Raw genomic sequence first — 54,189 nt, 5'->3', positions numbered from 1 at the left:
GCTCCGCCTGACCAGCGCCGCCGCCGAGGCGATGCGGGAACGGCGGCGGGGCGCGGTGGTCAACGTCGCCTCGGTGGCCGCCTTCGTGCCCCGCGGCACCTACGGGGCGAGCAAGGCGTGGGTGGTGCAGTTCACCCAGGGGGTGGCGCGGGACCTGGCCGGGACCGGCGTCCGACTGATGGCGCTGTGCCCCGGGTTCGTCCGGACGGAGTTCCACCAGCGCGCCGGGATGGACGCCGACCGCATCCCGGGGTGGATGTGGCTGGACGCCGACCGGCTGGTGGCGGCGGCGCTCCGGGACCTGGCCCGGGGACGGACGGTGAGCGTCCCCGACCCCCGCTACAAGGCGATCACCGGTCTGCTCCGGCTCGCACCGCGGCAGGCGGTCTCCCGGGTGTCCTCCTCGGCGGGCCGCAAGTACGGGCCGCGCTGACCCGCCGCCGGCGGTCGGCGGCGCGCGCGCACACCACGACGGCCGGGTCCGGCCCCCGCGGGGGCCGGACCCGGCCGTCGCTGTGCGCGTTCGGTCAGTGCGCGTGCCCGTGGCCGGCGGCCTCGGGCTCCTCATCGGCCGGCTTCTCGACGACGACGGTCTCGGTCGTCAGCATCAGCGAGGCGATGGAGGCGGCGTTCTCCAGCGCGGAGCGGGTGACCTTGACCGGGTCGATGACGCCGCCCTTGATCAGGTCGGTGTACTCGCCGGTGGCGGCGTTGAAGCCGTTGCCCTTCTCCAGCTCGGCGACCTTCGCCGTGATGACGTAGCCCTCGAGGCCGGCGTTCTCGGCGATCCAGCGCAGCGGCTCCACCGCGGCGCGGCGGACCACGGCGACACCGGTGGCCTCGTCGCCCTCCTTGCCCAGCGAGCCGTCGAGCACCTTGGCGGCGTGCACCAGGGCGGAGCCGCCACCGGAGACGATGCCCTCCTCGACCGCGGCGCGGGTCGCGGAGATGGCGTCCTCCAGACGGTGCTTGCGCTCCTTGAGCTCGACCTCGGTCGCCGCGCCCACCCGGATCACGCAGACGCCGCCGGCCAGCTTCGCCAGACGCTCCTGGAGCTTCTCGCGGTCCCAGTCGGAGTCGGTGGTCTCGATCTCGGCCTTGATCTGGGCGATCCGGCCCTGCACGTCCTCGTTCGTGCCGCCGCCGTCGACGATCGTGGTGTCGTCCTTGGTGACGGTCACCCGGCGGGCGGAGCCGAGCACCTCGAGTCCGGCCTGGTCGAGCTTGAGGCCGACCTCCTCGGCGATGACGGTGGCACCGGTGAGGGTGGCCATGTCGCCGAGCATCGCCTTGCGGCGGTCGCCGAAGCCGGGGGCCTTGACGGCCACGGCGTTGAAGGTGCCGCGGATCTTGTTGACCACGAGCGTGGAGAGCGCCTCGCCCTCGACGTCCTCGGCCACCACCAGCAGCGGCTTGGAGCCACCGGCCTGGATGATCTTCTCCAGCAGCGGGAGGAGGTCCTGGATGGAGGAGATCTTGCCCTGGTGGATCAGGATGTACGGGTCGTCGAGGACGGCCTCCATACGCTCCTGGTCGGTCACCATGTACGGCGAGAGGTAGCCCTTGTCGAAGGCCATGCCCTCGGTGAAGTCGAGCTCCAGACCGAAGGTGTTGGACTCCTCGACGGTGATCACACCGTCCTTGCCGACCTTGTCCATGGCCTCCGCGATGAGCTCGCCGACCTGCTTGTCCTGGGCGGACAGCCCGGCCACGGCGGCGATGTCGGCCTTGGAGTCGATCGGGCGGGCGCCGGCGAGGAGGTCCTCGGAGACGGCCTTGACCGCGGCGTCGATGCCCTTCTTCAGCGCGGCGGGGGAGGCGCCGGCGGCGACGTTGCGCAGCCCCTCCCGGACGAGCGCCTGGGCCAGCACGGTGGCGGTGGTGGTGCCGTCACCGGCGATGTCGTTGGTCTTGGTGGCCACCTCCTTCACCAGCTGGGCGCCGAGGTTCTCGTACGGGTCCTCGACCTCGACCTCGCGGGCGATGGTGACACCGTCGTTGGTGATGGTCGGCGCGCCGAACTTCTTGTCGATGACGACGTTGCGGCCCTTCGGGCCGATCGTCACCTTCACCGTGTCGGCGAGCTTGTTGACGCCGCGCTCGAGGGCGCGACGGGCGTCCTCGTCGAACTTCAGGATCTTCGCCATGGTTGCGTGGATGTCCTCTCAACGAACTACGCCCCGGTCGCCCGGTTGTTCAGACACGGGGTGGCCGGGGCGTAGCAGAAAGATTCTTGGGTGAATTACTTCTCGATGATCGCGAGCACGTCGCGAGCCGAGAGGACGAGGTACTCCTCGCCGTTGTACTTCACCTCGGTGCCGCCGTACTTGCTGTACAGAACGACGTCGCCGACCGACACGTCGAGCGGGAGACGATTGCCGTCCTCGAAGCGGCCAGGACCGACGGCCAGGACGGCGCCCTCCTGGGGCTTCTCCTTGGCAGTGTCCGGAATGACCAGGCCAGAGGCGGTGGTCTGCTCGGCGTCGAGCGGCTGGACCACGATGCGGTCCTCGAGCGGCTTGATGGCAACCTTGGTGGAGCTGGCGGTCGTCACGATCCGACCTCCCCCTTCGGAGATCTCACGGGGTTAACTGTCTGAGGTGGCGACCAGGTGGATCCGTCGTCGCGGGTGCCGGACCTGCCCGTCGCTGTAGTTGGCACTCCCACTTGAGGAGTGCCAGCCAGAGACTATGACGTGGATTAGCACTCAGTCAACTAGAGTGCCAACGCCTCGCGCGTCGTCAGAGGTAGTCCTCGATCCGGGCCACCGCGAAACCCTGCTCGGTGGCGGTGCGCAGCACCCGCCGGACCACGTCGGGCATGGTGCCCCGCCAGTCGGCCGGCCCCCGGAAGTGGGTGAGGATGATGTCCCCGGGCAGCAGCCGCCCGCCGGCCTCCGCGTACTCCATCCGGTCCGGGAAGGCCTCCTCGGTCCACAGCGGCAGCACCTTCACGCCGCAACTGGCGGCGGCGCGCAGGGTGTCGAGGTTGTAGTCGCCGTAGGGCGGACGGAAGAGCTCGGGGCGCACGCCGATCTCCCGCTCCAGGTTCTCCTGCTGGCCGCAGATCTCCCGGCGCTGCTCCGCGTAGGGGAGGGCGGAGAGCTGCCGGTGGTTGAGGGTGTGGTTGTTCACCCCCATGCCCAGGCGGCGCAACTGCCGGAAGTAGCCGTAGTCGGAGCGCGCCTCGGAGTGGGTGAGGAAGGCACTGACCGGCACCTGGAGCTCGGAGAGCATCTGCAGCAGCTCCGGGTCCTTGTGGTCGCCGTCGTCGATGGTCAGGAAGACCACCCGATCGGTGGTGGGCACCTGGTTGACGACCACCGGCAGCCCGGCGGGGACGGCGCCGCCCTCGTCCGACCCGCTCCGCTGGAGGTACGTCGGGGTGCTGGGGGTGGGCTTGACCGCGGGCGGGTCCGGCGGCAGCAGCGGAGGCCGGTCCAGGCCCCACTTCCGGGCGACGGCGAGCCGCGCGGCCTCGGACCTGCGCAGCCGTTCGGTGCCCGCGGCCAGGTCGCGCGCCGGGTCGGAGAGCCGACCGGGGGCCGCGTTCTCCAGGGAGGCGGACGACTCCCCAGCCGCGCACCCCGCGCTGACCAGGGAGATCAGCAGCAGCGCCGCCGCCCCCAGCGCCACCCCTCCCCACCATGGCCGTTCATATGCTTTTCGGACAATCCGCATAAGGCGGATATTCTCAGTGCCCCGGTGGCCGACCGCGCCGACACCCCGACCTCCGCCAGCGGTCCACCGCTTGGCCCACAATGGGCCGGTGGACGATGTCGACTCCTTCTCCGCCCTGCTCACCCCCGAGGGCCAGGCACTCCTCGAAGAGCTGCGCGACCACGACCCCGGTCGGGAACTGGCGGTCGCGACCCGCCTCCGGCGGCACCACCCGGCCGAGCTGGTGTCGGCGGCGCTGGGCCAGGCACGGCTGCGCCAGCGGGCGGTGGCGAAGTTCGGCGCGGCGGACGCGCAGCGGATGTTCTTCACCCCGCAGGGCGTGGAGCAGTCCACCCGGGCCGCGGTGGCCGAGCACCGGGCCAGGCGCTTCGAGGAGATCGGTGTGCACCGGGCGGCCGACCTGTGCTGCGGCATCGGCGCCGACGCGATCGCGCTGGCCCGCGCCGGGGTGCAGGTGCTGGCGGTCGACCGCTCCCCGCTGACCTGCGCGGTCGCCCGCGCCAACATGGCCGCGCTCGGCCTGTCCCGGCGGGTGGAAGTGCGCTGCGCGGACGTCACCGAGGTCGACGTCGCGGAGTTCGACGCGGTCTTCGCCGACCCGGCCCGGCGCAACGGGCGGGGCCGGGTCTTCGACCCGGAGGCCTACTCCCCGCCGCTGTCCTGGGCGGTGGAGACGGCCCGCAGGGCACCGCACGGGGCGCTCAAGGTCGCCCCGGGCATCCCGCACGAGGCGGTGCCCGAGGACGCCGAGGCCGAGTGGGTCTCCGACGGCGGCGACGTGAAGGAGGCGGTGCTGTGGTTCGGCACCGCTCCCCGGGTGCGGCGGGCGACCGTACTGCCCACCGGCGCGTCCCTGCTGGGCACCGGGCTGCCCGCGCCGCCCGTCGGACCGGTGGGGCGCTGGCTCTACGAACCGGACGGCGCCGTGGTCCGCGCGCACCTCGTCGCCGACGTGGCAGAGCGCATCGGCGGGCGGCTGATCGACCCCACCATCGCCTATGTCACCGCGGACGTGCTCCACCAGGTGCCCTATGCCACTGCCTACGAGGTCACCGACACACTGCCGTTCAACCTCAAGAAGCTCCGGTCCCTCCTCCGGGAACGCGGGGTCGGTGTCGTCACCATCAAGAAGCGCGGTTCCGCGGTCGAGCCGGAGGAGCTCCGCAAGCGGTTGCGGCTACACGGAAGCGACTCCTGCGTCGTCTTCCTGACCCGGGTGGCCGGCTCCCCCACCGTCCTGCTTGCGCAACCCGCCGAGCGTCGCTGACCGCCCCTTCCCCACCCACGACGGCCACCGCCCGGACCGCTTCGTCCCGCTCGGCGGGGCGGCCGTCCTCGCCGTCAGCCATCGTCCGGTACCCGCCTTCGAGGCCGGCGCCCCGGAGGCCTGCGGGTCTGTCAGGCGCCGGCCGGCTGGACCTCTAGGGACTCGAAACGCCAGCGGTGGACCGGGCGGGCGACCAGTTCCGGGGCCGGGTCGGGGAACTCCGGCAGCTCCGCCTCGAACGGGGCGTCCCACCAGGTGATCACCAGCACCCGGTCCTCCCTCGCCCCGAAGATCTCCCGCCGCAGCGGCTCACCGTCCAGCCACTGCTCCCGGACCCACTCCAGCAGCTCCGCGTCCCGGCCCGGGACCGCGCGAGCCTCCCACATCAGTGCGACAGTCATGAGTACAGGTTGCCCTTGCTCAGCTCGTGCACGTGGTCATGGGGGTGTGCGTGTCCGGGGGCCGCCCCGGAGCCGGGGTCGGGGACGTGCGGCTCGGTCACCGGCAGGGAGGAATCGGCGGACAGCTCCCAGGCCGAGGCCGACCGGCCGCGGCTGACCATCTCCGCCCCGAGCGCGGCGACCATCGCCCCGTTGTCGGTGCACAGCTTCGGCCGCGGCACCCGGAGCACGATGCCGGCGTCCTCGCAGCGCCGCTCGGCCATGGCCCGCAGTCGCGAGTTGGCGGCCACCCCGCCGCCGATCATCAGGTGGTCCACCCCGTGGTCCTTGCAGGCCCGCACCGCCTTGCGGGTGAGCACGTCCGCCACCGCCTCCTGGAACGAGGCGGAAACATCGGCGACGGGCACCTCCTCACCGGCGCGGCGCCTGGCCTCGACCCAGCGGGCGACCGCGGTCTTCAGACCCGAGAAGGAGAAGTCGTAGGCGGCGTCCCGCGGGCCGGTCAGCCCCCGGGGGAAGGCGATCGCCTCCGGGTCGCCCTCCCGGGCCATCCGGTCGATCACCGGGCCACCGGGGAAGCCGAGGTCCAACACTCGGGCGACCTTGTCGAAGGCCTCGCCCGCCGCGTCGTCGATGGTGGCTCCCAGCGGCCGCACATCGCTGGTGATGTCGGGTGCGAGCAGCAGCGAGGAGTGCCCGCCGGAGACCAGCAGGGCCATGGTCGGCTCCGGGAGCGGGCCGTGTTCCAACTGGTCCACGCAGATGTGCGAGGCGAGGTGGTTGACCCCGTACAGCGGCTTGCCGAGCGCGTAGGCGTAGGCCTTGGCCGCCGAGACCCCCACCAGCAGCGCGCCCGCCAGCCCGGGACCGGCGGTCACCGCCACGCCGTCGAGGTCGGAGGCGCGCACCCCGGCTTCCCGCAGCGCCCGGCGGATCGTCGGGACCATCGCCTCCAGGTGCGCCCTGCTGGCCACCTCGGGGACCACGCCGCCGAACCTGGCGTGCTCGTCGACGCTCGACGCCACGGCGTCGGCCAGCAGGGTGTGTCCGCGGACGATGCCGACGCCGGTCTCGTCGCAGGAGGTCTCGATGCCCAGGACAAGGGGCTCATCAGCCATGGATCGTCGTTCCTTGCTCGTCTGCCGGGTCGGCGCGGCGCATGACCAACGCGTCCACGTTCCCCGGCTGGTAGTAGCCGCGGCGGAAGCCGATCGGCTCGAAACCGAAGCGCCGGTAGAGGCGCTGCGCGCGGAGGTTGTCCACCCGCACCTCCAGCAGCACCTCCCGGCAGCCGAAGCCGGTCGCGGCGGAGAGGAGTTCGGCGAGCAGCCTGGAGCCGACCCCGCTCCCCCAGCGGTCCGGGGCCGCCGCGATGGTCTGGATGTCGCCCGTCCCGCCGCCGGCGGCCAGGCCGCCGTACCCGGCCAGCCGACCGTCCGCGTCCTCCGCCACGAGGTACCGCCGCGACCGGCGGGGGCCCCGGCAGTGCGCCAGCTCGGACCAGAACATCCCCTCCGACCAGGCGTCGTCAGGGAACAGCGAACGTTCCAGGGCGAGCACCGGCGGAAGGTCCCACCAGCGCATCTCCCGCAGCACCACGGACGTCACCTCGGGGTGACCACCTTGTAGTTCGCCGGCACCTTGGCGTCCGGCCGGCGCAGGTAGAGCGGCCGGGTGTCGGAGAGGTCCTCGCCGGCGCGCAACCGCTGCGCGGCGAGCGCCGCCAGCGCAGCGGCGGACTGCTGCTCCGGTCCCCGGATCTCGGTGAAGACCTCGGGGTACAGCGCCGCCCCCGGACCCACCGCGGGTCCGTCGGCCACCTGGTCCGCGATCTCGGCCGGCCGGTCGACGGCGGGGCCCGCGACCCGGGTGGCCGGGCCCGAGTACCGGGCCCAGTAGACCTCCTTGCGCCGGGCGTCGGTGACCACCGTGAACGGCCCGGGCAGGCCGGAGGCGTAGGCCATGCCGTCCAGGCTGCACACCCCGTACACGGGCGCCCCGGTCGCGGCGCCGAAGGCGGCGGCGGTCACCATGCCCACCCGCAGTCCGGTGTACGGCCCCGGTCCGGTGCCGACGACGAACCCGCTCACCGACTCCAGCTTCACACCCGCCTCCGCCAGTACCCGGTCGACCGCCGGGAGCAGCAGTTCCCCGTGGCGGCGGGCGTCCACGCGGTGCGACTCGGCGAGGGTCCGGGTGCCGTCGTGGAGCGCGACGGAGACGGCGGGGGTTGCGGTGTCAAGAGCGAGCAGCAGCACACGTACAGCCTAAGGGCTGGCCGCCCGCTTCCCGGTGGGTAGCGACGGCTGACATGAGGGGAGGCGGCCCGCGGTGCTACCGTCTGTGCGGTCACCGCGACAGAGCAGAAGGGGCCGGACGTGGCAGGAAGCAGCCCGGGGAAGATCGTGGCCGGGCTCACCGCACTGGCCCTCGCCGGCGTCGGCTTCCTCGCCTATCAGGCGGCTGCCAGCGCCCCGGAGCACCCGGGGAAGAGCCGCCCCAGCACCTCGGCCACCCCGGACGGCGACAAGCCCGGCGGCCGGCACAAGAAGAAGCCGCCGCCCGCGGTCCCGGCCGCCTCCGGAACGGGTCTGCGGGTCGTCTACTCCCTCTCCGACCAGCGGGTATGGCTGGTCGGAGCGGACGAACAGCCGCTGCGCACCTTCGAGGTCGCGCCGAGTACGGTCAGCCCGCCGCCCGGGGAGTACACGGTGTTCTCGCGGACCGCGGCGACCACCGGCTCCGACGGGGTGCCGATCGAGAACGTCGTCCTGTTCACCGCGGTGGAGGGCGTGGTCGTCGGCTTCAGCGCGGCCGTCGACGGCTCCACGCCCGTGGCGGACCCGAACCTGCGCACCGGCGGTATCCGGGAGGGGCGCGCGGACGGCTCGGCGATGTGGAAGTTCGCCACCGAGGACACCAAGGTGGTCGTGGTCGACTGACCGTCCGACCGGCACTCCCCGGTCGACGTACCGGCCGGCCCGGTGTCAGGCGGCGGTCCGCCGCCCGGTCTCCGGCTCCTGGGTCTGGGGTCGCTGCTGCCCGCGGCCCTCCGGTGCCTCCGGCGGCGTGGACACCGCGTTCGCCGCGGCACCGGCAGCCAGCAGGTCGCTCATCGAGGGCGTGTGCTGCCCGCTCGGCACGTCAGCGGTTTGCTCATGGCGCGCCATGGTGGCCTCCTGGGGTTCGGGGGCCGCTGGCACGATCTTGTTAGGTAGACCTAACCCGGCCCCGCCACCCCATGTGACCACGCCCGGTGTCAAGCGCGCAACATTTTGCCGACGCGGTGTCGGTACCTGCACTCCCGTGTGTGACCCTGTGGACCCCGGAGCGCAGGTGCGGCACCACGAACCGCTCCAGCTCCTCCTGGACCTCGCGGTGGTTGGCTACGAGGAACCCCCCTGCGGGCTCAGCCGTACGACCGACTTGCCGGGGTTCTCACCGCGCGATGTCCCGAGGAACGCGGGCACCAGCCGCTCGAAGCCCTCGACCACGCTGAGCCGCTCGAAGACCGACTCGCCCCCGCGCAGCCGTGCGAGCCGACGCTGCCGACGATGCGGCCGGCGCCCAGCAGGCGGGCCAGTTGACCGGCCGCGGTGCCGACCCCGCCGGGCGCCGCGGAGCTGCCGGTGTGGCTGGCCTGCCAGGCCGGGGCTGGGCGGGAACGCTGCTGGCGCTGGGCGAGTCGAGCCCGCTCCACTTCCTCGCCTTCTTCGTGGCCTGCTTCGCCAACCTCAACAGCCTGCCTGGCTGCTGACCGCGCTGCGGCAGCGGGCAGGCGAAGGGGACAAGGCCGAGATGGCTTCGCTGCGGCTGCTCTCCATCGGTCTGGGCACGGCGGTGCTGATGCCGATGGTCGGGCGCTCCGCGGCCGCCTCCCTGGGGGCGGGCTTCGGAAGCCGCGCGGTCACCATGGCCCTGTTAGCGCTGGGCGGCACCGGGAAGAGCGGGGTCAGTAATCGATCAGAACGGACAGATCGGTCTCGGCCCACCGCTCCCCGACACCGGTGAGCGACACCTCCCGGACATCGGCGACATCGCCCGTCTCGTCGCAGGAGAGGCCGTCGCCGCCCTCTGCACGGGAGATCACGATGTGCAGCCGGTCCTCGGACAGCTCCTCGACCCGCCCCTCCCCCCACTCCACGACCACCACCGAGTCCGGCAGCGAGACGTCCAGATCGAGGTCCTCCATCTCCTCCAGCCCACCGCCCAGCCGGTAGGCGTCCACATGGACCAGCGGCGGCCCGGCCACGAGCGAGGGGTGCACCCGGGCGATGACGAAGGTCGGGGAGGTGACCGCGCCCCGCACCCCGAGGCCCTCGCCGAGCCCTCGGGTGAGCGTCGTCTTGCCCGCGCCCAGCTGTCCGCTGAGCAGCAGCAGGTCACCCGGGCGCAGCAGCCCCGCGAGGCGCCGGCCCAGCTCCCGCATGCGGTCCGGGGTCGCGACGGTGAGGTGGACGTTGGTGGTCATACCCGGGGCTTCCGCTTCCATACCGGTCGATGGTACGGGGAAGCCGCAGGGCTCAGCCGTTCCCCGCGCGCCGGTCTCGGAAGCCCTCGTACTGCGTCGCCCGGACCAGTAGTTCCAACAGCTGGGCGGTCACCGTCTCCGGACGCTCCAGCATGACCAGATGCCCGGCGTCCGGTACGAGCACCAGTTCGGCCCCGGTGAGCAGCCCCACGATGGCCGCACCGTGGTCGCTGGGCGTGACCAGGTCGAGCTCACCGGCGAGCACCAGCACCGGCAGCCCGGCGAGCGCTCCCAGCTCTCCGGTCTTGTCGTGCTCCTGGAAGGCCGGGTAGAACTCCGCGGCCACCTCGATCCGGGTGGACTCGATCATCCGCTCGGCGAACCGGGCCACCGCGGGGTCGACGTCCCGGGCACTGAACGAGTAGTGCTTGATGAGCCCGGCGAACAGGTCCGCGGTCATCCGCCGGCCCCGTTCCAGCACCGCGGCCCGGGAGCCGAGCAGCTTGAACACCCCGGGCAGCAGCCGCCGCAGCGCGTTCACACCGGCCACCGGCAGCCCGTAGTTGACCTGCCCGAGGTCGCCGGCCGAGGTCCCGACGAGGGCGGCCCCCAGCACCCGCCGGCGCACGTAGTCCGGGTAGTGGGCGGCGAGCGCCATCACCGTCATCCCACCCATCGAGTGGCCGACCAGGACGACCGGTCCGTCCGGCACCGCGGCGTCCAGCACCGCCTTCAGGTCCCGGCCGAGCTGGTCGATGGTGACCGGGGCGCCGGCGCGCTGGGCCGCCCCGCGCTCGGAGCGGCCGTGGCTGCGCTGGTCCCAGTAGACGGCCCGGACGAGTCCGCGCAGTGCGGCGCGCTGGAAGTGCCAGGAGTCCTGGTTGAGGCAGAAGCCGTGGCAGAAGACGACGGTGACGGGCCGTCCGCGGAGGGGCCGGTGCCGCGGGTCGGCCGCCCGAGCGGGGTGCTGACCGGCGTCCTCGATCTCGTCGATCTCGTAGTGCAGCTCGGTGCCGTCGTCGGCGACCGCCCGTCCCGGTGCGCCGCGCAGGGTGCCGTAGGTATCGGAGCCGTCCGGGGCGCGCCGCGCCTCCTCCCGCCGGCCGGTCCGCTCGGCCGTCAGCCGCTCCACCACCGCGCCCGCCACCGCCGCGGCGGCCAGCACCCCGACCACGGCGCCCGCGATGCCCGCACCGCGCCACCGGTGGGCACCGAACGGTCCGGCGCCGGCGGGCGGTTCAGCCATCGGCGGACTGCCCCCCGGCTCCCTCGTCACCGGTCGGCCCCTCCCCCAGGTAGACCCGCGGCACCCGGGCTCCGATCCGGGTGACGATCTCGTAGCCGATGGTGCCCGTGGCCCGGGCCCAGTCCTCCGCCGTCGGCTCCCCCCGGTCTCCTGGGCCGAAGAGCAACGCGGGCTCGCCGGCCCGGGCGGTGTCGCCGCCCAGGTCGACGGAGAACTGGTCCATCGCGACCAGCCCCGCGATCTGCCGCCACTTGCCGCCGACGAGCAGCGGTCCGCAACCCGAGGCGTGCCTCGGGATCCCGTCGGCGTAGCCGAGCGGCACCAGCGCCAGTGTGGTCTCCCCCGGGGTCAGGTAGCGGTGCCCGTAGCCCACGCCCTGGCCGCCCGGCACCCGCTTCACCAGCGCCAGCCGGGCGGAGAGGGTCATCACCGGCCGGAGCCCGAGCTCGGCCGGCCGACCCAGCAGCGGACCGGGGGCCAGCCCGTAGACGGCGATCCCCGTCCGCACCAGGTCGAAGTGCGCGTCCGGACGGGTCAGCAGGGCCGCCGAGTTGCTGATGTGGCGCACCTCTGGGCGCAGCCCGATCCGTTCGGCGGTCTCCAGCGCCTGCCGGAAGACCGCGAGTTGGGCGTCGGTGGCGGGGTGTTCCGGCTCGTCGGCGCAGGCGAGGTGGGACCAGACGCCGGTCACCCGCAGGACGCCCTCCTCCTCCGCGGTCAGGGCCGCCGAGGCTAGTTGGGGCCAGTCCTCCGGGGCGCAGCCGTTCCGGCCCAGCCCGGTGTCGATCTTCAGGTGCACCCTGGCGGGGCGCCGGCAGGCACGGGCGGCGGCCACGACCTCGCGCAGCGCCCACATCCCGCTCACCGAGACGTCGACATCTGCCTCGATCGCCGCCTGCCAGGGGCCTCCGGGGGTCCAGAGCCAGCACATCAGCCGGCCGCGGTCCCCGCCGGCCCGCAGCGCCAGCGCTTCCTCCGGGGTCGCGGTGCCGAGCCAGTCCGCACCGGCCTGCCGGGCGGCGCGGGCGCAAGGCAGCACGCCGTGGCCGTAGGCGTCGGCCTTCACCACGGCCATCAGCTGTGCCTCCGGGGCCCGACCGCGCAGCGCCCGGACGTTGGCTCGGAGCGCGGCGAGGTCCACCTCGGCGCGGGCCCGCATCGGTTGTCCGTTCATCCAGATCAGTGTCTCACCGGAGTACGGAGTCGGCCTGTGTTGGCACCGGGTGGAGCTGTTCTGCCGCCTCCCGGTAGGGCGGTAGGGGCCCGTGCGGCCTCCGGCCGTGGGTGCCTGGACGGCTGGAACGCCTGCCCCGCGGCTCACCTCAGAGGTTCCGCCAAGGCCCCGGGCACTCCTCCCGGCCGTTCCCGGGGAGCTCCGTGGGCCGTCCCACTCACCTGCTCGGCACAGCGCGTTCGCCGGCGGGCTCGCCGTCCGGGGCGCCGGTGTTATGGCCGCTTGCCCCAGAGGAACACCGGATCGTTCACTTCCAGTACGTCCCAGAGCCGTTCGGCGTCGGTGTAGGCGAGGTTCACACAGCCGTGTGAGCCGCCGCCCGGGTCGAAGATGTTCCCGTAGACCCCGTGGAAGGCCTCACCGTCGTCGAAGAACTGGGCGAACGGCATGGGGGTCTCGTAGATCGAGGAGACATGCTGCTTGTTGCGCCAGTAGACCTGGTGCCTCCCGGTGCGGGTCTCGTGGTCGGGCATGCCGGTGCGGACCGACACCGGGCCGAAGACGACGTCTCCGCCGCGCTGCACCCACATCAGCTGACGCGTCAGGTCCACACAGGCGATCCTGGTGTCCGGCGCCTCCGGACACCGCCGGCCGGCGTTCGGCTCCTTCTTCGCCCGGGCCAGCCGGGCCCGGCCCCAGCTGGTCGGCCCGGCGAAGCCGATGGCCGGCTGGATGCCCTCCGCCAACTGCCAGTCGCGGATGGCGCGGCAGTCGCCCGGTGACTGCACGCCGTCCGGACGCAGCCGCAGGAACTCCTCCACCTCCCGCTGGTAGGGGCCGGTCCTCCCGGTGCACTGCTCGGGTCGGGCCCTGCCCGGCGCGGCCTGCACCTCCGCCGGCGGCACGTACTCGACGAGTCGGGCGGCCGCCCCCTTCGGCTCCGGCGGCACGGCTTCGGCGCGGCGGCTGTCCCGGGGCTGGGGCGGCAGCGCCTGGTCGGGGGTGTCGACGGTGTGCCGGAAACGGGTCTCCGGCAGCCCGGGCACCAGCTTCTCCAGCGGCACCGGAGCGCTGGCGACGGGCTTCGGCCGGTCAGCCGCCACCGCCTTCTCGGCGGCCTTCCCGGTCTGCCAGGCCAGTGGTGCGTCAGCGGCCGCCGTGCCACCGATGATCAGCAGTGGCAGCAGCACCGCGAAGACTATCGGCCTTCGCTCCCGCTCCCCTTCTCGCACCGCAGGGCCCATGGCGGATCCGTCCTTTTCCCCGGCCGCGGTGGCCCGCGGCGAACAAACCAGAACGGAACAGCACTCCCGCCGCCGCGCGACCGACACGCCGTCCGACCCCTGAGATCACCCGGTCGCCGTACCGGGATCACCCGGGTGCCCGGGGCCGGTTTCAGGAGAGGTGCACCTCGCGCCAGGCGTCCGAGAGACGGTCGGCGACATCCATCGCGGAGACCGGCCCCGGGGTCCGGCCCGCCGCGAACCGTCCGGCCAGGCCGTGCAGATAGGCCGCGGCCGCCCCCGCCTCCCGCGCGTCGAGCCCGGCCGCCAGCAGCGAGCCGGCCAGCCCGGAGAGGACGTCACCGCTGCCGGCGGTCGCCAGCCAGCCGGTCCCGGTGGGATTCGCCAGCACCGGCCCCTCCGATCCCGCCACCAGCCCGTCCGCTCCGGCGACCAACGTGGTGGAGCCCTTCAGCAGCACCGTCGCACCGTACTCCGCCGCCAGTCGGCGGACCGAGGCGAGACGCGCCGACTCCGCCTCCTCCCGGGCCACCCCCAGCAGTGCCGCCGCCTCCCCGGCGTGCGGGGTCAGCAGCGTCTGCGCCGTCCGCTCGCGGAGCCGTTCCCGCTCCAGCAGGCGCAGCGCGTCGGCGTCCACCAGCACCGGTACGGAGGAGGCCAGCACCTGCTCCAGGGCCTGGCGCCCGCCCGGGTCGTCCCCCAGCCCCGGCCCGATCACCCAGGCCTGGACGCGGCCCGCCTCGGCGGGCGGTCCCGGGTGCACCAGCGTCTCCGGGAAGCGGGCGATCACCGCATCCGCCCCCGGTCCCACGTACCGCACCGCCCCGGCGCCGCCCCGCAGCGCCCCGGCCACCGCGAGTACCGCGGCCCCCGGATAGCGCGCGGAGCCGGCCACCACACCCACCACCCCGCGCCGGTACTTGTCGCTCTCCGCTCCGGGCACCGGCAACAGCCGGGCCACATCGGCGTGCTGCGGGGCGACGAGCTCGGGCCGCGGTGGCAGGTACGGGCCGAGCCCGATGTCCACCAGCCGCAGCGCGCCGGCGTGGGCGGCGCCCGGGTCGACGAGCAGGCCGGGCTTGTACGCGCCGAAGGTGACGGTGGCGTCGGCCCGCACCGCGGGCCCCGTCACCTCGCCGCTCCCGGCGTCCACACCGCTCGGCAGGTCGACGGCGACGATCCGGGCCGCGGACCGCTGGGCCGAGCGCGCCAACGGCTCGGCGTCCGCCCGCAGCCCGCCCCGGCCGCCGATGCCCACGATCCCGTCGACCACCAGGTGGGCGCGGTCGATCAGCTTCCCGGAGCCGGCCGGCGGCCCGGCCCTGCCGCCCGCAGCCCGCAGGGCGGCGAGCCCGCCGCGGTGCGTCCGGTCCGGTTTGAGCAGCACCGCGGTGACGGAGGCGCCGCGCCGGGCCAGCCGAGCGCCGGCGTACAGCGCGTCACCGCCGTTGTCCCCGCTGCCCACCAGCAGGACCACTCTGGCCCCGTAGACCCTGGGAAGGAGGTCGCAGCAGGCCGCGGCGAGTCCGGCGGCCGCCCGCCGCATCAACTCCCCCTCCGGCAGCCGGGCCATCAACTCCCGCTCGGCCGCCCGTACCGTCTCCACGCCGTAGGCAGTCCTCATGCGACCAGTCTGGTCGGCCCGGCCGACGACAGCAGCTCGACTCACCCCTCCGCGATCACCACGGCCGAGGCCACCCCGGCGTCGTGGCTCAGGGAGACGTGCCAACCCCGCACCCCCAGCTCGGCCGCCCGCGCGGCCACCGTCCCTCGCACCCGCAACCGGGGCTGCCCGTTCTCCTCGGTCAGCACCTCGGCGTCCGTCCAGCGCAGCCCCTTCGGCGCGCCGAGCGACTTGGCGAGCGCCTCCTTGGCCGCGAAGCGGGCCGCCAGGGACGCCGCTCCCCGCCGTTCACCGCTGGGCAGCGTCAGCTCGCCCGCCACGAAGAGCCGGTGGGCCAGCCCCGGTGTGCGTTCCAGCGCCGCGGCGAAGCGGTCGATCTCGGCGACGTCGATCCCCACCCCCACGATCACTCGACGGTCACCGACTTCGCCAGGTTCCGCGGCTGGTCCACCTCGTTCCCCCGGGCGGTGGCCAACTCGCAGGCGAAGACCTGCAGCGGCACCGAGGCCACCAGCGGTTGCAGCAGCGTCGGGGTGGCCGGGACCCGGATCAGGTGGTCCGCGTAGGGGACGACCGACTCGTCGCCCTCCTCGGCCACCACGATGGTCCGGGCCCCCCGCGCCCTGATCTCCTGGATGTTCGAGACGATCTTGTCGTGCAGCACCGACCGCCCGCGCGGCGAGGGCACGACGACCACCACCGGCAGGTCCTCCTCGATCAGCGCGATCGGCCCGTGCTTGAGCTCCCCCGCGGCGAAGCCCTCGGCGTGCATGTAGGCCAGTTCCTTGAGCTTCAGCGCGCCTTCGAGCGCCACCGGATAGCCGACGTGCCGCCCCAGGAACAGTACGGTCCTCTTGTCCGCCAGGCCGCGCGCCAGCTCGCGCACCGGCTCCATGGTGCCGAGCACCTGCTCCACCTGGGTGCCGATCTCCGACAGCTCCCGGACCACCGAGCGGATCTCGTCACCCCATTTGGTGCCGCGTACCTGACCGAGGTAGAGCGCCACCAGGTAGCAGGCGACGAGCTGGGTGAGGAAGGCCTTGGTGGAGGCGACCGCGATCTCCGGACCGGCGTGCGTGTAGAGCACCGCGTCCGACTCCCGGGGGATGGTCGATCCGTTGGTGTTGCAGATGGCGAGCACCTTCGCGCCCTGTTCCCGGGCGTGCCGCAGCGCCATCAGGGTGTCCATGGTCTCGCCCGACTGGCTGATCGCCACCACGAGGGTCCGGGTGTCCAGGATCGGGTCCCGGTAGCGGAACTCGCTGGCGAGTTCGGTCTCACAGGGCACCCGGGTCCAGTGCTCGATCGCGTACTTGGCGATCATCCCGGCGTGGAAGGCGGTACCGCAGGCCACGATGACGACCTTCTCCACCTCGCGCAGCACCCCGGCCGGGATCCGCACCTCGTCTAGGAGCAGCGCCCCGGAGGCGTCGATCCGCCCGAGCAGGGTGTCCGCCACCGCCTTCGGCTGCTCGGCGATCTCCTTGAGCATGAAGTAGTCGTAGCCGGCCTTCTCGGCCGCCGAGGCGTCCCAGTCGACGTGGTACTCCCGCACCTCGGCCGGCCGGCCGTCGAAGTCCGTCACCGTGACCGCCCCGCGCCGCACCTCGACGACCTGGTCCTGCCCGAGTTCGATCGCCTCCCGGGTGTGCTCGATGAAGGCGGCGACGTCCGAGGCGAGGAACGCCTCGTCGTTCCCCACCCCCACCACCAGCGGGGAGTTCCGGCGGGCGCCGACCACCACGTCCGGCTCGTCGGCGTGCACCGCGACGAGGGTGAAGGCGCCCTCCAGCAGCCGGCAGACGTTCCGCATCGCCTCGGCGAGGTCGCCGCATGAGGAGAACTCCTCGGCGAGCAGGTGGGCCGCCACCTCGGTGTCGGTCTCCGAACTCAGCCGATGGCCCCGAGCGGTGAGTTCCGCGCGGAGTTCGGCGAAGTTCTCGATGATGCCGTTGTGCACCACGCTGACCCGGCCCGAGTTGTCGAGGTGCGGATGGGCGTTGGCGTCGTTGGGCGCGCCGTGGGTGGCCCAGCGGGTGTGGCCGATGCCGGTGCCGCCGCTCGGCAGCGGCCGGTCGGCCAGCGCCTTCTCCAGGTTGGCGAGTTTGCCGGCCTTCTTCGCCGAGGCGAGTCCCCCGTCGGATAGCACGGCCACTCCCGCCGAGTCGTAGCCGCGGTACTCGAGCCTCTTCAGGCCGGCGATGACGATGTCGAGGGCCGACCGCCCTCCCACGTAACCAACGATTCCGCACATGATCGCAGCCTACGGCCCCAGCCCCGGGCAACCGGTCAGTGCCCGCGCGCGATCCGCTCCATGGCCTCCTGGATGGTGGCCAGGTACTCCACCTCCTCGCACCGCGGCTTGCTGCCGGGTTCGTACATGTCCAGGCAGTCCGCGAGGTCCTCCGGGAGGTCCTCGTCCGGCAGCTCGTCGGCGAGGTCGCCGTGGACCACCCCGACCGTGGCGGCGCGGTCACCGCGGAGCCCCGCCGCCTCGTACACCGAGGGTCTCCCTCGGCGGCGTATCAGGTTAGTCAGACGTATGGACATGCGGATCCTTAGCGGCCGTGGTGGATCCGGGCGTGACGGCTCGGGCCGCCCACCCCGGAAAGGGGTCCCCCAATGGGCGGACAGTAACCCCGATCAGTCGAAAGTAATAGACATACGATCGATTCGGGACAGCTTCACGGCTTCCGGCCGCCCGGCCGGGCGGCCGCGGCCGGAGCCCGCCGACTGTACGGTCCGCCGCTCCACCTGCCGCGACGCCCGTCGCGGCGGCCGCTCCGGATCAGCCCAGGGCCGACTTCACCACGTCCGCCAGCCGTTCCCCGACCGACCGCGCCTGCTCGATGTCGGGGGCCTCCACCATCACCCGCACCAGCGGCTCGGTGCCGGAGGGGCGCAGCAGCACCCGCCCGGTGGCGCCCAGCTCCCGCTCCGCCTCCGTGACCGCCGCTGCCAGCTCGGCCGAGCTGGCCACCCGGGTCTTGTCCACGTCCGGCACGTTGATCAGCACCTGGGGCAGGCGCTCCATGGCGGCGGCCAGCTCGGCCAGCGGCCGGCCGGTGGCCGCGATCCGGGCCGCGAGCATCAGCCCGGTGAGGGTGCCGTCACCGGTGGTGGCGTGGTCAAGGATGATCACGTGGCCGGACTGCTCCCCGCCGAGCGCGAAGCCCTCCTCCTTCATCGCCTCCAGGACGTAGCGGTCGCCGACCGCGGTCTGCCGCAGCTCGATCCCCTCGCGTTCCAGCGCGAGTTTGAAACCCAGGTTGGACATGACGGTGGCGACGACGGTGTTCTTCCGGAGCCGGCCGCCGTCCCGCATGGCGAGGGCGAGGACGGTCAGGATCTGGTCCCCGTCGACCTCCTGGCCGGACGCGTCGACGGCGAGGCAGCGGTCGGCGTCACCGTCGTGGGCGATCCCCAGGTCGGCGCCGTTCTCGACCACGGCGGCCTTGAGGAGGTCCAGATGGGTGGATCCGCAGCCGTCGTTGATGTTGAGCCCGTCCGGGTCGGCCGCGATGGTGACGACCTCCGCCCCGGCACGTGCGAAGGCCTCCGGGGAGACCCGGGAGGCGGCGCCGTTCGCCTCGTCCAGTACGACCTTGAGGCCGTCGAGCCGGTTGGGCAGCACGCCGATCAGGTGGGCGACGTAGTTGTCGAAGCCCTCGTCGTAGGTACGGACCCGGCCCACGCCCGTGCCTGTCGGCCGGTCCCAGGGCTGCCCGCCTCGGTGGGCGGCGTACCGGGTCTCGATACGGTCCTCGAGTTCGTCGGCGAGCTTCTGCCCGCCCCGGGCGAAGAACTTGACGCCGTTGTCGGGCATCGGGTTGTGGCTCGCCGAGAGCATCACGCCGAGGTCGGCGCCCAGCGCGCCGGTGAGATACGCCACCGCCGGGGTGGGCAGCACACCGACGCGCAGGACGTCCACGCCAGCGCTGGCCAGGCCCGCCACGACGGCGGACTCCAGGAACTCTCCGGAGGCGCGCGGGTCGCGTCCCACCACTGCGGTGGGCCGGTGGCCCTCGAAGGTTCCTGTCTCGGCGAGCACATGTGCCGCCGCGACCGACAGTCCGAGCGCGAGCTCAGCCGTGAGGTCCGCGTTGGCGACACCGCGCACTCCGTCCGTGCCGAAGAGTCGTCCCACTGGTCTCCTCCGAGTTCCTTCGAAATTGCAAGTTTTTGAGCGTGTTCTGTCTGTATACGCTCGGGACCCTGAATAAACGAACGCCCCGGCAGCACCGAATGTGCCGCCGGGGCGGTTCGTGAGAAAAACGCGAGCGGGTCAGCGCTTGCTGTACTGCGGGGCCTTACGGGCCTTCTTCAGACCGGCCTTCTTACGCTCCACGGCGCGGGCGTCCCGGCTGAGGAAGCCGGCCTTCTTCAGCGGACCGCGGTTGTTGTCGACGTCCGCCTCGTTGAGCGCGCGGGCCACGCCCAGCCGCAGCGCACCGGCCTGGCCGGACACGCCGCCGCCGCTGATCCGGGCGATCACGTCGTAGCGGTCGTCGAGCTCCAGCACCTTGAACGGCTCGTTGACCGCCTGCTGGTGCACCTTGTTCGGGAAGTAGCCCTCAAGGCTGCGCCCGTTGATCTTCCACTGGCCGCTGCCCGGCACGATGCGCACCCGGGCGATGGCGTTCTTGCGCCGCCCCAGACCGGCGGCGGGCTGCGGGTCGCCGAAGCGGGAGGCCAGGGACTCGGAGGTGTACTCCTCCACGTCCGGGGTCTCGAAGGTCTCCACGACCTCGTCGGCGACGGGGGTCTCTGCGGTGGTCTCGGCCACGATTCTCCTCAGATTCTTTTCGTCTAGGGGGTGGCCGGGACTACTGCGCGACCTGGGTGATCTCGAACGGGACCGGCTGCTGAGCGCCGTGCGGGTGCTCGGGACCCGCGTAGACCTTCAGCTTCGAGAAGACCTGACGGCCCAGGGAGTTCTTCGGGAGCATGCCCTTGATGGCCTTCTCCACGGCCTTCTCGGGCTTCTTCTCAAGCAGCTCGTCGTAGCGGATGGACCGCAGACCACCCGGGTAGCCGGAGTGGCGGTAGGCGAGCTTCTGGGTCCGCTTGTTACCGGAAAGGTGCACCTTGTCGGCGTTGATGATGATGACGAAGTCACCAGCGTCAACGTGCGGCGCGTACACCGGCTTGTGCTTCCCCCGGAGGAGGGTGGCGGCCTGGGAGGCCAGACGGCCCAGGACGACGTCGGAGGCGTCGATGACGTACCACTGACGCTGGACGTCTCCGGGCTTGGGGCTGAACGTACGCACGGTCGTAGCCTTCGCTTCTTCAGTGATGGGGTCTCCTCGGGCTCGGTTGAGCCAAGGGGACGGGTCCTGACAAGGCCACCCGGACGATCACGCCAGCCCTGGCAGCACGGGTGACGCATGCCCGGTTGTCTGCCACTGGCCATCGGCCCGGTGATCCGGCGTAAGGGCCCCTCACGTGAGATAGAGCAAGCCGATACGCATAACGAAACCGCAGAGTACCGGCCCGCACCCATCCGGGTCAAAACACGTCACCGGGGGATCCGGCCGACCGGAAGCCCGGGGGAGCCCCGCTCCACCACCGGCGACCGCCTCCGCACCCCGGCCGAGGGCCCGGACCGCTCTCCGCGCGGCGAGGCTCCCCCGGCTGTCATCCTGCGCCTGCCGGGGATGACGGGACAGCCCTTAGGATGCGCGCCATGAGCTTTGGGCATGCGGGGCCGCACGGTCCCGGGGGATCGGGCGGTCCGACACCGGACTGGGGAGCGCTGGCGGAGCAGGCCGAGCGCCGCGGCAGGCGCCGCCGGCGACTGCTGATCGGCGGCGGGGCGCTCGCCACCGCCGCGGTGGCCGCGATCGTCGCGACCGCCGTGGTCCGCTCCGGTCAGGGAGACGACAAGCCCCACACCCTGCCCACCGCGGAGTCCGCGCCACCGGACGAGCCGGAGCAGCCGGATCCGTCGTTCTCGGACGTCAGCCCGCCCGCCCCGCCGGACCCGCGGGACTTCCTCTCCGACGCGAAGCGGGACACCGCGCCGCTCAACGCCGAGAACCTCTTCCCGTCGGACAAGATCGTCAGCAACGGCCGCTCCTACGCCCAGGGCGCCACCGGCTCCACCCAGAACTGCCCGTCGGCCGCCTCGGTCACCCTCGGTGCCACGCTCTCCGGCAACGGCTGCACCCAGGTCATCCGGGCGACGTACTTCGCCAAGGGGGTGGCGGTCACGGTCGGGGTCGCCGTCTTCGACACCGAGAGCCAGGCCAGCAAGGTCAAGAAGAAGGCGTCGGGCAACATCCGGCCGCTCGCCGGGGACGGCGTCGCGGCCTTCTGCCAGCAGACCGCCTGCCGGCTGACCACCAACGCCATCGGCCGCTACGCCTACTTCACCGTCTCCGGATACACCTCCGGCCAGCCGGTGCCCGCCGCGGACACCGAGGCCCGGCAGGCCGGGACGGACGTCGCCGACTACACCTTCAGCAGGATCGTCGAGCGCGGGGAGGCCCAGGCCTCGGCGGCCGCCACGGCCGGCGACTGAGCGCCGCCCCGGACGCTCCCCCACCGCCCCCGGGGAGCGCGGCGGGACTGCACCGGCCCCGGGTCAACAGCACCCCGCCGCACCGTCCGGTTCCCCGGGCAGCGTCCGCCTGTTCCGGGCCGCGAGGTTCCGGGCCGCCAGTCGGTCGTCCGGGGGGTAGCCGACCTCCTCCAGGGTGAGCCCGTGCGGCCGGACGACGTTCACCGCCGAGTGGCGGACCCGCCCGGCCAGCACCTGACCGGGGAAGGCGACCGGCCGGTGCCCGTCCCCCACCAGCAGCAGCGCCCCGACCAGCGCGCGGACCATGTTGTGGCAGAAGGCGTCGGCCCGCACCGTGGCGACGGCCAGGCCGGCGTCCTCAAGGCCCGCGGCCGGCCGCTCCCAGTGCAGGTCGAGCAGGGTCCGGATGGTGGTCGCGCCCTCCCGCTTCTTGCAGTAGGCCGCGAAGTCGTGCTCCCCGACCAGGCTGGCGGCCGCCGCGTTCATCAGCTCGACGTCCACCGGGCGATCGTGCCAGAGCACGTGCCCGCGCCGTATCGGATCCACCCCGCCGGGGTGGTCGCTCACCCGGTAGGCATAACGCCGCCAGACCGCGGAGAAGCGGGCGTCGAAGTGCGGCGGGGCCTCGGTGACCTTCCGGACCCGGATGTCCTGCGGCAGCTTCCCGGCGAGCCGGCGCAGCAGTTTCCCGCCGTGCTCGGCCCAGACCTCCGCGGGGAGGTCCGCATGGGCGACCTGCCCCCGCGCGTGCACCCCGGAATCGGTACGCCCGGCGACCGTCAGCTCCACCGGCTCCGGCAGCCGGAGCACCGTCCGCAGCGCGCTCTCCAGCTCTCCCTGGACGGTCCGCCGCTCCCGCTGGCGCGCCCAGCCGGAGAAGTCCTTGCCGTCGTAGGCCAGGTCGAGGCGGACCCGTACCAGCCCGGGCCCCACGTCGTCGGTCACCGGTCGTTCCTCCATGCTCTCGAAGCGGGGTGCCCAGGGGTCTCCAGCCGAACGGGCCCGCTCCGGATGATCCGGAGCGGGCCCGTCGAGTTCAGCCGTCGCCGGCTGGGAACACCCTGCTCAGGCGTCCTTCTGCTCAGCCGCGTCCTCATCGGCCGCGGGAGCCTCGGCGGCCTCGTCCTTCTTGAGGTCCGCGAGCGCCGCGTCACCGGCGGCGTCCTTGGCCGAGCGCTTGGTGGCGGCCTCGGCCTCGCCCACCGCCTCCTGCTGCACGGTCAGTGCCTCGACCAGCTCGATGACGGCCATCGGGGCGTTGTCGCCACGACGGCTGCCGATCTTGGTGATCCGGGTGTAGCCACCCGGCCGGTTCTCGTAGCGCGGGCCGATCTCGGTGAAGAGGGTGTGCACGACCCCCTTGTCCCGGATGGTCGCCAGCACCTGGCGGCGGTTGTGAAGGTCACCCTTCTTCGCCTTGGTGATCAGGCGCTCGGCGACCGGACGCAGCCGACGGGCCTTGGCCTCGGTGGTGGTGATCCGCCCGTGCTCGAACAGCGAGGTGGCGAGGTTCGCCAGCATCATCCGCTCGTGCGAGGGGCTGCCGCCCATCCGGGCGCCCTTGGCGGGCTTCGGCATAGTGACTTCTCCTTGTGATCTGCACCGGCCGTATCAGGTACCGGTGTCAGTTTCCGAGCGAGCGTGTGCCCGCCGGAGGTTCATGGCCGACCGCGGTCGGCTCAGTACTGCTCGGTCTCCACGAAGCCCGAGTCCGAGTCGTCCTCGGCCCCGAAGGCGTCAGCCGCGGCGGTGGGGTCGAATCCGGGAGGGCTGTCCTTGAGCGCCAGGCCCATGCCGGCCAGCTTCGCCTTGACCTCGTCGATCGACTTCGCACCGAAGTTGCGGATGTCGAGCAGGTCCGCCTCGCTGCGAGCCACCAGCTCGCCCACCGAGTGGATGCCCTCGCGCTTGAGGCAGTTGTACGACCGGACGGTGAGCTCCAGCTCCTCGATCGGCAGCGCCAGATCGGCCGCGAGCGCGGCGTCCGTCGGCGACGGGCCCATGTCGATGCCCTCGGCGTCGATGTTGAGCTCGCGCGCCAGGCCGAAGAGCTCCACCAGGGTCTTGCCCGCGGACGCCATGGCGTCCCGCGGCCGCATGGCCTGCTTGGTCTCGACGTCGACGATCAGCTTGTCGAAGTCGGTGCGCTGCTCGACACGGGTCGCCTCGACCTTGTAGGTGACCTTGAGCACCGGGCTGTAGATGGAGTCCACCGGGATCCGGCCGATCTCCTGGCCCACCTGCTTGTTCTGCACCGCGGAGACGTAGCCGCGGCCACGCTCGACGGTCAGCTCCATCTCCAGCTTGCCCTTGCCGTTGAGGGTGGCGAGGAGCAGGTCCGGGTTGTGGACCTCGACACCGGCGGGCGGCGCGATGTCCGCCGCGGTGACCGCACCCGGGCCCTGCTTGCGCAGGTACATCACGACCGGCTCGTCGTGCTCCGAGGAGACGACCAGCTGCTTGATGTTGAGGATGAGGTCGGTGACGTCCTCCTTGACGCCCGGCACGGTGCTGAACTCGTGCAGCACCCCGTCGATCCGGATGCTGGTGACGGCCGCTCCGGGGATGGAGGAGAGCAGCGTACGCCGGAGCGAGTTGCCCAGGGTGTAGCCGAAGCCGGGCTCCAGCGGCTCGATCACGAACCGGGAGCGGTATTCGTCGACGACCTCTTCGGTCAGCGACGGGCGCTGAGCGATCAGCATGAAATGAACTCCTTCAGTCTTCGGCACCCGCTATTTGATGCCGGACTCGTGGGCTCTCGGCCCGTGTCGGCGCCGCGGTGGAATACCCCGGCCCCGGGTGCGCGGACGGTCGCGCCCGCGCACGATGCTCCAAGGATACGGGCGGTACGGCCCGAGTGGACCGCACCGCCCGCCTTGCCGCTTCCTACTGCCAGGTAATGGTTACTTGGAGTAGAGCTCGACGATCAGCTGCTCCTGCACCTGGGTGTCGATCGCCTGGCGCTCCGGCATGCTGTGCACGAGGATGCGCATCTTCGCCGGCACGGCCTCGAGCCAGGCCGGAACGGTGCGCTCGCCGGCCTCCGCACGAGCGACCACGAACGGGGTCAGCTCGAGGGAGCCCTTGCGGACCTCGATGATGTCGTTCACGGACACCCGGGCCGACGGGATGTCGGTCTTGCGTCCGTTGACCTGGATGTGACCGTGCTTGACCAGCTGACGGGCGTGGTCGCGGGACTTGGCGAAGCCCGCCCGGTAGACCACGTTGTCCAGTCGGGTCTCGAGGATGCGCAGCAGGTTCTCGCCGGTCTTGCCCTGCTTGCGGTTCGCCTCCTCGAAGTAACCCCGGAACTGCTTCTCAAGGACACCGTAGATACGAGCGGCCTTCTGCTTCTCGCGCTTCTGCAGCAGGTACTCGCTGTCCTTGGTGCGCCCGCGACCGTGCTCACCCGGGGGGTAAGGACGGATCTCGATCGGGCACTTCGCGCTCTCGCACTTGCTCCCCTTGAGGAAGAGCTTCTGCTTCTCCCGACGGCAACGCTTGCAGTCGGCCCCGGTGTAACGCGCCATTTTGTCTTGTCTCCTACTTCAGCTGAATCAGACGCGGCGGCGCTTGGGCGGGCGGCATCCGTTGTGCGGGGTGGGGGTGACGTCCTGGATCGAGCCCACTTCCAGGCCGGTGGCCTGGAGGGAGCGGATCGCGGTCTCCCGACCGGAACCCGGGCCCTTGACGAAGACGTCGACCTTGCGCATGCCGTGCTCCTGCGCCCGACGGGCGGCCGACTCGGCGGCCATCTGCGCGGCGTACGGGGTGGACTTGCGCGAGCCCTTGAAGCCGACGTGGCCGGCCGAGGCCCAGGAGATCACGTTGCCCGTGGGGTCGGTGATCGAGACGATGGTGTTGTTGAACGTGCTCTTGATGTGAGCGTGCCCGTGGGCGACGTTCTTCTTCTCCTTGCGGCGCACCTTCTTGGTGCCCGCCGTACGGCTCTTCGGAGGCATACTTCGAAACTCCTGTGGAGGTGGTCGGTCCTACACGCGGACCGCGTTGGCGTGCGGATTTCCGTGGGTTCGTCAGGAGGCCCGCACAGCGCCCGGTGAGGACTACTTCTTGCCCGGCTTCTTCTTGCCGGCGATCGCGCGACGCGGACCCTTGCGGGTACGGGCGTTGGTGTGGGTGCGCTGGCCGTGCACCGGCAGACCGCGGCGGTGCCGCAGCCCCTGGTAGCAGCCGATCTCGACCTTGCGACGGATGTCGGCCTGGATCTCGCGACGGAGGTCACCCTCGGTCTTGAAGTTGGCCTCGACGTAGTTGCGGATCTGCAGCAGGTCGTCTTCGGTGAGGTCGCGGACCCTGGTGTCCGGGCTCACACCGGTCTTCGCCAGGGTCTCCTGGGCACGGGTGCGCCCGATGCCGAAGACATAGGTGAGGGCGACCTCGACGCGCTTGTCGCGCGGGAGGTCGACGCCTTCAAGGCGTGCCATCTATTGGCTCCTGATCGCTTTCGGAGGTCTTCCGCAGCACCTCTCCCGGTCCGGCCGTCGCCGGCCGTGAGCCAGGTCCCCGGCCTCCTCCGGGGGTGTCATCCCCGCGCGGACGCGGGGACGGGTGACTGCGTATGTACGTATCGTGCGTCGCGCGAAGAACTGCGGGTGCAGGTCCTGCTTCAGCCCTGGCGCTGCTTGTGGCGCAGGTTGTCGCAGATGACCATGACCCGGCCGTGACGGCGGATCACCTTGCACTTGTCGCAGATCTTCTTGACGCTCGGCTTGACCTTCATGGGATGTGAGGTTCTCCGGGTCATGCCGCGGCTCCGCGGAGCGGGGCGACGGCGATCTACTTGTAGCGGTAGACGATCCGGCCGCGCGTCAGGTCGTAGGGGGAGAGCTCCACCACGACCCGGTCGTCCGGGAGGATCCGGATGTAGTGCATCCGCATCTTCCCGCTGATGTGCGCGAGGACCTTGTGACCGTTCTGGAGTTCCACCTTGAACATCGCGTTCGGCAGAGACTCGATCACGGTGCCCTCGATCTCGATGGCACCTTGCTTCTTGGCCACGCTTCGCCTTTCGAATCGGCTACCTTGGTCGACTCCCGACGTGATCCCCGCACGACTGGGAAGATCCGGACGTACAGATGTACTGAACCCACCGGAAGAGCGCACGGGCAGGCGAGAGCCGAAGCGTAAGTCTACGCGACGACCTCTGGAATGACGAATCAGGGATGTTTCCCACCGCCGGAGATCCTTAAGCGCCCTTCCCCCAACGGGTACCCGGCGGAACCGGCCGCCTACCGATCCGGAGCGGGTCAGCCCAGCGGGTCGGGGGCCGCGGTGACCCCGAGTTCGGCGAGCTTCGCCCGGCCCCCGTCGACCGCGGTCAGGACCAGCGGGCCCTCCTCGGTCAGCGCGACCGAGTGCTCCCAGTGGCTGCTCCAGCTGCCGTCGTCGGTCTTGACCGTCCAGTCGTCCTCCAGGACGTGCGTCCGCGGAGTCCCCAGGCTGACCATCGGCTCGATCGCGATGCAGAAACCGGGCACCAGCTTGGGCCCGCGGCCGCGCCGCCGGTCCACGTAGTTCAGCAGATGCGGGTCCATGTGCATCTGGGAGCCGATGCCGTGCCCGCCGTAGTCCTCGACGATCCCGTACTTCCCGGTGCTGGGACGCGGCTGCCGCCGGATGTAACTCTCGATCGCCCGGGAGATGTCGACCAGCCGGTTGCCCTGCTTCACCGCCGCGATCCCGGCCCACATGGACTCCTCGGTCACCCGGCTGAGCTCGTGCAGCTCCGGGCCGTGGCCCTCGCCGACGAAGGCGGTGATCGCAGCGTCCCCGTGCCAGCCCTCGACGATCGCGCCGGCGTCGATGGAGATGATGTCGCCGTCCCTGAGCACGGTCCGGGTGTCCGGGATGCCGTGCACCACCACGTCGTTGACCGAGGTGCAGATGGTGGCCGGGAAGCCGCCGTAGCCCAGGAAGTTGGACTTCGCCCCGTGGTCGGAGAGCACCTGCCGGGCGGCGTCGTCCAGGTCCTTGGTGGTGGCCCCCGGCACGGCCGCGGCGCGGCAGGCCTCGTGCACCCGCGCGACGACCAGCCCGGCCTCACGCATCTTCGCGATCTGTTCCGGAGTCTTGATCTCCACCATCGGGGCTCGCCAGCCTTCTCTCGTATCGGTTCCGATTGTGTTGCGCGGGTTCCCAGCGGCCCGGGGCGGCCCACCGTCACGACAGCGGTACGGCCGCGGTGCCCGACGCAGGCACCGCGGCCGTACCGCGTCGTCGACTGCTCTCGCTCAGGCGGCCTTGGTCCGCAGCGCGTCCATGGCCCGCTCGGTGACCTCGGCGACCCTGCCCATCGCCGAGATCGTCACCACCAGGCCCTTGGCCTGGTAGAAGCCGATGATCGGCTCGGTCTCGCGGTGGTAGACCTCCAGCCGCTTCCGGACCGTCTCCTCGCTGTCGTCGGCCCGCTGGTACAGCTCACCGCCGCACTCGTCGCACCGACCGGCGACCTGCGGCCGCTTGTGGTCGACGTGGAAGGTGTGCGCGGAGTCCGTACGGCAGGTACGCCGGCCGGCGATCCGCTGGACCACCTGGTCCTCGGGGATCTCAAGATCGAGCACGCCGTCCAGGTGGGCCCCGCGCTCGGCGAGGATCTGGTCGAGCGCCTCGGCCTGCGCCAGGTTCCGCGGGAACCCGTCGAGCAGGAAGCCCTCGGCGGCGTCGGGCTGGTCGAGCCGGTCCTTCGCCATCCCGATGGTGACCTCGTCCGGTACCAGCTCGCCGGCGTTCATGTACTCCTGCGCCTGTTTGCCGAGGGCGGTGCCCTGGCCGATGTTGGCACGGAACAGATCACCGGTGGAGACATGCGGGATCGACAGGTTCTCGGCAAGGTACGCGGCCTGCGTTCCCTTGCCGGCTCCCGGAGGACCGACGAGGACGATTCGCATCAGCGGAGGAACCCTTCGTAGTTACGCTGCTGAAGCTGGCTCTCGATCTGCTTCACGGTCTCCAGCCCGACACCCACGATGATGAGGATGCTCGTCCCGCCGAACGGGAAGTTCTGGTTCGCGCTGAACAGCACCAGTGCCACCGTTGGCACCAGCGCGATCAAGCCCAGATACAGCGATCCTGGCCACGTGATCCTGTTGAGCACGTAACTCAGGTACTCAGCAGTGGGGCGACCAGCCCGGATTCCCGGGATGAATCCACCATACTTCTTCATGTTGTCGGCGACTTCCTCGGGGTTGAACGAGATCGCCACATAGAAGAACGCGAAGAACACGATCAGCAGGAAGTACGTGGTGATGTAGACCGGGTGGTCACCCTTGACGAAGTGCTCCTGGATCCAGGTGGCCCAGCCCGCCTGGGAACCGCTGAACTGCACCAGTAGCGCCGGGATGTAGAGCAGCGATGAGGCGAAGATCACGGGGATCACACCCGCCTGGTTGACCTTCAGCGGGATGTAGGTGGAGGTGCCGCCGTAGGACCTGCGCCCGATCATCCGCTTCGCGTACTGCACCGGGATGCGCCGCTGCGCCTGCTCGACGAAGACGACCAGGCCGACGATCGCCAGACCGACGAGGATCACCGCACCGAACTCGACCCAACCGTCGGCGATCTTGCCCTGCTGCTTGATGGCCCACAGCGCACCGGGGAAACCGGCCGCGATCGCGATGAACATCAGGATCGACATGCCGTTGCCGATACCGCGGTCGGTGATCAGTTCGCCCAGCCACATCACCAGCGCGGTGCCCGCGGTCATCGTGATGACCATGGTGACCGTGGTGAAGATGGAGGTGTTGGGCACGATCTGGCCGGCGCGGTCGCAGTTCGGGAAGAGCGAACCGCTGCGGGCGGTGGCCACCAGGCCGGTGCCCTGGAGCACGGCGAGAGCCACCGTCAGGTAACGGGTGTACTGCGTGATCTTCGCAGTACCCGACTGCCCTTCCTTCTTCAACGCCTCCAGCCGCGGGATCACCACGGTGAGGAGCTGCAGGATGATGCTGGCGGTGATGTAGGGCATGATGCCGAGCGCGAAGACGGTCAGCTGCAACAGTGCACCACCGCTGAACATGTTGACCAGGCCGAAGAGGTCGCCGGTCTCGCCCTTCGCGGCGTTCATGCAGTAATTGACGTTGACGTAGCTGACCCCGGGGATCGGAATGTGCGCCCCGAGCCGGAAGAGCACGATGATGCCCAACGTGAACAGCAGCTTCTTGCGCAGGTCGGGCGTCTTGAACGCCCGGGCGAACGCGGTGAGCACGGTGCCTCCTGCGCCCCCCGCGTCAGTCGCGAGAGGTGACGGTCTTGAGGATCGACGAATACGAATCGGTCATATACCACGCGGATGGCGCCCGCGCGGAAGAGAACAGCGTCCGCCACCTTACCGGCGACGGTGCTACTGACGGAACGACCGACCGGGGATGCCCCTGTGGGACATCCCCGGTCGGTCACATCGTCAGGCCCGGACGAACTCAGACGAGCTCGGTCACGGTACCGCCGGCAGCGGTGATCTTCTCCTTGGCGGAGCCGGAGACGGCATCCACCGTCACCTGCAGCGCCACGGTGAGCTCACCCTGGCCGAGCACCTTGACCAGCTCGTTCTTGCGCACCGCACCCTTGGCGACCAGATCGGCCACCGTGACCTCGCCACCCTCGGGGTAGAGCGCGGCGAGCTTGTCCAGGTTCACCACCTGGTACTCGGTACGGAACGGGTTCTTGAAACCCTTGAGCTTCGGGAGACGCATGTGGAGGGGCATCTGCCCACCCTCGAAGCGCTCCGGAACCTGGTAGCGGGCCTTGGTTCCCTTGGTGCCACGACCGGCGGTCTTGCCCTTGGACGCCTCACCACGACCCACCCGGGTCTTGGCGGTCTTGGCGCCCGGGGCGGGCCGGAGGTTGTGGAGCTTCAGCGGGTTCTGCTCCGCCATGTCAGTCGACCTCCTCGACCGTCACGAGGTGCCGCACGGTGTTCGCCATGCCACGGAACTCGGGGCGGTCCTCCTTGACCACCACGTCGTTCAGGCCCTTGAGCCCGAGCGAACGCAGCGTGTCGCGGTGGTTCTGCTTGCTCCCGATGAAGGACTTCGTCTGCGTGATCTTCAGGCGGGCCATCACACACCCGCCCCGGCACGCGCCCGCAGCATCGCGGCGGGGGCGACGTCCTCCAGCGGCAGGCCGCGGCGGGCGGCGATCTCCTCCGGGCGCTGCAGCCCGCGGAGCGCCGCCACCGTGGCGTGCACGATGTTGATCGGGTTGGCCGAGCCGAGCGACTTGCTCAGCACGTCCTGGATGCCCGCGCACTCCAGCACGGCGCGCACCGGGCCACCCGCGATCACACCGGTACCGGGCGAGGCGGGCTTGAGCAGGACGACGCCCGCGGCCTTCTCGCCCTGGATCGGGTGCGGGATGGAGCCCTGGATCCGGGGGACCTTGAAGAAGTGCTTCTTGGCCTCCTCAACACCCTTGGCGATGGCGGCCGGCACCTCCTTGGCCTTCCCGTAACCGACACCCACGGTGCCGTCACCGTCGCCCACCACGACCAGCGCGGTGAAGCTGAAGCGACGACCACCCTTCACGACCTTGGCGACACGATTGATCGCGACGACACGCTCGACGTAAGCCGTCTTCTCGGCGGCTGCGCCACCGTCGCGGCCCTTCCGGTCCCGCCGCTCGCCGCCACCGGCACCGCTTCCGCGGCGCTGGGGTCCAGCCATTGGATTTACCTCTCTCGTTTACGTCCGCTGCTGACGGAACCGGCTCAGAACTTGAGCCCGGCCTCGCGGGCGGCGTCTGCCAGAGCGGCGATCCGCCCGGCGTACTTGTTGCCGCCGCGGTCGAACACGACCGCCTCGACACCTGCGGCCTTGGCACGCTCGGCGACCAGCGCGCCGACCTGCTGGGCCTTGGCGCTCTTGTCGGCCTCTCCACCGCGGATGGAGACGTCCAGGGTGGACGCGGAGACCATGGTGTGGCCCGCGACGTCGTCGATAACCTGGGCGACCATGTGGCGGTTGGAGCGCGTCACCACGAGGCGGGGACGCTCCGCGGTACCGGAGATCCGCTTGCGGACGCGGATGTGACGGCGCTTGGCGGCAGCCCGCTTCCGAGCGTCGCCCTTGGCGATCTTCACACCGAATGCCATGGCTTACTTACCCGCCTTTCCGACCTTGCGCCGGATGACCTCGCCGGCGTATTTGACGCCCTTGGCCTTGTACGGGTCGGGCTTCCGCAGCTTGCGGATGTTCGCCGCGACTTCGCCGACCTTCTGCTTGTCGATGCCCTCGACACTCAGCTTCGTCGGCGAGTCCACCTTGAAGCTGATGCCCTCCGGGGCCTCGATGACGATCGGGTGGCTGTAGCCCAGCGAGAACTCGAGGTTCGAACCCTTCGCCTGGACGCGGTAACCAACACCGCTGATCTCCAGCGCCTTGCTGTATCCCTGGGTCACACCGGTGATCATGTTGGCCACCAGCGTGCGGGAGAGGCCGTGCAGGGCCCTGCTCTCACGCTCGTCGTTCGGACGGGTCACCTCGATGGCGCCCTCGTCGTTCCTCGCGACGTCGATGGGCGCGGCGACGGTGTGGGAGAGGGAACCCTTGGGTCCCTTCACCTGGACCGTGCGGCCATCGATGGTGACGTCCACACCGGCGGGAACCGGGATGGGGAGCTTGCCGATACGCGACATTGCTGTTCCTCCTTCCCGACTACCAGACGTAGGCGAGGACTTCCCCGCCCACACCCTTCTTTGCAGCCTGCTGACCGGTGAGCAGTCCGTGCGACGTGGAGATGATCGCCACGCCCAGGCCGCCCAGCACCCTCGGCAGGTTGGTGGACTTTGCGTAGACCCGCAGCCCCGGCTTCGAGATCCGCTTGATGCCAGCGATCGAGCGCTCGCGGTTCGGGCCGAACTTCAGCTGGAGGACGAGGTTCTTGCCGACCTCGGCGTCCTCGGTCTTCCAGCCGGTGATGAAGCCCTCCTGCTGGAGGATCTCCGCGATGTGCGACTTGATCTTGCTGTGCGGCATCACGACGGAGTCGTGGTAAGCCGAGTTTGCGTTTCGCAGACGGGTCAACATGTCTGCGATCGGGTCGGTCATGGTCATGATGGCCTTCGGCCTCTCTCGCCGGGGTTTCCCTATGTGCGCTGTCCCTCTCCCCGAGACTCACGTTCGGGACGGGTGCGGCGCGGGGGACCTACGGCGTAGTAAGTGTCATAGCGGGTCGAACCCGCGGACGGCCTTGGGCGGCGAGCGCCCAACCCTTCCACCCTACGTGAGGGCCTCGGGCTGGTGCTCGCCGTCCCTTTGCTTACCGAGAGTCCGGTGGGGCCCGCCCGTCTCACCGCCCCCGGCCCGGCTTCTGGCCGGAGCCGGCGGCGGCAGACGGAGCGGGTCCTACCAGGAGCTCTTGGTCACGCCCGGCAGCTCGCCGCGGTGGGCCATCTCACGGAGGCACACGCGGCAGAGGCCGAACTTGCGGTAGACGGAGTGGGGCCGGCCGCAGCGCTGGCAGCGGGTGTACCCGCGGACGCCGAACTTCGGCTTACGAGCGGCCTTAGCGATCAGAGCCTTCTTCGCCACGGTCAGTTCTCCTTGAACGGGAAGCCGAGGTGACGCAGGAGGGCCCGGCCCTCTTCGTCGTTGGTCGCCGTGGTGACCACGGTGATGTCCATGCCCCGGACCCGGTCGATCTTGTCCTGGTCGATCTCGTGGAACATGACCTGCTCCGTGAGACCGAAGGTGTAGTTGCCCCGGCCGTCGAACTGCTTCGGCGACAGACCGCGGAAGTCACGGATCCGCGGCAGCGCCAGGGACAGCAGCCGGTCCAGGAACTCCCACATCCGGTCGCCCCGGAGGGTGACGTGGCAGCCGATGGGCTGTCCCTCGCGCAGCTTGAACTGCGCGATCGACTTGCGGGCCTTGGTCACGGACGGCTTCTGACCGGTGATCGTGGCGAGGTCGCGGACGGCCCCGTCGATCAGCTTGGAGTCGCGGGCGGCGTCGCCCACACCCATGTTGACCACGATCTTGGTCAGCCCCGGGATCTGCATGACGTTCTCGTAGGAGAACTCGTCACGCAGCTTGCCGGCGATCTCGTCCCGGTAGCGCTGCTTGAGGCGCGGTGCGTTGGTGGTGGTGGCAGTCATCAGATGTCCTCACCGGTCCGCCTGGCAACGCGGATCTTGTTGCCCTCGTCGTCGAAGCGGTAGCCGACCCGGGTGACGACCTTCTTGCCGTCCTTCTCCACCACGAGCTGAACGTTGCTCACGTGGATCGGGGCCTCGGTCGTCACGATGCCACCGGTCTTCGAGCCACGGGCGCTCTGACCGGCCTTGGTGTGCTTCTTGACCCGGTTGACACCCTCGACGAGGACGCGGGACTCGGTCGGGAAGGCCTTGATGACCTTGCCCTGCTTGCCCCTGTCCTTGCCGGTGATGACCTGGACCAGGTCGCCCTTCTTGATCTTCATCGGCTACAGCACCTCCGGCGCCAGCGAGATGATCTTCATGAACTTCTTCTCGCGCAGCTCGCGGCCCACCGGGCCGAAGATACGGGTGCCCCGGGGGTCACCGTCGTTCTTGAGGATGACGGCCGCGTTCTCGTCGAAGCGGATGTACGAGCCGTCCGAGCGACGCCGCTCCTTGACGGTGCGAACGATGACCGCCTTGAGGACGTCACCCTTCTTCACGTTGCCGCCCGGGATCGCGTCCTTCACGGTGGCGACGATGACATCGCCGATGCCCGCGTAGCGGCGACCCGAACCGCCGAGAACACGGACGCAAAGGATCTCCTTCGCGCCAGTGTTGTCGGCGACACGCAGTCGCGACTCCTGCTGGATCACGTCTATCTCCTGATCGTCTGCCGGTTCCCGGTGGGAGGGCGCTGGCCGCACCCTCCCACCGAGCCTGGCGGAACCGTCCTGAAGGAGGGACCTTCAGGCTTTGTCTGGCGGAAATCCCCTAGCGGGAATTGCCTTACTTGGCCTTCTCGAGGATCTCGACGACGCGCCAGCGCTTGGTCGCGGACAGCGGCCGGGTCTCCATCAGGAGGACGCGGTCGCCGACACCCGCGGCGTTCTGCTCGTCGTGCGCCTTGAGCTTGTTGGTACGGCGGATGACCTTGCCGTACAGCGCGTGCTTGACGCGGTCCTCGACGGCGACGACGACGGTCTTGTCCATCTTGTCGCCGACGACGAGGCCCTCGCGGGTCTTGCGGAAGCCGCGCTGGTTCTTTGTCTCAGTCACATTCGTCTCGCTCATCAGGCGCTCTCCACCGATTCGATGCCGAGCTCGCGCTCCCGCATCAGGGTGTAGATCCGGGCGATGTCCTTGCGGACGGCCTTCAGCCGGCCGTGGTTCTCGAGCTGTCCGGTCGCCGCCTGGAAGCGGAGGTTGAACAGCTCCTCCTTGGCCTCACGCAGCTTCGCAACGAGGTCCTCGTTGTTCAGCTCGCGCAGCTCGGACGCCGTGGTTCCGGCCGCCATCACGACTCACCTGCCTCGCGCCGGACGATCCGGCACTTCATCGGAAGCTTGTGGGCGGCGCGTGTCAGCGCCTCCCGAGCCACCTTCTCGTTCGGGTAGGACAGCTCGAACATCACCCGGCCGGGCTTCACGTTCGCGACCCACCACTCCGGCGAGCCCTTACCGGAACCCATGCGGGTCTCGGCGGGCTTCTTGGTCAGCGGGCGGTCCGGGTAGATGTTGATCCAGACCTTGCCGCCACGCTTGATGTGGCGGGTCATGGCGATACGAGCGGACTCGATCTGGCGGTTGGTCACGTAGGCCGGGGTGACCGCCTGGATGCCGTACTCGCCGAACGCAAGCTCGGTACCGCCCTTGGCCATGCCGTTGCGCTTCGGGTGGTGCTGCTTGCGGTGCTTGACCCTACGGGGGATCAGCATGACGGTCAGGCCTCCGTTCCGGCGCTCTGAGAGGTTCCTGCCTCGGCCGCCGGAGCGGCAGCGGCGCGCGCCTCGGCCTTGGGGGCCTCGGCAGCGGCCGGCTGCTGACGGCGGCCGCCGCGGCGCTCGCCACCACGGCCACGGGCCGGGCGCTCGCCCCGGGAGGGGCGGTTGCCGGCGCGGGCCGCGGCGTTCTCGGCGCGAACCTCGGCGATGTTCTTGACGTCGCCCTTGTAGATCCAGACCTTCACACCGATCCGGCCGAAGGTCGTCCGGGCCTCGAAGAAGCCGTAGTCGACGTTGGCCCGCAGGGTGTGCAGGGGCACCCGGCCCTCACGGTAGAACTCCGAGCGGGACATCTCGGCGCCGCCGAGACGGCCACCGCACTGGATCTTGATGCCCTTGGCCCCGGCCTTCATGGTCGACTGCATGCTCTTGCGCATGGCGCGACGGAAGGAGACCCGGGAGGAGAGCTGCTCGGCGACGGCCTGCGCGACCAGCTGGGCATCGGTCTCGGGGTTCTTGACCTCGAGGATGTTCAGCTGGACCTGCTTGCCGGTGAGCTTCTCCAGCTCGCCGCGGATGCGGTCGGCCTCCGCGCCGCGACGGCCGATGACGATGCCCGGCCGGGCGGTGTGGATGTCGACGCGGACACGCTCACGGGTGCGCTCGATCTCCACCTTGGAGATCCCGGCCCGCTCCATGCCCTTCGTCATCATCCGGCGGATGGCGACGTCTTCCTTGACGTAGTCCTTGTACAGCTTGTCGGCGTACCACCGGGACTTGAAGTCGGTGGTGACCCCGAGCCGGAACCCGTGCGGGTTTACCTTCTGGCCCATTACCGGGTTCCTTCCTTGCTGCTGACGACCACGGTGATGTGGCTGGTCCGCTTGCGGATCCGGTAGGCGCGACCCTGCGCACGCGGACGGAACCGCTTCAGGGTCGGGCCCTCGTCGACGTACGCCTCGGAGATGACGAGGCTGTCGGCATCGGTGTGGTCGTAGTTGTGGGCGGCGTTGGCAATGGCACTGTCGAGCACCTTGCCCACCGGCACGCTCGCGGCCTGCGGGGCGAAACGCAGGACCGCCTGAGCCTCCGTGGCGCTCATGCCACGGATGAGGTCCACCACGCGGCGGGCCTTCATGGGCGTGACGCGGATGTACCGCGCCTGGGCCCTGGCTTCCATGGTTGTCCCTTCGGTGTCAGTCATAGTCTTCGCACTCCGCCGATCAACGACGCCGCGACTTGCGGTCGTCCTTCTCGTGGCCGCGGAAGGTGCGGGTCGGCGCAAACTCGCCGAGCTTGTGGCCGACCATCGACTCGGTGATGAACACCGGGACGTGCTTGCGGCCGTCGTGCACCGCGATCGTGTGGCCGAGCATGGCCGGGACGATCATGGAGCGGCGGGACCAGGTCTTGATGACGTTCTTGGAACCTGCGTCGTTCTGCGTGTCCACCTTCTTGATCAGGTGGTCGTCGACGAAGGGTCCCTTCTTGAGACTGCGCGGCATCTGAACCCGCTCCTAGCGCTTCTTGTTCGTCTTGCGGCGGCGGACGATGTACTTGTTGCTGGCCTTCTTCGGCGAGCGAGTACGACCCTCCTTCTGACCCCAGGGCGAGACCGGGTGGCGACCACCGGAGCTCTTGCCCTCACCACCACCGTGCGGGTGGTCGACGGGGTTCATGGCCACACCGCGGACGCCCGGGCGGACACCCTTCCAGCGCATACGGCCGGCCTTGCCCCAGCTGATGTTCGACTGCTCGGCGTTGCCGACCTCGCCGACGGTGGCGCGGCAGCGGACGTCGACCAGGCGGACCTCGCCGGAGGGCATGCGGAGGTGGGCGTAGGAGCCCTCCTTCGCCAGCAGCTGCACGGAGGAACCCGCCGAGCGGGCGATCTTCGCGCCGCCGCCGGGCCGCAGCTCGATGGCGTGGATGGTCGTACCGACCGGGATGTGACGCAGCGGGAGGTTGTTCCCCGGCTTGATGTCGGCCCCCGGGCCGTTCTCGACACGCGCTCCCTGGCCGAGGCCGGCCGGCGCCAGGATGTAGCGCTTCTCGCCGTCCACGTAGTGCAGGAGCGCGATGCGCGCGGTGCGGTTCGGGTCGTACTCGATGTGCGCGACCTTGGCCGGCACGCCGTCCTTGTCGTGACGACGGAAGTCGATCACGCGGAAGGCGCGCTTGTGGCCACCGCCCTGGTGGCGAACGGTCACACGACCGGTGTTGTTACGGCCGCCCTTGTTGTGCAGCGGGCGGACCAGCGACTTCTCCGGCGTGGACCGCGTGATCTCGACGAAGTCGGCGACGCTGGAGCCACGACGGCCCGGAGTCGTCGGCTTGTACTTGCGGATACCCATTTCTTAGTCCTCGTCCGATATCGGACGACTCGGACTCCCTTAGGAGACCGGGCCGCCGAAGATGTCGATACGGTCGCCCTCGGCGAGGGTCACGATGGCGCGCTTGGTGTCCTTGCGCTTGCCGTAACCGGTCCGGGTCCGCTTGCGCTTGCCCTGCCGGTTGATCGTGTTGACCCCGGTGACCTTGACCGAGAAGACCGTCTCCACGGCCTGCTTGATCTGGGTCTTGTTGGCGCGCGGGTCGACGATGAACGTGTACTTGTTCTCGTCGAGCAGCGCGTAGCTCTTCTCCGAAACGACCGGCTTGACCAGGACGTCACGGGGCTCCGTGAACGCCTTGCTCGCCGGTGTCTCGACGGTGTTCTTGCCCTCGGCGGCGTGGCGCCTCGCCTTCGCGACGCGCGCGGCCTTGGCGGCCTTGGCTGCCTTGGAGGCAATGCTCGGGTGACGCGTAGCCATCAGGCCTCGCTCCCTTCGGCGGTCTCGTTGGCCCTGGGGCCGGACACGAAGGACTCAAAGGCGGCCTGGGTGAAGACCACGTCGTCGGAGACGAGCACGTCGTACGTGTTCAGCTGACCGGGCTCCAGGATGCGGACCTGGGGCAGGTTACGGGTGGACAGCCAGGTGGCCTCGTCACCGCGGTCGGCGACCAGGAGCACGTTCTTCCGCTCACTGATCTTGCCGAGCAGCGTCTTCGCGGCCTTGGTGGAGATCGCGCCGTCGACCACGCCGGAGACGACGTGGACCCGGCTGTGGCGCGCCCGGTCGGTGAGGGCACCGCGGAGCGCGGCGGCCTTCATCTTCTTCGGGGTCCGCTGCGAGTAGTCGCGCGGCACCGGTCCGTGCACCACTCCACCGCCGGCGAACTGCGGGGCGCGGGTCGAACCCTGACGGGCGCGGCCGGTGCCCTTCTGGCGGTAAGGCTTCTTGCCACCACCGCGGACCTCGCCGCGGGTCTTGGTCTTGTGCGTGCCCTGGCGGGCAGCGGCCAGCTGGGCGACGACGACCTGGTGGATCAGCGGAATGCTGACCTTCGCGTCGAAGATCTCCGGGGGGAGCTCGACGGTCCCGGCCTTGTCGCCTGCCGGCGAAAGGATGTCAATGGTGCTCATCGTTACCTCAGGCCCCCTTGGCCGCGGTACGGACCAGGACGAGGCCGCCGTTCGGACCGGGCACCGCTCCCTTGATCAGGAGCAGACCCTTCTCCGCGTCAACGGCATGGACGGTCAGGTTCTGGGTGGTGACCCGCTCGTTGCCCATGCGGCCCGCCATGCGCAGGCCCTTGAACACACGGCCCGGGGTGGCGCAGCCACCGATCGAGCCCGGCGAGCGGTGCTTGCGGTGGGTGCCGTGCGCGGCACCGAGGCCACCGAAGCCATGGCGCTTCATGACACCGGCGGTGCCCTTGCCCTTGCTGGTGCCGGTCACGTCGACCTTCACGCCGGAGTCGAACACCTCGGCGGAGATCTCCTGGCCGAGCGTGTACTCGCCGGCGTCGGCGGTCCGCAGCTCCACCAGGTGGCGGCGCGGGGTGACGTCGGCCTTGGCGAAGTGGCCCTTGAGGGGCTTGTTCACCTTGCGCGGGTCGATCTCGCCGAAGGCGATCTGGACGGCGTCGTAGCCGTCCCTGTCATCGGTACGGACCTGGGTGACGACGCAGGGCCCGGCCTTGACGACGGTGACCGGGACGACGCGGTTGTTCTCGTCCCACACCTGCGTCATGCCGAGCTTCTCGCCCAGGACGCCCTTGATCTGCTTAGCCATCTCGCGCGTCACCTCAGAGCTTGATCTCGATGTCGACGCCCGCCGGCAGGTCGAGACGCATGAGCGAGTCGACCGTCTTCGGCGTGGGGTCGAGGATGTCGATGAGGCGCTTGTGCGTACGCATCTCGAAGTGCTCGCGCGAGTCCTTGTACTTGTGCGGCGACTTGATGACGCAGTACACGTTCTTCTCTGTGGGCAGCGGCACCGGGCCCGCGACCGACGCACCAGTCCTGGTCACCGTCTCGACGATCTTCTTCGCCGAGTTGTCGATGACCTCGTGGTCGTAGGCCTTGAGCCGGATGCGGATCTTCTGTCCCGCCATGGCTACTTCGTAGTCCTGTCTCTCGTCACGCTCTGGGACCCGGCGGGTTGCGCTCTTCTCCGACCCACGCGGTCGGGCGTGTCGCGCCCCCGGTGACGGCGTTCCTCGCGGAATCTCCCTGCCAGGGATGCGGCCCGAGGCCACGGAACCGGGAGGAAGAACCCCACCGGGCGTCTGGTCGGCGCCCCGCTGACACTTCCCGGAAGATTCCCGTACTTCCGCCCCTGCGCCTGAGGCGCACAGCATGGGACGACGAATACCTGGGACTCGCTTCCGGTCCTCCCGGTGGGAGGCGTACAGCATCGGCACACAACCGAGCAACCTGAACAGTGTGCCATACGGGTCGGAGCGCTGACCAATCGCGGCCCAGGATCGTACCCCGGGCGGCGGCCGGGGCAAACATCCGGTCGATCCCCCGCGTCGAGTGAGCTGCGCTGCGGGTTTCGTCCGTGCGGGGAGATCGGGGTTAACCTGCCTTCGGCCCCGGGGAACCGGTGAGCTCAGGAGCGAGACGGTTGGAGGTGGTCGCTGTGTCCAGCGAGCCTCCTGGTCGACCATCGCACGCCGCGGCCCCACCCCGCCGTCCGCACTGACCGAGCGGCGAGTGGTGCGGCCCGGCGCTCCCACGAGACCACCGGCCACTCCCGTTCGAGGTGTCCCCCGCTCATGACGCAATCCCAGCTGCCCGACGAGCTGCCCGTCCGCCTCCAGACCGCGCTGGACCGGCACGACCTCAGCGAAGCCCAGCACTGGCTCGACGAACACCCGCCCCACCTGATCGCGGACGAACTGGCCCGGATGGGCTCGGTCGACGCCGTGGTCGCCTTCCGCCTCCTCCACAAGGACCGGGCCATCATGGTCTTCGAGGAGCTGGATCCGGTGGACCAGCAGGCGGTCCTGATGGGGTTGCGCGACAGCTCCTTCCACGAACTGGTCGAGGCGATGGAGCCGGACGACCGGGTCCGGATGCTCCATGAGGCACCGGCCAAGGTCGTCCAGCGGGTGCTTGCCGGGCTGAGCCCCGGCAAGCGGCGGCAGACCGCTGCGCTGCTCGGCTACCCCGAGGACGCCGTCGGCCGCTACATGAACCCCGAGACGGTGCCGCTGCACCAGCAGTTGACGGTGGCCGAGGCGCTGGAGCGGGTCCGGGCCAGGGGCGGGCGGACCAAGACCGTCTACACCCTCCCGGTGGTCGACTCCGGGCGGCGGCTGACCGGCATCGTCGAACTCCGCGACCTGGTGCTGAGCGCGCCGGAGCGCACCGTGGCCGAACTCGTCGACACCGAGGCCCCGCAGGCCCAGGCCACCGACCCGGCCGAGGAAGCGGCCCGGCTGATGCGCGAGACCAACGTCCTCGACCTTCCCGTGGTGGACAGCGAGAACCGGCTGGTGGGGCTGCTCAGCATCGACGACGCCGTCGAGGTGATCGAGGCCGCCGACACCGAGGACGTCGCCCGCCAGTCGGGCTCCACGCCCTGGGCGGGCCACTACATGGCAGCCACCGTCTGGCAGCTCGCCCGCTACCGGGTGGTGTGGCTGCTGCTCCTGCTGCTCGCCGCCACGCTCACCGTGACCGTCACCCAGTTCTTCGAGACCACGCTGGAGGAGGTAACCCAGCTGGCGATGTTCATCCCGCTGCTGATCGGGACCGGGGGCAACGCCGGCGCCCAGGCGGCGACCGCGGCCGTGCGGGCCCTGGCGGTGGGCGAGGTCCGCGGCTCGGACCTGCTGGCGGTCATCTGGCGGGAATGCCGCGTGGGGCTCATCCTGGGGCTCCTGTTGGCCGCCCTCGGACTGGCGGTCGGCAGCCTCTTCGTCGGCACCGACATCGCGCTGGTGGTCGGCATCGCGCTGGTGGTCATCTGCGCCTGGGCGGCGACCGTGGGCGGCACCATGCCACTGCTGGCCAAACGGCTGCGGATCGACCCCGCGGTGGTCTCGGCGCCCATGGTCACCACGCTGGTGGACGCCACCGGCCTGGTGATCTACTTCCTCACCGCCCGGATCGTACTGGGCCTCTGACCCCCTCCCCGGCCGCCGGCGCACCTTCCGGAGGAGGTGACGGTGGCTCCGGGCGAGCGGTCGGCCGTTATTGCGGGCAACCCCCCTGAGCGGGGACCTGGCCGCCGCCGAAGGTGCCGGCGCCATCACCGAGGAGCATCCTCCGCGGCGAGTACCCGCACCAGGTCCCCACACCGAACTCACCGAGTGCGCTCCGGTTCACCGATCTGGAGTCGGTCGGTGCCGGGAGGCCCACCTCGGTGAGTTCCTCGCCCCGACCGAGGACGTCCAGTCGTACTTCGGACACGAGGTGGCCCACCTCCCGCCTCCGACCAGGACCGAGGAGTAGACGGCCGAGGGGGCCCGGGAACGCCGAAGGGCCTGTACGACCGGAGTCGTACAGGCCCTTCGCCGTCTGTGGCCGGCTCCCGGCACCCGCTGGCGGGGCCTAAGAGCGACAGGTCACTTGTTGATCTTGGTGACCTGGCCGGCGCCCACGGTCCGACCACCCTCGCGGATGGCGAACTTCAGGCCCTCCTCCATGGCGACCGGCTGGATCAGCTCGACCGACATGGTGGTGTTGTCGCCCGGCATGACCATCTCGGTGCCCTCGGGGAGGGTCACCACGCCGGTCACGTCCGTCGTGCGGAAGTAGAACTGCGGGCGGTAGTTGTTGAAGAACGGGGTGTGGCGACCACCCTCGTCCTTCGACAGGATGTAGGCCTGGCCCTCGAACGAGGTGTGCGGGGTGACCGAGCCCGGCTTGATGATGACCTGGCCGCGCTCGACGTCCTCGCGCTTGATGCCGCGGAGCAGCAGACCGACGTTCTCACCGGCCTGACCCTCGTCCAGCAGCTTCCGGAACATCTCGATACCGGTGACCGTGGTGGTGGTCTTGTCTTCCTTGATACCGATGATGTCGACGGTCTCGTTGACCTTGAGGACACCACGCTCGATACGGCCGGTGACGACCGTACCGCGACCGGTGATGGTGAAGACGTCCTCGATCGGCATCAGGAACGGCTTGTCGGTGTCCCGCACCGGCTCCGGGATGGCCTCGTCGACCGCCGCCATGAGCTTGAGGACGGACTCGCCCCACTCCTTGTCGCCCTCGAGCGCCTTGAGCGCCGAGACCTTGACGACCGGAACCTCGTCGCCCGGGAACTCGTACTCCGAGAGGAGCTCACGGACCTCGAGCTCGACGAGCTCCATGATCTCCTCGTCGTCCACCATGTCGGCCTTGTTCAGGGCGACCACGATGTACGGAACGCCGACCTGGCGGGCCAGGAGCACGTGCTCCTTGGTCTGCGGCATCGGGCCGTCGGTGGCGGCGACCACGAGGATGGCACCGTCCATCTGGGCGGCACCGGTGATCATGTTCTTGATGTAGTCCGCGTGACCCGGGCAGTCAACGTGGGCGTAGTGACGCGACTCGGTCTGGTACTCGACGTGCGAGATCGAGATCGTGATGCCTCGCTGGCGCTCCTCCGGCGCCTTGTCGATCTTGTCGAAGGCCGAGGCCTGGTTCAGGTCCGGGTACGCGTCGTGCAGCACCTTGGTGATCGCCGCGGTAAGAGTCGTCTTACCGTGGTCGATGTGACCGATGGTGCCGATGTTGACGTGCGGCTTAGTCCGCTCGAACTTCGCCTTCGCCACTGGGGTCCTCCTGTGGACTGGTGCTGTGCCCATCCACCCTCTGCGGATGGGTTCAGATGGTCTTACCGAACCGACCAGGACCCCTAGGGGACGCCCTTGGCCGAATTCGCTGGGGCCGGCTCCCGGGGCGCCGCCGCGAACCTCACGGTTTACGGCGGAACGCCCCGATGCCTGTGCTAAGCCTAAAGGGTGCGCAGCAAGTGCTACTCGCCCCTGGCCTTCGCGATGATCTCCTCTGCGACGCTCCGCGGAACCTCGGCGTAGGAGTCGAACTGCATGGAGTAACTAGCGCGACCAGAGGTCTTGCTGCGCAGGTCACCGACATAGCCGAACATCTCCGACAGCGGCACGAGGGCCTTGACGACCCGGGCGCCACTCCGCTCCTCCATGGCGTTCACCTGGCCACGGCGGGAGTTGATGTCGCCGATGACGTCACCCATGTACTCCTCGGGCGTGGTGACGTCCACGGCCATCATCGGCTCGAGCAGAACCGGGCTGGCCTTGCGCGCACCCTCCTTGAACGCCTGCGAACCGGCGATCTTGAACGCCAGCTCGGAGGAGTCCACGTCGTGGTACGCACCGTCGAGCAGGGTGACGCGGACGCCCACCATCTCGTAGCCGGCCAGGATGCCGAACTGCATGGCCTCCTGCGCACCCGCGTCCACCGAGGGGATGTACTCCTTGGGGACCCGGCCACCGGTGATCTTGTTGACGAACTCGTACGAGGCGTCGCCGCTCTCGAGGGGCTCGATCATCAGCTGCACCTTGGCGAACTGCCCGGTGCCACCGGTCTGCTTCTTGTGCGTGTAGTCGATCCGCTCGACCGTCTTGCGGATGGTCTCGCGGTAGGCGACCTGCGGCTTGCCGACGTTGGCCTCGACCCGGAACTCGCGCTTCATGCGGTCGACCAGCACCTCGAGGTGCAGCTCGCCCATGCCGCCGATGATGGTCTGGCCGGTCTCCTCGTCCGAGTGGACCTGGAAGGAGGGGTCCTCCTCCGAGAGCCGCTGGATGGCAACGCCCAGCTTCTCCTGGTCACCCTTGGAGTTGGGCTCGATGGCGACCTCGATCACCGGCGCCGGGAAGTCCATGGACTCCAGGATCACCGGGGACTTCTCGTCGCACAGCGTCTCACCGGTGGTGGTCTGCTTCAGGCCCATGACGGCGACGATGTCGCCGGCGCCCACGCTCGGGATCTCCTCACGCTTGTTGGCGTGCATCCGGTAGATCTTGCCGATGCGCTCCTTCTTGCCCTTGACCGAGTTCAGCACCGCTGTGCCGGTCTGCAGGCGGCCGGAGTACACCCGGACGTAGGTGAGCTTGCCGAGGTGCGGGTCGCTCACGATCTTGAAGGCGAGACCGGCGAACGGCTCGTCCTCGCTGGGCTTCCGCTGGATGACCTCGTTCTCGTCCTTGACGCCGTGGCCCTCGATGGCCTCGATGTCGAGCGGCGAGGGGAGGTAGCGCACCACGGCGTCGAGCAGGGGCTGAACGCCCTTGTTCTTGAACGCGGTACCGCAGAACACCGGGGTGAAGGTGGGCTGGCCCTCGGCGACCGTGGAGGCGATGGTGGCGCGGCGGATCGCCGCCCGCAGCTGCTCCAGGGAGGGCTCCTCGCCCTCCAGGTACAGCTCCATCATCTCCTCGTCGTGCTCGGCGACGGTCTCGAGCAGCTTGCCGCGCCACTCCTCGGCGTCCGCGACCATCGACTCGGGGATGTCGACGACGTCGTACATCTCGCCCTTGGCGGCCTCGGCGGACCAGACCAGAGCCTTCATCGTCACGAGGTCGACGACGCCCTGGAAGTCGGCCTCCGCGCCGATCGGCAGCTGCATGACCAGCGGAACAGCGCCGAGGCGCTCGTCGATCATGGAGACACACCGGAGGAAGTCGGCTCCGGTGCGGTCGAGCTTGTTGACGAAGCAGATACGCGGCACGCCGTAGCGGTCCGCCTGACGCCACACCGTCTCGGACTGCGGCTCGACACCGGCGACACCGTCGAACACCGTCACGGCACCGTCGAGCACCCGCAGCGAACGCTCCACCTCGACGGTGAAGTCGACGTGGCCCGGGGTGTCGATGATGTTGATCGTGTGGTCGACATCGTCCAGCGGCCAGTGACAGGTCGTCGCGGCCGACGTGATGGTGATGCCGCGCTCCTGCTCCTGCTCCATCCAGTCCATGGTGGCGGAGCCTTCGTGAGTCTCACCGATCTTGTAGCTGACACCGGTGTAGAACAGGATCCGCTCGGTGGTGGTCGTCTTGCCCGCGTCGATGTGGGCCATGATCCCGATGTTGCGGACCTTGGCCAGGTCAAGTGAAGTGGTAGCCATAAGGCTTCAGTCTTCTCTCGGTCTCGATGTGGGTAGCGACTACCAGCGGTAGTGCGCGAAGGCCTTGTTGGACTCGGCCATCTTGTGGGTGTCCTCGCGACGCTTGACGGAGGCGCCCAGACCGTTGCTGGCGTCCAGCAGTTCGTTCATCAGCCGCTCGGTCATGGTCTTCTCGCGGCGGGCGCGGGAGTAGCCCACGAGCCAGCGCAGCGCGAGGGTGGAGGAACGGCCGGGGCGGACCTCGACCGGGACCTGGTAGGTGGCGCCGCCGACCCGGCGGGAGCGGACCTCGAGGGTCGGCTTCACGTTCTCCAGGGCACGCTTCAGGGTGATGACCGGGTCGTTGCCGGTCTTCTCCCGGAGGCCTTCCATGGCGCCGTAGACGATGCGCTCGGCGGTCGAGCGCTTGCCGTTCATCAGGACCTTGTTGATCAGGGAGGTGACAAGAGGAGAGCCGTAGACCGGGTCGATGATGACCGGGCGCTTCGGGGCGGGGCCCTTACGAGGCATGCTTACTTCTCCTTCTTGGCGCCGTAGCGGCTGCGGGCCTGCTTGCGGTTCTTGACACCCTGGGTGTCGAGCGAACCACGGATGATCTTGTAGCGAACACCCGGCAGGTCCTTCACACGGCCGCCGCGCACGAGCACGATGGAGTGCTCCTGCAGGTTGTGTCCCTCACCAGGAATGTAAGCGGTGACCTCGATCCCACTGGTCAGACGCACACGCGCGACCTTACGCAGGGCCGAGTTCGGCTTCTTCGGGGTGGTGGTGAAGACACGCGTGCAGACACCCCGGCGCTGGGGCGAACCCTCAAGTGCCGGCGTCTTGTTCTTCTCGACCTTGTCCTGCCGGCCCTTCCGGACCAGCTGCTGGATCGTAGGCACCGTTTCTCCGGTTTCTGTGTGCCGTCTCGGTAAAGCTAACCTGGGGTTCTCCCCGAGGACTCGATGAATCCCTCGACGAACCCCCGACCCACGCGGTCGGGCGTGTCGAAGGCTGCAGACCCCCGTCAGGGCAGGGAAAGCGCAGATATCGGTGTCTCGGACCGTCAGGCCTCCGGCTCCGGCACGGTCTCAAGCACGCGCAGAAGCCCAGGGACACCCCAGGCACAAGGTCAGAGCGTACCTACCGCATGGGCTGCGGTCAAAACAAATGCGCAGGCGTGGGTCACCGGAAACCCTACCCGCACGGCCCGCCTCCCGCACCGGCGCCGGCCGCCCGGACAACTACCGCCGGGCCCCCTCCGATTGACCGAAAAGGGTCGCCTCGGCCCCGCGCCGGCGGGCCGTCGTCCCCGGAACAGCGGGCACCCTGCCGCACGGTCTCAGCCCGACGGATGGGAGCCCGGGGTGTGGCCGAAGGCACGCCGGAAGACGTCGACGAACGCACTGCCCGAGGAGCAGCCGCAGCGGTGCGCCACCGCCGGCCGGAACCCACCGCGCCGCGTCTCGGGGCAGCGCCGCGCCCGAACCGGACGGCACGGGCGCTCCCGCCCAGCAGCCCGACCACCGCTGAGCGACTCTCCGCCGGTGGGCCGGGAATCAGACACCGGCGACGATCAAGGCGAGCACCATGAACGCCATTCCGGCGATCGAGAGCCAGCCGATCACCAGCCCCGCCAGGGCCATCCCGTCGCCGCTCTCCCCCGTCCGCCGGATCTCCGCCCGGGCCTTGTGCCCGAGGACCACCGCCGGGATCGCGGTGAGGCCCCAGGTCATCGGTGAGAGCACGCCGCAGACCAGCGCCGCGGTGGCCGATCCGTTGCTCCGCGGCGGCGGAGCGGGCAGGAAGGTCCGCGGCACCATCGGCGGACCGGCCATCGGCTGCGGCGGTCGCGAGAGTTCCGGAACGGGCCCCTGCGGCAGGTCCGCGACGATCGCCTGCAGCTGACCGTGCGTCTGCGCCTGGTACGCGCGCCCCAGCCGCTGCTCGTACTCGCCCTGGGAGAGTCTGCCCTCCGCGAACCCCGCCTTGAGCACATCGACCGCCCGCTCCCGGTCGGCGTGCGACGCGCGCATCATCGACATCTGCGGGTGGTGTGCATACGGCCCCCGCTGAGCCCCCAGCCCTGGATCGAACGACACCTCGACACCCTCCCCGCTTTCGGGACACCCCCATCATCACCGACGCGCGGCACGGCTGGGGAGTTCCGAACAGACCTTTCCCGCTTTTCCGGTGTCCAGGTTCACCGGCTGTTCCGCGCGGGGGCTTCCAACGGACGCGGCCGAGGCCCCGGGCAAGGCGAAGGGCGGCCTCCCCGTGGTCGGGAGGCCGCCCTCTGCGCTATCGCCCGATGAGCCCTACCGGCTCACCGGTCACTGGTTGTACGGACCGTAGTCATAGTCCTCCAGCGGAACGGCCTGGCCGGAGCCGGTGCCGAACGGCGAGTAGTCGATGTCGTCGTACCCGACGGCCGAGTACATCGCCGCCTTCGCCTCCTCGGTCGGCTCCACCCGGATGTTGCGGTAGCGGGACAGCCCCGTACCGGCCGGGATGAGCTTGCCGATGATGACGTTCTCCTTCAGGCCGATCAGGGAGTCCGACTTGGCGTTGATCGCCGCGTCGGTGAGCACCCGGGTCGTCTCCTGGAAGGACGCGGCCGACAGCCACGACTCGGTCGCCAGCGAGGCCTTGGTGATACCCATCAGCTGCGGACGGCCGGAGGCCGGGTGACCGCCCTCGGTCACCACCCGGCGGTTCTCACCCTCGAAGCGGGTGCGCTCCACCAGCTCGCCCGGCAGCAGTTCGGCGTCGCCGGACTCGATGATCGTCACCCGGCGGAGCATCTGCCGGATGATGATCTCGATGTGCTTGTCGTGGATCGACACGCCCTGCGAGTTGTAGACCTTCTGCACCTCGCCGACCAGGTGGACCTGGACGGCCCGCTGGCCGAGGATCCGCAGCACGTCGTGCGGGTTGATGGCACCCACCGTCAGCGGCTGACCGACCTCGACGTGATCGCCTTCCTGCACCAGGAGCCGGGCCCGCTTCGAGATGCCGTAGGAAGTCTCGTCGGAGCCGTCGTCCGGGGTGACGACGATCTTCTTGGTCTTCTCGGTCTCCTCGATCCGGACCCGTCCGGCCGCCTCGCTGATCGGGGCGACGCCCTTGGGCGTACGCGCCTCGAAGAGCTCGACGACACGCGGCAGACCCTGGGTGATGTCGTCACCGGCCACACCACCGGTGTGGAAGGTCCGCATGGTCAGCTGGGTACCGGGCTCACCGATCGACTGGGCGGCGATGATGCCGACCGCCTCACCGATGTCCACCAGCTTGCCGGTCGCCAGCGAGCGCCCGTAGCAGTAGGCGCAGGTGCCCACCGCCGACTCGCAGGTCAGCACCGACCGGGTCTTGACCGTCTCCACCCCGTGCTTGACGAGCTGGTCGATCAGGACGTCACCGAGGTCGACGTTGGCCGGCGCGATGACCTTGCCGTCGACGACCACGTCTTCGGCGAGCATCCGGGCGTACACGCTGGTCTCGACGTCCTCCGCCTTGCGCAGCACGCCGTCCGCGCCCTTGGAGGCGATGACCAGCTTCAGACCGCGGTCGGTGCCGCAGTCCTCCTCCCGGATGATCACGTCCTGCGAGACGTCCACCAGACGACGGGTGAGGTAACCCGAGTCGGCGGTGCGGAGCGCGGTGTCCGCCAGACCCTTGCGGGCGCCGTGGGTGGAGATGAAGTACTCCAGCACCGACAGGCCCTCGCGGAACGACGCCTTGATCGGCCGCGGGATGGTCTCGTTCTTGGCGTTGGACACCAGGCCGCGCATACCGGCGATCTGGCGCATCTGCATCATGTTTCCGCGCGCACCCGAGTCGACCATCATGAAGATGGGGTTCGTCTTCGGGAAGTTCACGTTCATGGCCTCGGAGACCTCGTTGGAGGCCTTCGTCCAGATCGCGATGAGTTCCTGGGTGCGCTCGTCCTTGGTGATCAGACCGCGCTCGTACTGCTTCTGGACCTTCTCGTCCAGCGCCTCGTAGTTGGCGATCACGGCCTTCTTGGCCTCGGGGACCACGATGTCGGAGATCGCCACGGTGACACCGGAGCGGGTGGCCCAGTAGAAGCCGGCCGCCTTCAGGTTGTCCAGCGTCGCCGCCACGGTGACCTTCGGGTAGCGCTCGGCCAGATCGTTGACGATCTGGGAGAGCTGCTTCTTGCCCACCGTGTAGTCGACGAACGGGTAGTCCTCCGGCAGCAGCTCGTTGAAGAGCGCCCGGCCCAGCGTGGTCTGCAGCCGGAAGCTGTCGCCCAGCTGCCAGTCCGTACCGGCGCCGGCCTCCTCGGCCGCCGCCTCGTCCGGGGCCCGCGGGGTCCAGCCGCGCGGCGGCACGGTGCCGATCGGGAAGCGAACGTCGATCTTCGCCTGGAGCGAGAGCTCCCGGGCGTCGAAGGCCATGATCGCCTCGGCGGTGGAGCCGAAGGACCGGCCCTCCCCGATGACCTCCCGCTCGTCCCCGTCGGTGGTGAGGAAGAACAGCCCCAGCACCATGTCCTGGGTGGGCATGGTCACCGGTCGACCGTCGGCCGGCTTGAGGATGTTGTTCGAGGACAGCATCAGGATGCGGGCCTCGGCCTGCGCCTCCGCGGACAGCGGCAGGTGCACCGCCATCTGGTCACCGTCGAAGTCCGCGTTGAACGCGGTGCAGACGAGCGGGTGGATCTGGATCGCCTTGCCTTCGACCAGCTGCGGTTCGAAGGCCTGGATACCCAGCCGGTGCAGCGTCGGCGCCCGGTTGAGCAGCACCGGGTGCTCGGCGATGACCTCTTCCAGCACGTCGTAGACGACCGTGCGGCCGCGCTCGACCATCCGCTTGGCCGACTTGATGTTCTGCGCGTGGTTCAGGTCGACCAGGCGCTTCATCACGAACGGCTTGAACAGCTCCAGGGCCATGGCCTTGGGCAGACCGCACTGGTGCAGCTTGAGCTGCGGACCGACGACGATCACCGAACGGGCGGAGTAGTCGACCCGCTTGCCCAGCAGGTTCTGCCGGAAGCGGCCCTGCTTGCCCTTGAGCATGTCGGACAGCGACTTCAGCGGACGGTTGCCCGGTCCGGTGACCGGACGGCCGCGGCGGCCGTTGTCGAACAGCGCGTCGACGGCCTCCTGCAGCATCCGCTTCTCGTTGTTCACGATGATCTCGGGAGCCCCGAGGTCGAGCAGCCGCTTGAGCCGGTTGTTCCGGTTGATCACCCGGCGGTAGAGGTCGTTGAGGTCGGAGGTCGCGAACCGGCCACCGTCCAGCTGCACCATCGGCCGCAGGTCCGGCGGGATCACCGGCACGCAGTCGAGCACCATGCCCTTGGGGCTGTTCCGGGTCTGCAGGAAGGCGGACACGACCTTGAGGCGCTTCAGCGCCCGGGTCTTCTTCTGCCCCTTGCCGGTCCGGATGACCTCGCGGAGCCGCTCGGCCTCCTCGTCCAGGTCGAAGGTCTCCAGCCGCTTCTGCAGCGCGGCGGCACCCATCGAACCGTCGAAGTAGGTGCCGAAGCGGTCCCGCAGCTCGCGGTAGAGCAGCTCGTCGCCCTCGAGGTCCTGGACCTTGAGGTTCTTGAAGCGGTTCCACACCTCGTCGAGGCGGTCGATCTCGCGCTGCGCGCGGTCGCGCAGCTGCTTCATCTCCCGCTCGGCGCCCTCGCGCACCTTGCGGCGCGCGTCGGCCTTGGCGCCCTCGGCCTCCAGCTCGGCCAGGTCGGCCTCGAGCTTCTTGGCCCGGGCCTCCAGGTCGGCGTCGCGCCGCTGCTCGATCTGCTGCCGCTCGACGGAGACGTGGGCCTCCAGCGAGGGCAGGTCGCGGGTGCGGCGCTCCTCGTCGACATAGGTGATCATGTACGCCGCGAAGTAGATGACCTTCTCCAGGTCCTTCGGGGCGAGGTCGAGCAGGTAGCCCAGGCGCGACGGGACGCCCTTGAAGTACCAGATGTGGGTGACGGGGGCGGCCAGCTCGATGTGGCCCATCCGCTCCCGGCGCACCTTGGCGCGGGTCACCTCGACACCGCAGCGCTCACAGATGATGCCCTTGAAGCGGACGCGCTTGTACTTCCCGCAGTAGCACTCCCAGTCCCGGGTCGGACCGAAGATCTTCTCGCAGAAGAGCCCGTCCTTTTCCGGCTTGAGGGTGCGGTAGTTGATGGTTTCCGGCTTCTTGACCTCGCCGTGGCTCCACTGGCGGATGTCGTCAGCGGTGGCGAGGCCGATCCGCAGCTCGTCGAAGAAGTTGACGTCGAGCACTTGTCGTCAATCCCTCTTTCAGGGTCGTGCCCTCTCGCAGTGCGGAAGGCGCAGTATCCGGTCTGGGGGTCCAGGGATGGCCGGCCCTCCCGAAGGGGGGCCGGCCGACCCGTCAGACCTCTTCGACGCTGCTCGGCTCCCGCCGCGACAGGTCGATACCGAGCTCCTCCGCTGCGCGGAAGACGTCCTCGTCGGTGTCACGCATCTCGATGGACATACCGTCCGAGGACAGCACCTCCACGTTGAGGCAGAGCGACTGCATCTCCTTGATGAGCACCTTGAAGGACTCGGGGATGCCGGGCTCGGGGATGTTCTCGCCCTTGACGATGGCCTCGTAGACCTTCACGCGGCCGGTGACGTCGTCGGACTTGATGGTCAGCAGCTCCTGGAGGGCGTAGGCGGCACCGTATGCCTCCAGCGCCCACACCTCCATCTCCCCGAACCGCTGGCCACCGAACTGGGCCTTACCACCCAGCGGCTGCTGGGTGATCATCGAGTACGGACCGGTGGACCTGGCGTGGAGCTTGTCGTCGACCAGGTGGTGGAGCTTGAGGATGTACATGTAGCCGACCGAGATCGGCTCCGGGAACGGCTCGCCGGAACGGCCGTCGAACAGGTGCGCCTTACCGGAGGACTGCACCATCCGGTCACCGTCGCGGTTCGGGATGGTCGCCTCGAAGAGGCCGGCGATCTCGTCCTCCCGGGCACCGTCGAACACCGGGGTGGCGACGTTGGTGCCGGGCGCGACCTCGTCAGCGCCGATGGTCTTCAGGCGCTTCATCCACTCGCTGTCGCCCTCGACCTTCCAGCCCTGGGAGGCGAGCCAGCCCAGGTGGATCTCCAGCACCTGGCCCGGGTTCATCCGGGACGGGACGCCGAGCGGGTTGAGGATGATGTCGACCGGGGTGCCGTCCTCCAGGAACGGCATGTCCTCGACCGGCAGGATCTTCGAGATGACGCCCTTGTTGCCGTGACGGCCGGCGAGCTTGTCACCGTCGGTGATCTTGCGCTTCTGGGCGACGTAGACGCGGACCAGCTGGTTGACGCCGGGCGGCAGCTCGTCGCCCTCCTCGCGGTCGAAGACGCGGACGCCGATGACCTTGCCGGTCTCGCCATGCGGCACCTTCAGCGAGGTGTCACGGACCTCGCGCGCCTTCTCGCCGAAGATCGCGCGGAGCAGCCGCTCCTCGGGGGTCAGCTCGGTCTCACCCTTGGGGGTGACCTTGCCGACCAGGATGTCACCGGCGACGACCTCGGCACCGATCCGGATGATGCCGCGCTCGTCGAGGTCGGCGAGGACCTCCTCGGAGACGTTCGGGATGTCCCGGGTGATCTCCTCGGGGCCGAGCTTGGTGTCCCGGGCGTCGACCTCGTGCTCCTCGATGTGGATCGAGGAGAGGACGTCGTCCTGGACCAGCCGCTGGCTGAGGATGATCGCGTCCTCGTAGTTGTGGCCCTCCCACGGCATGAACGCCACCAGGAGGTTCTTGCCGAGCGCCATCTCACCCTGGTCGGTGGACGGCCCGTCGGCCAGCACCTGGCCCTCGACGACCCGGGCGCCCTCGTCGACGACCACCTTCTGGTTGAAGGAGGTGCCCTGGTTGGAGCGGGAGAACTTCGCCACCCGGTAGGTGGTGTACGTGCCGTCGTCGTTGGCGACGGTGACGTAGTCGGCGGAGATCTCCTGGACCACGCCCGGCTTCTCGGCCTTGATCACGTCGCCGGCGTCGACCGCGCAGCGGTACTCCATGCCCGTGCCGACCAGCGGGGACTCCGCCTTCAGCAGCGGCACCGCCTGGCGCATCATGTTCGACCCCATGAGCGCGCGGTTGGCGTCGTCGTGCTCCAGGAAGGGGATCATGGCCGTGGCCACCGACACCATCTGGCGCGGCGAGACGTCCATGTAGTCGACCTCGCTGCCCGGGATGTAGTCGACCTCGCCGCCGCGGCGGCGGACCAGGACCCGGTTCTCGGCGAAGTGCAGGTCGTCGGTGAGCGGGGCGTTGGCCTGCGCGATGACGA

Annotated in this window: 65 protein-coding genes (2 of these 65 only partly in view); 6 read left to right on the top strand and 59 right to left on the bottom strand. The window is 69.9% G+C overall.

Translation table 11 applies throughout. The annotated features are described in order from the left end of the window. Window positions 1-433 carry the 3' portion of an SDR family NAD(P)-dependent oxidoreductase gene (locus BGP73_RS13350; RefSeq protein ID WP_069814550.1) on the top strand. The gene continues 341 nt to the left of window position 1, outside the view, so only the last 433 of its 774 coding nucleotides appear in the window; the start codon falls outside the window, past its left edge; it ends in the stop codon at window positions 431-433. Window positions 434-527: 94 nt separating this feature from the next. Here the strand turns inward: BGP73_RS13350 and groL are convergent, their stop codons facing one another. From groL to BGP73_RS13335, 3 genes are all read right to left on the bottom strand, one after another. Beyond that, window positions 528-2,147: a chaperonin GroEL gene (gene groL / locus BGP73_RS13345; RefSeq protein ID WP_069814549.1), complete on the bottom strand. Its 1,620-nt coding sequence runs from the start codon at window positions 2,145-2,147 to the stop codon at window positions 528-530. A 95-nt stretch (window positions 2,148-2,242) separates the two neighbouring features. After that, window positions 2,243-2,554, bottom strand: coding sequence for a co-chaperone GroES (gene groES, locus BGP73_RS13340; protein WP_069814548.1), 312 nt, complete (start codon window positions 2,552-2,554; stop codon window positions 2,243-2,245). Between the two features lie 187 nt (window positions 2,555-2,741). Then, window positions 2,742-3,680 carry a polysaccharide deacetylase family protein gene (locus BGP73_RS13335; protein WP_069814547.1) on the bottom strand — a complete coding sequence of 313 codons (939 nt, stop codon included), beginning with the start codon at window positions 3,678-3,680 and terminating at the stop codon, window positions 2,742-2,744. A gap of 88 nt (window positions 3,681-3,768) precedes the next feature. Here BGP73_RS13335 and BGP73_RS13330 point away from each other — a divergent pair, with 88 nt between their 5' ends. After that, a complete protein-coding gene (locus tag BGP73_RS13330; RefSeq protein ID WP_069814546.1) occupies window positions 3,769-4,947 on the top strand; it encodes a class I SAM-dependent methyltransferase in 1,179 nt (392 codons plus the stop codon). Window positions 4,948-5,078: 131 nt separating this feature from the next. Here the strand turns inward: BGP73_RS13330 and BGP73_RS13325 are convergent, their stop codons facing one another. From BGP73_RS13325 to tsaB, 4 genes are read right to left on the bottom strand one after another with little or no spacing between them, the layout of a single operon-like run. After that, complete coding sequence (locus tag BGP73_RS13325; RefSeq protein WP_069814545.1) at window positions 5,079-5,348, bottom strand: hypothetical protein; 270 nt, start codon at window positions 5,346-5,348, stop codon at window positions 5,079-5,081. Next, window positions 5,345-6,466, bottom strand: a complete 1,122-nt coding sequence (gene tsaD, locus BGP73_RS13320) for a tRNA (adenosine(37)-N6)-threonylcarbamoyltransferase complex transferase subunit TsaD (protein ID WP_069814544.1) — start codon at window positions 6,464-6,466, stop codon at window positions 5,345-5,347. Before tsaD ends, BGP73_RS13325 begins: the two co-directional genes overlap by 4 nt. Then, on the bottom strand, window positions 6,459-6,932 hold the full coding sequence (rimI, locus tag BGP73_RS13315; protein ID WP_069814795.1) for a ribosomal protein S18-alanine N-acetyltransferase: 474 nt from the start codon (window positions 6,930-6,932) through the stop codon (window positions 6,459-6,461). The genes tsaD and rimI overlap by 8 nt, the downstream gene beginning before the upstream one ends. A 20-nt stretch (window positions 6,933-6,952) precedes the next feature. After that, a complete protein-coding gene (gene tsaB / locus BGP73_RS13310; protein ID WP_069814543.1) occupies window positions 6,953-7,606 on the bottom strand; it encodes a tRNA (adenosine(37)-N6)-threonylcarbamoyltransferase complex dimerization subunit type 1 TsaB in 654 nt (217 codons plus the stop codon). Between the two features lie 120 nt (window positions 7,607-7,726). On the opposite strand from tsaB, the gene BGP73_RS13305 reads away from it, so the two are divergent. After that, window positions 7,727-8,290: a hypothetical protein gene (locus BGP73_RS13305; protein ID WP_244501185.1), complete on the top strand. Its 564-nt coding sequence runs from the start codon at window positions 7,727-7,729 to the stop codon at window positions 8,288-8,290. Between the two features lie 45 nt (window positions 8,291-8,335). Here the strand turns inward: BGP73_RS13305 and BGP73_RS13300 are convergent, their stop codons facing one another. Continuing rightward, window positions 8,336-8,518 (bottom strand): hypothetical protein, encoded by a 183-nt coding sequence (locus BGP73_RS13300; protein ID WP_069814541.1) that lies wholly within the window; start codon window positions 8,516-8,518, stop codon window positions 8,336-8,338. Window positions 8,519-8,979: 461 nt separating this feature from the next. On the opposite strand from BGP73_RS13300, the gene BGP73_RS23755 reads away from it, so the two are divergent. Continuing rightward, window positions 8,980-9,105 carry a hypothetical protein gene (locus tag BGP73_RS23755; RefSeq protein WP_280138173.1) on the top strand — a complete coding sequence of 42 codons (126 nt, stop codon included), beginning with the start codon at window positions 8,980-8,982 and terminating at the stop codon, window positions 9,103-9,105. A 195-nt stretch (window positions 9,106-9,300) separates the two neighbouring features. Here the strand turns inward: BGP73_RS23755 and tsaE are convergent, their stop codons facing one another. From tsaE to rplM, 11 genes are all read right to left on the bottom strand, one after another. Next, window positions 9,301-9,840, bottom strand: coding sequence for a tRNA (adenosine(37)-N6)-threonylcarbamoyltransferase complex ATPase subunit type 1 TsaE (gene tsaE, locus BGP73_RS13290; RefSeq protein WP_107474036.1), 540 nt, complete (start codon window positions 9,838-9,840; stop codon window positions 9,301-9,303). Window positions 9,841-9,871: 31 nt separating this feature from the next. Beyond that, window positions 9,872-11,065: an alpha/beta fold hydrolase gene (locus BGP73_RS13285; protein WP_069814538.1), complete on the bottom strand. Its 1,194-nt coding sequence runs from the start codon at window positions 11,063-11,065 to the stop codon at window positions 9,872-9,874. Further along, window positions 11,058-12,239: an alanine racemase gene (gene alr / locus BGP73_RS13280; RefSeq protein ID WP_069814537.1), complete on the bottom strand. Its 1,182-nt coding sequence runs from the start codon at window positions 12,237-12,239 to the stop codon at window positions 11,058-11,060. The genes BGP73_RS13285 and alr overlap by 8 nt, the downstream gene beginning before the upstream one ends. A gap of 272 nt (window positions 12,240-12,511) precedes the next feature. After that, window positions 12,512-13,483, bottom strand: a complete 972-nt coding sequence (locus tag BGP73_RS13275) for a L,D-transpeptidase (RefSeq protein WP_079127491.1) — start codon at window positions 13,481-13,483, stop codon at window positions 12,512-12,514. Between the two features lie 151 nt (window positions 13,484-13,634). Continuing rightward, the gene (locus BGP73_RS13270; RefSeq protein WP_069814536.1) at window positions 13,635-15,107 is read right to left on the bottom strand and encodes a bifunctional ADP-dependent NAD(P)H-hydrate dehydratase/NAD(P)H-hydrate epimerase; all 1,473 of its coding nucleotides are present in this window, start codon (window positions 15,105-15,107) and stop codon (window positions 13,635-13,637) included. A gap of 41 nt (window positions 15,108-15,148) precedes the next feature. After that, window positions 15,149-15,517, bottom strand: coding sequence for a holo-ACP synthase (locus tag BGP73_RS13265; RefSeq protein ID WP_069814535.1), 369 nt, complete (start codon window positions 15,515-15,517; stop codon window positions 15,149-15,151). Beyond that, window positions 15,514-17,361, bottom strand: a complete 1,848-nt coding sequence (gene glmS, locus BGP73_RS13260; protein ID WP_069814534.1) for a glutamine--fructose-6-phosphate transaminase (isomerizing) — start codon at window positions 17,359-17,361, stop codon at window positions 15,514-15,516. Before glmS ends, BGP73_RS13265 begins: the two co-directional genes overlap by 4 nt. A gap of 35 nt (window positions 17,362-17,396) precedes the next feature. After that, window positions 17,397-17,657, bottom strand: a complete 261-nt coding sequence (locus BGP73_RS13255) for a hypothetical protein (protein ID WP_107474035.1) — start codon at window positions 17,655-17,657, stop codon at window positions 17,397-17,399. A 238-nt stretch (window positions 17,658-17,895) separates the two neighbouring features. After that, entirely contained in the window at window positions 17,896-19,254 is a 1,359-nt protein-coding gene (gene glmM, locus BGP73_RS13250; RefSeq protein ID WP_069814532.1) for a phosphoglucosamine mutase, read from the bottom strand. A 138-nt stretch (window positions 19,255-19,392) separates the two neighbouring features. Further along, window positions 19,393-19,893, bottom strand: coding sequence for a 30S ribosomal protein S9 (gene rpsI, locus BGP73_RS13245; RefSeq protein ID WP_069814531.1), 501 nt, complete (start codon window positions 19,891-19,893; stop codon window positions 19,393-19,395). Window positions 19,894-19,933: 40 nt separating this feature from the next. Further along, window positions 19,934-20,377, bottom strand: coding sequence for a 50S ribosomal protein L13 (rplM, locus tag BGP73_RS13240; RefSeq protein ID WP_069814530.1), 444 nt, complete (start codon window positions 20,375-20,377; stop codon window positions 19,934-19,936). 416 nt (window positions 20,378-20,793) lie between these two features. Here rplM and BGP73_RS13235 point away from each other — a divergent pair, with 416 nt between their 5' ends. Further along, complete coding sequence (locus tag BGP73_RS13235) at window positions 20,794-21,630, top strand: hypothetical protein (protein ID WP_069814529.1); 837 nt, start codon at window positions 20,794-20,796, stop codon at window positions 21,628-21,630. Between the two features lie 63 nt (window positions 21,631-21,693). Here BGP73_RS13235 and truA read toward each other — a convergent pair whose 3' ends face one another. The 32 genes from truA to rpsJ form a co-directional block, all read right to left on the bottom strand. Beyond that, the gene (gene truA / locus BGP73_RS13230) at window positions 21,694-22,590 is read right to left on the bottom strand and encodes a tRNA pseudouridine(38-40) synthase TruA (protein WP_069814528.1); all 897 of its coding nucleotides are present in this window, start codon (window positions 22,588-22,590) and stop codon (window positions 21,694-21,696) included. Window positions 22,591-22,695: 105 nt separating this feature from the next. Further along, complete coding sequence (rplQ, locus tag BGP73_RS13225) at window positions 22,696-23,208, bottom strand: 50S ribosomal protein L17 (RefSeq protein ID WP_069814527.1); 513 nt, start codon at window positions 23,206-23,208, stop codon at window positions 22,696-22,698. Window positions 23,209-23,309: 101 nt separating this feature from the next. Beyond that, the gene (locus tag BGP73_RS13220) at window positions 23,310-24,332 is read right to left on the bottom strand and encodes a DNA-directed RNA polymerase subunit alpha (RefSeq protein WP_069814526.1); all 1,023 of its coding nucleotides are present in this window, start codon (window positions 24,330-24,332) and stop codon (window positions 23,310-23,312) included. Window positions 24,333-24,533: 201 nt separating this feature from the next. Next, on the bottom strand, window positions 24,534-25,160 hold the full coding sequence (rpsD, locus tag BGP73_RS13215; RefSeq protein WP_069814525.1) for a 30S ribosomal protein S4: 627 nt from the start codon (window positions 25,158-25,160) through the stop codon (window positions 24,534-24,536). Between the two features lie 27 nt (window positions 25,161-25,187). Further along, window positions 25,188-25,592: a 30S ribosomal protein S11 gene (gene rpsK, locus BGP73_RS13210; RefSeq protein WP_069814524.1), complete on the bottom strand. Its 405-nt coding sequence runs from the start codon at window positions 25,590-25,592 to the stop codon at window positions 25,188-25,190. Between the two features lie 102 nt (window positions 25,593-25,694). Beyond that, the gene (gene rpsM, locus BGP73_RS13205; protein ID WP_069814523.1) at window positions 25,695-26,075 is read right to left on the bottom strand and encodes a 30S ribosomal protein S13; all 381 of its coding nucleotides are present in this window, start codon (window positions 26,073-26,075) and stop codon (window positions 25,695-25,697) included. Between the two features lie 182 nt (window positions 26,076-26,257). Continuing rightward, window positions 26,258-26,371 carry a 50S ribosomal protein L36 gene (gene rpmJ, locus BGP73_RS13200; protein WP_003956441.1) on the bottom strand — a complete coding sequence of 38 codons (114 nt, stop codon included), beginning with the start codon at window positions 26,369-26,371 and terminating at the stop codon, window positions 26,258-26,260. 56 nt (window positions 26,372-26,427) lie between these two features. Beyond that, a complete protein-coding gene (gene infA, locus BGP73_RS13195; protein ID WP_003956442.1) occupies window positions 26,428-26,649 on the bottom strand; it encodes a translation initiation factor IF-1 in 222 nt (73 codons plus the stop codon). A 248-nt stretch (window positions 26,650-26,897) separates the two neighbouring features. Further along, window positions 26,898-27,734 (bottom strand): type I methionyl aminopeptidase, encoded by an 837-nt coding sequence (gene map / locus BGP73_RS13190; protein ID WP_069814522.1) that lies wholly within the window; start codon window positions 27,732-27,734, stop codon window positions 26,898-26,900. Between the two features lie 147 nt (window positions 27,735-27,881). Then, complete coding sequence (locus BGP73_RS13185; RefSeq protein WP_069814521.1) at window positions 27,882-28,538, bottom strand: adenylate kinase; 657 nt, start codon at window positions 28,536-28,538, stop codon at window positions 27,882-27,884. After that, the gene (gene secY, locus BGP73_RS13180) at window positions 28,538-29,854 is read right to left on the bottom strand and encodes a preprotein translocase subunit SecY (RefSeq protein ID WP_069814520.1); all 1,317 of its coding nucleotides are present in this window, start codon (window positions 29,852-29,854) and stop codon (window positions 28,538-28,540) included. The genes BGP73_RS13185 and secY overlap by 1 nt, the downstream gene beginning before the upstream one ends. 211 nt (window positions 29,855-30,065) lie before the next feature. Continuing rightward, a complete protein-coding gene (gene rplO / locus BGP73_RS13175; RefSeq protein WP_069814519.1) occupies window positions 30,066-30,521 on the bottom strand; it encodes a 50S ribosomal protein L15 in 456 nt (151 codons plus the stop codon). Between the two features lies 1 nt (window position 30,522). Continuing rightward, the gene (rpmD, locus tag BGP73_RS13170) at window positions 30,523-30,705 is read right to left on the bottom strand and encodes a 50S ribosomal protein L30 (protein WP_069814518.1); all 183 of its coding nucleotides are present in this window, start codon (window positions 30,703-30,705) and stop codon (window positions 30,523-30,525) included. Then, entirely contained in the window at window positions 30,705-31,307 is a 603-nt protein-coding gene (gene rpsE, locus BGP73_RS13165) for a 30S ribosomal protein S5 (RefSeq protein WP_069814517.1), read from the bottom strand. The genes rpmD and rpsE overlap by 1 nt, the downstream gene beginning before the upstream one ends. Before the next feature lie 44 nt (window positions 31,308-31,351). Next, window positions 31,352-31,735: a 50S ribosomal protein L18 gene (gene rplR, locus BGP73_RS13160; RefSeq protein ID WP_069814516.1), complete on the bottom strand. Its 384-nt coding sequence runs from the start codon at window positions 31,733-31,735 to the stop codon at window positions 31,352-31,354. Window positions 31,736-31,738: 3 nt separating this feature from the next. Next, a complete protein-coding gene (gene rplF / locus BGP73_RS13155; protein WP_069814515.1) occupies window positions 31,739-32,278 on the bottom strand; it encodes a 50S ribosomal protein L6 in 540 nt (179 codons plus the stop codon). A gap of 19 nt (window positions 32,279-32,297) precedes the next feature. Beyond that, on the bottom strand, window positions 32,298-32,696 hold the full coding sequence (rpsH, locus tag BGP73_RS13150; protein WP_069814514.1) for a 30S ribosomal protein S8: 399 nt from the start codon (window positions 32,694-32,696) through the stop codon (window positions 32,298-32,300). A gap of 291 nt (window positions 32,697-32,987) precedes the next feature. Continuing rightward, entirely contained in the window at window positions 32,988-33,173 is a 186-nt protein-coding gene (locus tag BGP73_RS13145; RefSeq protein WP_003948630.1) for a type Z 30S ribosomal protein S14, read from the bottom strand. A 2-nt stretch (window positions 33,174-33,175) separates the two neighbouring features. Beyond that, window positions 33,176-33,739: a 50S ribosomal protein L5 gene (rplE, locus tag BGP73_RS13140; RefSeq protein WP_069814513.1), complete on the bottom strand. Its 564-nt coding sequence runs from the start codon at window positions 33,737-33,739 to the stop codon at window positions 33,176-33,178. After that, window positions 33,739-34,062: a 50S ribosomal protein L24 gene (gene rplX / locus BGP73_RS13135; protein WP_069814512.1), complete on the bottom strand. Its 324-nt coding sequence runs from the start codon at window positions 34,060-34,062 to the stop codon at window positions 33,739-33,741. Before rplX ends, rplE begins: the two co-directional genes overlap by 1 nt. 3 nt (window positions 34,063-34,065) lie before the next feature. Next, window positions 34,066-34,434 carry a 50S ribosomal protein L14 gene (gene rplN / locus BGP73_RS13130; RefSeq protein ID WP_069814511.1) on the bottom strand — a complete coding sequence of 123 codons (369 nt, stop codon included), beginning with the start codon at window positions 34,432-34,434 and terminating at the stop codon, window positions 34,066-34,068. 133 nt (window positions 34,435-34,567) lie between these two features. Then, on the bottom strand, window positions 34,568-34,852 hold the full coding sequence (gene rpsQ, locus BGP73_RS13125; RefSeq protein ID WP_069814510.1) for a 30S ribosomal protein S17: 285 nt from the start codon (window positions 34,850-34,852) through the stop codon (window positions 34,568-34,570). Beyond that, complete coding sequence (gene rpmC, locus BGP73_RS13120) at window positions 34,852-35,076, bottom strand: 50S ribosomal protein L29 (RefSeq protein ID WP_069814509.1); 225 nt, start codon at window positions 35,074-35,076, stop codon at window positions 34,852-34,854. The genes rpsQ and rpmC overlap by 1 nt, the downstream gene beginning before the upstream one ends. Further along, window positions 35,076-35,495: a 50S ribosomal protein L16 gene (gene rplP, locus BGP73_RS13115; RefSeq protein WP_069814508.1), complete on the bottom strand. Its 420-nt coding sequence runs from the start codon at window positions 35,493-35,495 to the stop codon at window positions 35,076-35,078. Before rplP ends, rpmC begins: the two co-directional genes overlap by 1 nt. A 5-nt stretch (window positions 35,496-35,500) precedes the next feature. Beyond that, window positions 35,501-36,334 carry a 30S ribosomal protein S3 gene (rpsC, locus tag BGP73_RS13110; RefSeq protein ID WP_069814507.1) on the bottom strand — a complete coding sequence of 278 codons (834 nt, stop codon included), beginning with the start codon at window positions 36,332-36,334 and terminating at the stop codon, window positions 35,501-35,503. Continuing rightward, window positions 36,334-36,681, bottom strand: a complete 348-nt coding sequence (gene rplV / locus BGP73_RS13105; protein ID WP_014054168.1) for a 50S ribosomal protein L22 — start codon at window positions 36,679-36,681, stop codon at window positions 36,334-36,336. The genes rpsC and rplV overlap by 1 nt, the downstream gene beginning before the upstream one ends. 43 nt (window positions 36,682-36,724) lie before the next feature. After that, entirely contained in the window at window positions 36,725-37,006 is a 282-nt protein-coding gene (gene rpsS / locus BGP73_RS13100) for a 30S ribosomal protein S19 (protein WP_069814506.1), read from the bottom strand. A 12-nt stretch (window positions 37,007-37,018) separates the two neighbouring features. After that, window positions 37,019-37,855 (bottom strand): 50S ribosomal protein L2, encoded by an 837-nt coding sequence (rplB, locus tag BGP73_RS13095; RefSeq protein WP_069814505.1) that lies wholly within the window; start codon window positions 37,853-37,855, stop codon window positions 37,019-37,021. 39 nt (window positions 37,856-37,894) lie between these two features. After that, complete coding sequence (gene rplW / locus BGP73_RS13090; protein WP_069814504.1) at window positions 37,895-38,314, bottom strand: 50S ribosomal protein L23; 420 nt, start codon at window positions 38,312-38,314, stop codon at window positions 37,895-37,897. Continuing rightward, window positions 38,314-38,967, bottom strand: a complete 654-nt coding sequence (gene rplD / locus BGP73_RS13085) for a 50S ribosomal protein L4 (protein ID WP_069814503.1) — start codon at window positions 38,965-38,967, stop codon at window positions 38,314-38,316. The genes rplW and rplD overlap by 1 nt, the downstream gene beginning before the upstream one ends. A gap of 7 nt (window positions 38,968-38,974) precedes the next feature. Further along, a complete protein-coding gene (rplC, locus tag BGP73_RS13080; RefSeq protein ID WP_069814502.1) occupies window positions 38,975-39,619 on the bottom strand; it encodes a 50S ribosomal protein L3 in 645 nt (214 codons plus the stop codon). Between the two features lie 13 nt (window positions 39,620-39,632). After that, window positions 39,633-39,941 (bottom strand): 30S ribosomal protein S10, encoded by a 309-nt coding sequence (gene rpsJ, locus BGP73_RS13075; RefSeq protein WP_016473429.1) that lies wholly within the window; start codon window positions 39,939-39,941, stop codon window positions 39,633-39,635. A 666-nt stretch (window positions 39,942-40,607) separates the two neighbouring features. Between rpsJ and mgtE the strand changes: the two genes are divergently transcribed. Next, the gene (gene mgtE, locus BGP73_RS13070; protein WP_069814501.1) at window positions 40,608-41,963 is read left to right on the top strand and encodes a magnesium transporter; all 1,356 of its coding nucleotides are present in this window, start codon (window positions 40,608-40,610) and stop codon (window positions 41,961-41,963) included. 67 nt (window positions 41,964-42,030) lie between these two features. Here the strand turns inward: mgtE and BGP73_RS13065 are convergent, their stop codons facing one another. The 8 genes from BGP73_RS13065 to rpoB form a co-directional block, all read right to left on the bottom strand. Next, a complete protein-coding gene (locus BGP73_RS13065; protein ID WP_139134555.1) occupies window positions 42,031-42,249 on the bottom strand; it encodes a hypothetical protein in 219 nt (72 codons plus the stop codon). Between the two features lie 155 nt (window positions 42,250-42,404). Next, on the bottom strand, window positions 42,405-43,598 hold the full coding sequence (tuf, locus tag BGP73_RS13060) for an elongation factor Tu (RefSeq protein WP_069814499.1): 1,194 nt from the start codon (window positions 43,596-43,598) through the stop codon (window positions 42,405-42,407). A 203-nt stretch (window positions 43,599-43,801) separates the two neighbouring features. Then, the gene (fusA, locus tag BGP73_RS13055; RefSeq protein WP_069814498.1) at window positions 43,802-45,931 is read right to left on the bottom strand and encodes an elongation factor G; all 2,130 of its coding nucleotides are present in this window, start codon (window positions 45,929-45,931) and stop codon (window positions 43,802-43,804) included. A 39-nt stretch (window positions 45,932-45,970) separates the two neighbouring features. Beyond that, window positions 45,971-46,441: a 30S ribosomal protein S7 gene (gene rpsG, locus BGP73_RS13050; RefSeq protein ID WP_069814497.1), complete on the bottom strand. Its 471-nt coding sequence runs from the start codon at window positions 46,439-46,441 to the stop codon at window positions 45,971-45,973. Between the two features lie 2 nt (window positions 46,442-46,443). Further along, complete coding sequence (rpsL, locus tag BGP73_RS13045) at window positions 46,444-46,815, bottom strand: 30S ribosomal protein S12 (RefSeq protein ID WP_003948652.1); 372 nt, start codon at window positions 46,813-46,815, stop codon at window positions 46,444-46,446. Between the two features lie 657 nt (window positions 46,816-47,472). Then, window positions 47,473-47,949: a DUF1707 and DUF4190 domain-containing protein gene (locus BGP73_RS13040; RefSeq protein WP_069814791.1), complete on the bottom strand. Its 477-nt coding sequence runs from the start codon at window positions 47,947-47,949 to the stop codon at window positions 47,473-47,475. Window positions 47,950-48,246: 297 nt separating this feature from the next. Next, the gene (locus tag BGP73_RS13035) at window positions 48,247-52,167 is read right to left on the bottom strand and encodes a DNA-directed RNA polymerase subunit beta' (RefSeq protein WP_069814496.1); all 3,921 of its coding nucleotides are present in this window, start codon (window positions 52,165-52,167) and stop codon (window positions 48,247-48,249) included. A gap of 112 nt (window positions 52,168-52,279) precedes the next feature. After that, window positions 52,280-54,189: the 3' portion of a DNA-directed RNA polymerase subunit beta gene (gene rpoB / locus BGP73_RS13030; protein WP_069814495.1), read on the bottom strand. The gene runs 1,573 nt beyond the window's last position; 1,910 of the gene's 3,483 nt are visible here — the last part of the coding sequence; its start codon lies off the right edge, out of view — the gene reads right to left on this strand; its stop codon occupies window positions 52,280-52,282.

The organism is Streptomyces sp. TP-A0874, assembly GCF_001748085.1.
Lineage (GTDB): Bacteria > Actinomycetota > Actinomycetes > Streptomycetales > Streptomycetaceae > Streptomyces.
The sequence above is the reverse complement of the archived record's forward strand: the minus strand, read 5'-3'. Positions and strand labels throughout refer to the sequence as shown.

Coding starts and splice junctions, on each gene's coding strand:
- groL (WP_069814549.1), bottom strand. CDS start 2,147: ATGGCGAAGATCCTGAAGTTCGACGAGGACGCCCGTCGCGCCCTCGAG.
- BGP73_RS13335 (WP_069814547.1), bottom strand. CDS start 3,680: ATGCGGATTGTCCGAAAAGCATATGAACGGCCATGGTGGGGAGGGGTG.
- BGP73_RS13325 (WP_069814545.1), bottom strand. CDS start 5,348: ATGACTGTCGCACTGATGTGGGAGGCTCGCGCGGTCCCGGGCCGGGAC.
- tsaD (WP_069814544.1), bottom strand. CDS start 6,466: ATGGCTGATGAGCCCCTTGTCCTGGGCATCGAGACCTCCTGCGACGAG.
- rimI (WP_069814795.1), bottom strand. CDS start 6,932: ATGCGCTGGTGGGACCTTCCGCCGGTGCTCGCCCTGGAACGTTCGCTG.
- BGP73_RS13300 (WP_069814541.1), bottom strand. CDS start 8,518: ATGGCGCGCCATGAGCAAACCGCTGACGTGCCGAGCGGGCAGCACACG.
- tsaE (WP_107474036.1), bottom strand. CDS start 9,840: ATGGAAGCGGAAGCCCCGGGTATGACCACCAACGTCCACCTCACCGTC.
- BGP73_RS13285 (WP_069814538.1), bottom strand. CDS start 11,065: ATGGCTGAACCGCCCGCCGGCGCCGGACCGTTCGGTGCCCACCGGTGG.
- alr (WP_069814537.1), bottom strand. CDS start 12,239: ATGAACGGACAACCGATGCGGGCCCGCGCCGAGGTGGACCTCGCCGCG.
- BGP73_RS13275 (WP_079127491.1), bottom strand. CDS start 13,483: ATGGGCCCTGCGGTGCGAGAAGGGGAGCGGGAGCGAAGGCCGATAGTC.
- BGP73_RS13270 (WP_069814536.1), bottom strand. CDS start 15,107: ATGAGGACTGCCTACGGCGTGGAGACGGTACGGGCGGCCGAGCGGGAG.
- glmS (WP_069814534.1), bottom strand. CDS start 17,361: ATGTGCGGAATCGTTGGTTACGTGGGAGGGCGGTCGGCCCTCGACATC.
- BGP73_RS13255 (WP_107474035.1), bottom strand. CDS start 17,657: ATGTCCATACGTCTGACTAACCTGATACGCCGCCGAGGGAGACCCTCG.
- BGP73_RS13235 (WP_069814529.1), top strand. CDS start 20,794: ATGAGCTTTGGGCATGCGGGGCCGCACGGTCCCGGGGGATCGGGCGGT.
- truA (WP_069814528.1), bottom strand. CDS start 22,590: ATGGAGGAACGACCGGTGACCGACGACGTGGGGCCCGGGCTGGTACGG.
- rplQ (WP_069814527.1), bottom strand. CDS start 23,208: ATGCCGAAGCCCGCCAAGGGCGCCCGGATGGGCGGCAGCCCCTCGCAC.
- BGP73_RS13220 (WP_069814526.1), bottom strand. CDS start 24,332: ATGCTGATCGCTCAGCGCCCGTCGCTGACCGAAGAGGTCGTCGACGAA.
- rpsD (WP_069814525.1), bottom strand. CDS start 25,160: ATGGCGCGTTACACCGGGGCCGACTGCAAGCGTTGCCGTCGGGAGAAG.
- rpsK (WP_069814524.1), bottom strand. CDS start 25,592: ATGCCTCCGAAGAGCCGTACGGCGGGCACCAAGAAGGTGCGCCGCAAG.
- rpsM (WP_069814523.1), bottom strand. CDS start 26,075: ATGGCACGCCTTGAAGGCGTCGACCTCCCGCGCGACAAGCGCGTCGAG.
- rpmJ (WP_003956441.1), bottom strand. CDS start 26,371: ATGAAGGTCAAGCCGAGCGTCAAGAAGATCTGCGACAAGTGCAAGGTG.
- map (WP_069814522.1), bottom strand. CDS start 27,734: ATGGTGGAGATCAAGACTCCGGAACAGATCGCGAAGATGCGTGAGGCC.
- BGP73_RS13185 (WP_069814521.1), bottom strand. CDS start 28,538: ATGCGAATCGTCCTCGTCGGTCCTCCGGGAGCCGGCAAGGGAACGCAG.
- rplO (WP_069814519.1), bottom strand. CDS start 30,521: ATGGCGGAGCAGAACCCGCTGAAGCTCCACAACCTCCGGCCCGCCCCG.
- rpmD (WP_069814518.1), bottom strand. CDS start 30,705: ATGGCCCGCCTGAAGATCACGCAGACGAAGTCCTTCATCGGGAGCAAG.
- rpsE (WP_069814517.1), bottom strand. CDS start 31,307: ATGGCTGGACCCCAGCGCCGCGGAAGCGGTGCCGGTGGCGGCGAGCGG.
- rplR (WP_069814516.1), bottom strand. CDS start 31,735: ATGGCATTCGGTGTGAAGATCGCCAAGGGCGACGCTCGGAAGCGGGCT.
- rplF (WP_069814515.1), bottom strand. CDS start 32,278: ATGTCGCGTATCGGCAAGCTCCCCATCCCGGTTCCCGCCGGTGTGGAC.
- rpsH (WP_069814514.1), bottom strand. CDS start 32,696: ATGACCATGACCGACCCGATCGCAGACATGTTGACCCGTCTGCGAAAC.
- rplE (WP_069814513.1), bottom strand. CDS start 33,739: ATGACTGCCACCACCACCAACGCACCGCGCCTCAAGCAGCGCTACCGG.
- rplX (WP_069814512.1), bottom strand. CDS start 34,062: ATGAAGATCAAGAAGGGCGACCTGGTCCAGGTCATCACCGGCAAGGAC.
- rpsQ (WP_069814510.1), bottom strand. CDS start 34,852: ATGAGCGAGACGAATGTGACTGAGACAAAGAACCAGCGCGGCTTCCGC.
- rpmC (WP_069814509.1), bottom strand. CDS start 35,076: ATGGCGGCCGGAACCACGGCGTCCGAGCTGCGCGAGCTGAACAACGAG.
- rplP (WP_069814508.1), bottom strand. CDS start 35,495: ATGCTGATCCCCCGTAGGGTCAAGCACCGCAAGCAGCACCACCCGAAG.
- rpsC (WP_069814507.1), bottom strand. CDS start 36,334: ATGGGCCAGAAGGTAAACCCGCACGGGTTCCGGCTCGGGGTCACCACC.
- rplV (WP_014054168.1), bottom strand. CDS start 36,681: ATGGAAGCCAGGGCCCAGGCGCGGTACATCCGCGTCACGCCCATGAAG.
- rpsS (WP_069814506.1), bottom strand. CDS start 37,006: ATGCCGCGCAGTCTCAAGAAGGGACCCTTCGTCGACGACCACCTGATC.
- rplB (WP_069814505.1), bottom strand. CDS start 37,855: ATGGGTATCCGCAAGTACAAGCCGACGACTCCGGGCCGTCGTGGCTCC.
- rplW (WP_069814504.1), bottom strand. CDS start 38,314: ATGGCTACGCGTCACCCGAGCATTGCCTCCAAGGCAGCCAAGGCCGCC.
- rplD (WP_069814503.1), bottom strand. CDS start 38,967: ATGAGCACCATTGACATCCTTTCGCCGGCAGGCGACAAGGCCGGGACC.
- rplC (WP_069814502.1), bottom strand. CDS start 39,619: ATGGCTAAGCAGATCAAGGGCGTCCTGGGCGAGAAGCTCGGCATGACG.
- rpsJ (WP_016473429.1), bottom strand. CDS start 39,941: ATGGCGGGACAGAAGATCCGCATCCGGCTCAAGGCCTACGACCACGAG.
- mgtE (WP_069814501.1), top strand. CDS start 40,608: ATGACGCAATCCCAGCTGCCCGACGAGCTGCCCGTCCGCCTCCAGACC.
- fusA (WP_069814498.1), bottom strand. CDS start 45,931: ATGGCTACCACTTCACTTGACCTGGCCAAGGTCCGCAACATCGGGATC.
- rpsG (WP_069814497.1), bottom strand. CDS start 46,441: ATGCCTCGTAAGGGCCCCGCCCCGAAGCGCCCGGTCATCATCGACCCG.
- BGP73_RS13040 (WP_069814791.1), bottom strand. CDS start 47,949: ATGCGCGCGTCGCACGCCGACCGGGAGCGGGCGGTCGATGTGCTCAAG.